Raw genomic sequence first — 57,671 nt, 5'->3', positions numbered from 1 at the left:
ACGCTTCCGTCGCGAGGCTCAATCCGCTGCGGCACTCAACCACCCAGCGATCGTTGCCGTCTACGATACCTCCGAAGAACATGTGACGACGGCGTCGGGACGGTCTCTCGCATTGCCATACATTGTTATGGAATACGTTCGTGGTAGCACCGTAGCTAAGTTGCTTTCAAACGGACAAGCGCTGCCAATTGACGAAGCAGTTCAGATCGCTGCCGGCGTTCTTTCCGCGCTTGAGTATTCGCACCAAGAGGGTATTATTCATCGCGATATCAAGCCTGGAAACATTATGATGACCCAAGATGGCAAGGTTAAGGTGATGGATTTCGGAATTGCGCGAGCTATCGCCGATTCCGCCGCTACCATGACGTCAACGAATTCTGTTGTTGGCACTGCTCAGTATCTTTCACCTGAGCAGGCACGTGGTGAAGTCGTTGACACTCGTTCAGATCTTTACTCGACGGGATGCCTCCTTTATGAGCTTTTGACAGGAAAGCCTCCATTCCAAGGTGATTCCGCCGTTGCTGTGGCATATCAGCATGTTTCTGAGACCCCGAAGCCGGCTTCTCAAATCGCACCTGATATTCCAGATACCATTGATCGCGTTGTTATGAAGTCGTTGGCCAAGAAGCGCGAAGATCGTTATCAGGACGCAGCTGAGATGCGTTCAGAGTTGCTTCGCGCCGCTCGTGGCGGAGCGGTTTTAGCTCCTGATGTGGACACTTGGCAAACCCGAGTTGTTCCGACTCCAACCCGAGCCGCAGAAGCAACTGCGGTTGCCCCTGCCTATATGCCAGCGGGTGGAACTGCACCGATGTCTCACACCCAGACCGGTATTTCTCCAGTCAATGCCGAAGACGAATCTAAAAAGAAGTCTAAGAAGTGGTTGATTTGGCTTGGTATTCTACTTGCTCTCTTAGCAATCGGTGGAATTTCCTATGCTTTGCTACAGCAGGGAACTCCAGAAAAAACCGAACCCGTGGTAGTGAAGGTTGATGTTCCAGATCTTGCAAATATGGATCAAGCAGAGGCACGAAAGACGATCGAAGGTGTAGGGCTGAAATTCGTACTTGGCGATCCTATCAACGACGATAAGATTCCATCTGGTCGCTTCATTTCCTCTGATCCCGCAGTTGGAACTTCCGTTGAAAAAGGTACCCGAGTGACCGTACATTTTTCTGCTGGTCCTAATTCCGTTACTGTGCCTGCTCTCAACACCGGAAAAATGACGGAGGAACAAGCACGTGCTGAACTCGAGAAACTTGGTCTGAGTGTTGGAAGTGTTGAAACAGTAAATCAAGCAGGAATGCAAAAGGGTATCGTCATTGACACCGAACCAAGTGCTGGGAGCACAGTTCCGAAGGGAAGTGCCGTTCATCTTTATGTATCTTCTGGAAAAGTTGAACTACCAAAGCTTATCGGTAAGACCCAAGAGGACGCACAGAATACGCTCTCTGCCTTGCAACTCCAGTTCAACATTGAGCACGTAACCAATGACCAGCCAAAGGGTACCATCATTGAGCAGTCGCCACTGGCAGGGTTAATTGATTCAACCGCACGAATTACTTTGAAAGTGTCTGACGGTCCAGCACCAACGCCTCCATCCACTCCAACTGATCCAACCAAGCCTACAACTCCAACAGATCCGCCATCTACTCCTAACACCGGCGGTAGTGGAACAGGTAACGGCAAGTAGCTGTTATCTGAGATCTCTTATATAGGTGGGGAGCTCAACTCATTGGCGATACAATCCCAGAGTTGAGCTCCCCACCTATAGTTTAGGAATGTAATATCTAACTTTTACGGCAAGGGATCGCTGAATTAAAATCAGCAACTAAGCGTTGGTCTTGGCGATGTTAAACCAGCTCTTAAGCATCTCTAATCCACCTTGAGTCAGCACTGATTCAGGGTGGAATTGAACGCCGAAGAGCGGCTTTGAACGATGCTTCAATGCCATGATGATTCCATTGGTAGTATGAGCAGTCGCTATCAATTCCTCAGGTAATGATTCAGGCTCTACAGCTAGCGAGTGGTAGCGCGTAACCGTAAGTGGATTATCTAGGCCGTCCATTAGTACAGAATCACTATGGACGATCTGCGATACTTTTCCGTGCATCAGTTCGGGAGCGTGCGAAACTACTCCACCGAAAACTTCCGCGAGCGCCTGGTGTCCTAGGCAGACGCCGAGCATAGGTATTTCTTTTTCACCGCAGAGTCGAATCACTTCTGGTGACATCCCGGCATCAGCTGGCATCCCCGGTCCCGGAGAGATTAAGACGCCGTCATACAAAACAACGTCCGAAAGATCCACCGCGTCATTTCTTACTACATCGACATCCGCACCTAGCTGCCGCAAGTAATCAACGAGCGTATAAACGAAAGAATCATAGTTATCGACAACCAGAATTCTTGCCATTATCCCACCGTGTTATCAATCAAGTTAGTATTTTCAACGACCCATGGGAATACAAACATGAAAAGAATCGCCACTACCGCAACGAAAAGCACCAGTGCTTCGATGATTTTCAACCACGTTGGTCCAGGTAGTTTACGCCACAGTGCTGCATACATATTTTTTTCCTCGCTATTTCTGAAGTCACGTTGCAATGCTGATTTATTTGTCTGTTGCTTAGATGAATCAATCATCGTTGTGAACGTAATCATTTTTCACTGGTCTGGATCAATAAGCTCTTGTGGCATACCATCCGAACGCTTAACCCAGTGATCAAATTCCGCATGTACGATCCAACGTTGGTTAGAAACCATCGGCGGATGGCACGTTGTAATGGTAAGAAGACGACGGGTCGGTTTTATATTCGGAATTTCTTTCCCCGTTCGCACAGCTTCACCAGCCACAAAAGGATCGGGTGCAATCACGTAAGTATCAGCAGGGTCAACAAGTTCATGGTTAACCATCTTGAAAACCAGCCAAGCATCGGGGGTTTCCACCACGATTGGAGTCCCTTCCTCCAAGGTATCTACATGAAGCATTCGAGCTCCGTAAATTTCACGGTGAACTGCCGTGGAGAAGTTTCCAACTTCTCCTGGAAGTGCCGTTGTTGGATAATGCCCAAATGCGCCGGTATTCAACACTTTGTTCGAAACACCTTCTTTAATTGGTGTTGCATGATCGTAGCCAAATGCCGGAATATGGATAACGGCGAGTGTTGCACCTTCAGTTTTGTTTGGGGAGATGATTGGTGGCTCACCAGTTTGTGGTTGGCCAATTTTCTGAGGAACATCACCAAATTGGCTGTGGATTTTGTCCACTTCGCTGTTGATAGAAGCAGTTGCTTCGACGTTCGTCCACCAAATCTGCCACACAATGAACAGACCGATCACCACTCCAACGGTAATGAGTAGTTCACCCAAAACGCCAAAGAAGCAACTCAACCAGCCGCCACCTTTTTTACGCTTTTTCTTTTCTGGCGAGTCCTGTTCATTGCTCGAGAGGCTCTGGGCATCGTTGCCAATATATCCGGGGGAAGATGCAACTGTACCGTCTCGTGTAACTTGGTTACGCGAATCGTCAAATAGTTCGTCAATCCCACTGTTCTTGAATGATGAATGTCTACCCACTTAGCCTCTTTCAATCAGCACCTTCTGCCACTATTCTAAACTCTGGGAGCATATTTATAAGAACGCTAAAATCAAAAGGTGGAAAACTTGTTAAGTATTTCGTTTTTGGCGCAGAAATAGATAGTCTTAGTGTGGAAATATCGTAGAAGATAAGGAACGTCATGCCTGAATCAAAGAAGCGCCGTAAGGTCGTTGACCGCGAAGCTACAAAGGCACGCACTTCAAGCAAGAAGGTAGAGAAAGTCGATCAGCACTCACCTCGGTGGTATGCGCCACTTATGGTTACACTTGCGATCATCGGCCTGATTATTGTTGTCACCGCCTACGTAACAAATGGTGGATATCCTTTCCCGTTCTTCAGCAATGGTAACTATAACCTCTTCATCGGAATCGGGCTCATGCTGATTGGATTCCTAATGACGATGGGGTGGAAGTAAACCTTCACGAAGCTTTTAAGGTTTTCACTTTTCTTTTCATATAAAGAAGGAGGGGAAGGCTTCGCCTTCCCCTCCTTCTTTATATGCCCTTCGTGTTCCCCTTGTTGTATCTGTTTATTGCTATTCCTTATTTTTGCTTCTAGCTGTCCTATGAGGAAATCAAAATTCTTCACGGAATTCACTACACAAAACTACACATTCTTAAATTACATCAATGTAGTTTTCCACAATTGTGGTTAACCTGTGGAGAATTACATCAGTGTAGTTCCGCAGATGAGAGAGCTTTTCTGTTGGTTTTGTGGGAATTTTGCGATGCTTTGGGTAAACCCTTATACACAACACGGGCGGTGAGTTATCACGAACGCTGTGGAAGTTTTCCGGAACAAAAAATTAGAGTGAAAAGGAGCCCTCCAAGCAGACCACCTACGTGCGATTCCCAGGAGATGTTTGGAACCACAAACCCCATTGCTAGGTTGATACCCAGCAAAACAAGGATTCCACGAAAGTTCGACGAGCCTCGGACAAGGAGCAGCATAGCTCCAAATAGACCAAAAACGGCACCGGAAGCACCCACGGCGGCGATTGTCCAATAGCCGGTTAGCCAAGCATAAACGTAGACCGCTGCATTACCGGCAATCGCACTAAAGAGGAAAAGACCAAGATAACGCCACTTACCAAGGGTTACTTCAAGCGCCAAGCCAAGCAACCACAGGGCATACATATTAAAAAGAAGGTGAAAAACACCCGAATGCAGGAATGCGGAAGTTAAGAAACGATAGGGCTCAACGCCCGCAAGTGGGGGAAAGAAAAGTAGTGCGTATCCGAATTCTGGGAAAACAAAGTCGATCACCGCAAACAGTACACAAATTACGATTAATACGGTGGTAATGGGGTGAGACGAGGAACGCCACATCTGATGTATACGTCCTGCGTTAGGTTCGCGAGGAGTAAAGTTGCTAGATGTGGCGTCCGAAAAATTCGTCATAGTTGAAACTATAACCTAAAGGTCACTCGGTTACGGTGATACTTTCGATCACGACGTCTTCTACTGGACGATCCATTGCTCCGGTTGGAGTGGTGGCAATCTTGTCCACAACTGCTTGGGAATCAGCATCTACAACCTTACCGAAAATAGTGTGTTTACCCTGCAACCAAGTAGTTGGCGCAACAGTGATGAAGAACTGCGAACCGTTAGTTCCACGCCCCATGCGAGTTCCAGCGTTAGCCATTGCAAGCATGTATGGTTCGGTAAAGTTTACTTCAGAAGAGATTTCATCGTCGAAGGTGTATCCCGGACCACCGGTACCTGTGCCAAGCGGATCCCCACCCTGAATCATGAAACCGTCAATAACACGGTGGAAGATTACGCCGTCGTAGAGCGGATGTGACACACGTTCGCCGGTACGAGGATCTGCCCATTCACGCTTTCCGGTTGCTAGTTCGGTGAAGTTTGCAACCGTTTCTGGTGCGTATTCTGGGTAAAGGTCAACGGCAATATCGCCCATGTTTGTATGTAGTGTTGCTTTCATATCTCTATTTTCACATACCCATGGCACAGAGCAAGAATTCAATCATTTTCTGTGGAAAGTCCTTGCTATGAGCTTAATTTATCTGCAACATGTAAACTTTCCTGAAAGAATGACTATTAAATGTAATGATTGACTATATCGATCATCGGTTCGGTTTGATCATTCGACACGACGTCTCCTCTCCGGAGTCGTCCGAGATGCCTGGAGGTGGCAGTATGTCGATTATCCATTGCAAGAATAAGAAGAAAGCAAAGCGCGACGTGCTTGAGGTTAAGGACGCAACCCAAGAAGTTGTTTCCGATCTTCTTGACGACGCAAAAGAGGCAAGCCGTAAGTTCCGCGCTTGGGCTGGTCCACGTATTGAAGACGCCGGAAAGCGCCTCGCACCGGTAGCTCAAGAAACCGCACAGCGCGTTAACGACGCCGCTCACGATGCTGCAAATAAGGCACGTCCATACGTAGAAGACGCCGCAGACAAGATTCGTCCATATGTTGAGGATGCATCGGACAAGGTGCGTTCTGAGTACATTCCTATGGTTGTTGGTGCAGCGAGTGCGACCTTAGACGATGTTAAAGCCAACTCCGAAGAACTTAAGAAGAAAGCTCGGATTGCAGCAGAATCGGCTAAGAAAGAAGCTATGAAAGCTCAAAAAGAACTACTAAAGACTCAGAAGAAGCAAAAGCGTAAGGCTAAGCGCAAGAAGTGCTTTATCACCACGTTGGTAGTTGGCTCAGTTGCATCTGTTGGATATTATTTCTGGAAGCGTAGCCAGCCAGTCGAAGATCCATGGGCAGAAGCTTATTGGGAAGACGTTGCAGTTTCTTCAGATGGGCCGACGCTACGCGACTCGGTTGCGGATGCCGCTGAAGGGTTGAAGCAGAAAGTTGCTGAAGGTGCTACCAAAGCAAAGCATGCAGCCAATCGTGCAACGTCAGGAGCTGTAACAGATTCTGCGTCAGGAGCAGGCAACGAAACCCCTGCTACAAAAGAAAACAAAGAATTCGAAGATGACGCTCAACTTTCTACCGGTCTTGATCAAGATGTCGAGAAAATTGAAAAAGAAGCAAGTAAGGCTACTGAGTAATTGAATTGTCTTGAATCCTTCTGAGGGAGACCTAACTTATTAGTGTAACCCTTAAGACAAGCACTTTCAATAAAGAATAGGTTGTGGAGCCCCTGAAAAAGAGGGGCTCCACAACCTTTCTTTTTCATATAGCGGAAAACTCCATATAAACCCACTCAATACTTGAAAGGTAAAATGTATTAAATAGTGGACAATTGCTCTCTTTCTTCAAATTCCAACCAATCGGACATACACTCACATTAGTTAGTACATCTCGTACTAACTAAATTCAAATATTTGAGGAGACTAAGATGAAGAATCCCGGCGTATCATTGGCTCTCGCCACTTCATTGATGATGCCAACCGTGGGTGTTGGATTAATTCAACAGGATTCCACTCCGGACGCAGCTGCCACCTCAGCTGTCTCCACCTATAACAGCACCGAAACAGCGATGGCAAAAGAGAAGTTAGCAGAGCTCGATGCCGCAATGAACAAGATCCAGGAAGCTAACAAAGATGTTCCAAAAGCAAATTGGAGCAAAGAAATCTTGGATCTTGTCAAAACAGCAGCAGAACTTCGTAAGGAAGTTGAAGCAATCATCTCTGGTGACTTTGCTGCTTTCCATCCAGCAGTTTTCGAACGAATCACACTTATTACCCAAATCGGCATCACCATTGATACCTCGGTAAACACCCTTCAGAACAAGGTTCAAGCAGCTCACGTTGAAGTTGGATTTGCAGTGACGAAGGCTGTTCTTCGCGTTATTAATTTGACCGCTACCGAGGATCAGCTCAAGGAGTCGGAGAAGAACCTTACCGACACCTTGGCTCGGGTAAGTACCTACCCAGACCTTACTCCAGGTGACGTTGCAACCGTTTACGTCAAGCACGAGCTCCGCAAAGATATTTGGCAGACCCGTATTAACCGAGACAAGAACATCCTTGGAAAGAAAGGTTATGCGGTCTACAGCGAGCTCAATAAAGCCATCACCCATGCAGTAGGAGTTTCACTAAACCCAGCTTCAACCGTTCAAAATGTTCGCGATGAAGTTGCTACCTTAAACGCCGCTTATGCAAAGGCTATGGCTGCTCCAAACAAGTAAAACAAACTTACTTTCGTCTAAGTAATGTCGTGGGCTACCAATTGATATTGGTAGCCCACCGTTAGTTTGTGGTCTTTGGAAGAATATCCTCCGCGAAACTTCCTCTTGTAGAATTAAAAGTTTTCCAATCGCGCTTTCCCAACATCCCATTTAGGATCAGAGAAAATTCCCTTTTCTACAAGTTTCGGATCTGCAGATAACGGGGTTCTTAGCTTAGGATAACGCTTATCTTGCTTCCACCAAGGCATCCATCCTACAAATCCATTAACAGACGGCGTAGTGCTCTTTGGCTCGAAGCCGAGCTCAGCTGGAGTCTCCTTGATCATGTCAGTTACGAAATATTTATCGCGATCATCGGCATGAAGCTTCATGACGCGACGGAACGCACCCAATTCGAAGAAGAGGCAGTTTGTAAGCGGGTTGCGATGGAACTTCATGATCTTCATGAGCCAGTACACAAAGAGCCAGATATTGAACAAGAATGCCGCCCAAGCACAAACAATATTTGCCACTGGGTTCATCGTTGAGTAGTTCGTCATCACGCTTGGCTGAACGAGGAGCTCTGGGAGGATGTTATTCGCAGCAATCCAGAACATGAGGGTAAAGCAGCGGAACCAAATCCATTGGCCCTTTGCCCAAGTAAATGCTGGAACTGTACAAGCAAGCAGCAATGCAAGCGTACAGTACCAAGTGTAATCAGCTAGTGCGTTATAAAGGAATGCATGATTCCAGAGATCATAGGCAATAACCCACGGCCACGCCATATCAACCCAGATAAGTCCACGAATCTTCGCCTTTCCTGGGGAAGTAATATAAATTTTTCCAAGTCCGGTAATGGTAGCGATATTCAAGAAACCTGCAGCAGCAGTTAGCAAGTTCCAGTAGCCACCGATTGTTCGGAAACCAGTTGCTGGATCAATACCGATTCCCTTGACTGCAAAGTTAGCAGCAACAGCTTCATACCATCCATCAGACATAACCGCAGCACTAACACCACGAGTTTCTGGAAGTCCTGCAATCATTGAAATCGAACGTGCGGCGTCGATATCTTTCAAACACTGTGCGCTAGCTGCGCAGGCCTGGTATTTATCCGCTTCAAAGAAAATCGTGATATCACGGATATTGGCTTCGGTGATGTTCACCGCCAATCCTATCCACAGTGCCACTCCCAGCCAGATTGCGTACCTGTGAGCCTTCGTAGGGTTCCGTTTCCCCCAAGCCAGCAAGAACGCCGTCATCGTTGCGGTGGCAACCATAATGACGAATTTCCCAAATGGAAACCAACCAACCATTGGAACACCGTGGACGATCACATACGGTGTAATCAGAATTCCACCAACCGTCCAAAGTGCGAATGCCGTCCATATCCAACGTCGATTTATTTCGGCAACGAGCATTTGTAAAAGGAATACTACGATCCAGCACACATAAACCCAGCCAGATCCTACTTCCCATAAGAACCCCATCGTTCTTCCTCCGATGTAGAGAAAACATTATATTGACGTTTTCGTAGTTTTGTATAAAGTGCGTGCTCTTTTTTCAAAAGTCCTGTAAAACACCTTGAAACTTGAGCTACAATAAACTAATTGTAATTCAATGACGAATAGAAAGTAACACCGCTTCCAAAGAAGGAGACGGAAATTGTTACTGTACTTTCATTAGGGGACAAAATGTCTAAACCACACAAACAAGCCAAACTCCACACTATCGCGAAGTTAGCAATGGCTGGAGGAGCGCTTGGCCTCACTGGGATGTTCTCATTTAGCCAACTGTCCGGAAAAGCTACCAAAGAGGAAAATGATTGGGTTTATCCGTCGGACGACTTGATCGATCGCTGCTACGATAATGGTCGCTCGTCTACCTACGCCATCGATATTGACGCACCAGCGTACGCGGTTTACCGCCACCTCAAGCAGATTGGCTGCGATAAGGCTGGTTCATATTCTTCGGAGTTCCTCGAGCGTAACTTTGCTCGCCTACCATTTTACAACTCCTACGAAATCCAAGAACACTGGCAGGGACCAGATGCAATGCAACCAGGCGACATCGCAGGTTTCGACTATACGGGCATGTCGATGGAATGGACTGATATCGTTCCTGGTAAGTATGTGTCCCAATGGGTCGATACCAAGCATCCACCAAAAGCACCTGGTTCCTTTGCTTTCCGGTACCCTGGAATGAAGCACTACGCCGCCGCATGGTGTTTCTACGTCGTTCCACTTAAGGGTGAGCGTTGCCGCCTGATCAATCACTGGAGAATCGGTTTTGAACCAGATAACGGCATCGCAGCGTCCATCAACTGGGTCAACATCGAACTCATCGGTGGTTGTATGGCTCATCTCCAGAACATCTACATCAAGCGAGTTGTGGAGTTCCGTAAGAAACCACAGATCCAAGCACGCATCAAGCGCGCAGTGCTCGGCGGCAAGGTCTTCGGATTCGGTACACCAGCTGGTCGCTACGACGGCACTGAACTCTACGAAGATACTCACAACGTATGGTTACGCTACGGTCGCCAAGATCCTGCATGTAACGAGGTTCGCCCTCCAGTAACTGAAAACACTGAATGGCCACCAACCGGTCCTGGCACTCCTTGGGCCGACGTCGTCGACGAACACTACTTCGACAGCTGGGAAGAGCCAGAGTTCTCATGGGACGAGCAAATCCGTCAAAAGAAGGAAAAGACGTACCTGAAGAACTGGGGTAAGAAGACATCGGAGGGTAAGTAGTCATGACTCCCAACTACCCAACTCTCTTCTTTTTCGAAGTGGGCCAATGGTGGGATTATGTAATGCTCTTTGCTGTCATTGCTGGTCTTGCCATCACAGCATGGCTTGCTATTAGAAGCAAATGGGTTGCGATCGCCGTATTTATTGTTATCCCGGTGGCACTTACGATCTTCTGGTGGCCGTATTCAACGCAAGGTACGAGCTCAGCGGGATGGTTCCCGATCGTCAAGCAGTACTCTGCCCTCCTTGGTTCGCTTTCCCTGGTAGCACTGCAGTATTTCCCGAAGCTTCGCACGAAGTACTGGTACCTGTGCATTCCGCCGCTCATCCTCTCGGTTAACATCCTCGAGGCTGTCATCCGCGATTTCCAGTGTTATTTCATTGAAGGTGTAGATCCTTCGAACAATATGGTGACTTGGGGTGGTCCATGGAACATCATGAACGGCATCGCTGGAATCCTGAACTTCCTCATGATCTCAGGTTGGGTTGGAATCTACATCGCCAAAGGAAAGAACAAGCAGATCATCTGGGGCGACCTTACCGTCGCCTGGATCATCGCCTACGACGTATGGAACTTCGCCTACGTCTATAACTGCCTCGCAGACCGTGCTTGGTATTCAGGCGTTGCGCTGTTACTCTCCTGCACAATTCCAGCGTTCATGGCAGTAGGAAAAGGCGCGTGGATCCAGTACCGCGCATACACACTAACCTTCTGGTCCGCGATCGTTCTAACCTTCCCTCACTTTATGCACGATTCGATGTTCGCGCACCGCTCGGCTCACAATCCGACGGCGCTCTTCATCGTTTCTTTCTTGGCATTGGTTATCAACATAGCTGTATTCATCTACCACGTTAAGATGGTCGCTACGAAGAAGCGTAACCCCTTCACCCAAGAGGTATATGTCGATTCGCGCGAGAGTATGGCAATCGCTGCTGTTCATGCTTCCGACGCCGATCGGGAACGTATCGCTGCTGGTATAGGAAAGACTCGCGCGGAGTTCGGCTTGTGAAAGAGAGCTGATTACAAGAAACGGTAATTTCACGCAGAGGGCGGTCAACAAGTTTTGTTGACCGCCCAATTAAAAATAAAAAGAAGGAGAACGACGAAAGTCGCTCTCCTTCTCAATTGTGGAGCTTACGGGACTCGAACCCGTAACCCCCTGCTTGCAAAGCAGGTGCGCTACCAATTGCGCCAAAGCCCCTCTGATACCAGAGGTATCTTGCTTTTAGGACTCTACCTTATCTGCTACCTGATGCCAAATCCCTTGGCATTGGGCAACTTCCGAGGCTTTGAGGAAAATCGCGTAGCTAACGACTCCAACAGCAATCCAACCGATTACCTTTTTCATCGTAACTCCTCGAATTTCTTCTTTCCCGAAGCAGTGGGCCTAGATGGACTCGAACCATCGACCTCCACATTATCAGTGTGGCGCTCTAACCGACTGAGCTATAGGCCCTTTTTGAGGTGCTGCACCATTAACGGTGCCGAATAAGATTAACTCATTTCAACACGAATTTCCAAATTCGAATGCCCTGTTAGCAATGCAGCTCACATTTTAGATTACTCATCGGTAACCGTTACGTGTAACCCTCCAACCAGCACCGCAATCACATTAAAGATCAGAGCCATCAATGTACCCAGTGCCGTCATCAGCACGACCTCGATAACCGCTACAACAACGGAGAACGGAATCAAACGTCCAAATTCAAGGAACTGCCCTAGTTTCAGGAGTTGCTCTGAATTCAAGGTAGTAAGCAGATCTTCGATACCCGCCCACACGTGCATTGCATCAAAAACCAGCCACAACACGATGGATGCAACAATAAGCATGATGCCAATCGCAACCGAAACAAGGAAGGAAATCTTCAACGCCGACCACGGATCAACTCGCGAGATCGTCATATGAACCTTGCGAATACCTACGGTCTTCTTCGTCTTTTTTTCCGCTGGTGTCGGTTTTACCGCAGGTTCTTTAGCGGTTTCATTAGTCGAAGCTGTCATATTATTTCTCCGTTTTGCCGTGCTCCAAGCTCTCGCCTAGTAGCGTCGTAGCTTTCCGAGTATCTTTACTCGCTAATACTATCGTCCGTTTGGTGATTTCCTGCGTCATTTTGAACGTCGCCGAATTTTTCCTCAGTTTTAAGCTCACCTGCAGTTGCGGATTCAGGTCCAGATTCAGTCTCAGCCGCTTCTTCGATCTCCTCTTCACTAGCCGCTTCGAGGTTAAGCGCAATTGCAATAATTGAATCGTTCTTATCCGGGCGCGCAAACTTAACACCCTGCGTATTTCTACCCGTCAAGTTCACTTCGTCCACGGAAGACCTTACAACCTTGCCGGACTGCATAATCACCATAACTTCGTCACCTGGCTGAGTTATTAATGCGCCAACCAGCTGCCCACGAGCTTCAACAAGGTTCGCAACCTTAATACCAATTCCAGAGCGTCCCTGGGTCCGATATTCATTTACAGAGGTTCGCTTAGCAAATCCGCCCTCGGTTACGATAAAGACTTCAGCGTCGTCGCGAACAACATCCATGGTTAAGAGTTTGTCGTCTTCACGGAATTTCATTCCGGTAACGCCCGACGTCGAACGTCCAGTTGGACGCAAAGCCTCATCCGTCGCGGTGAAGCGAAGTGACTGTCCATTGCGCGATACCAACAGAAGATCTTCGCCTTCGTTCACAAGGCGAGCAGACACAACCTGATCCGTCGTACCATCTTCACGTTCGCGCAGCTTAATTGCAATTAAGCCGCCGGTACGAGTCGAATCATAGTCCGTGAGCTTCGTCTTCTTAACCAAGCCCTCTTCCGTTGCAAGAATTAGGTATTCTGCCTGGTCGTAATTGCGTAGGGTAATTGCAGAAGCAATAGTTTCCCCTGGTTGGAACGCTAGAAGGTTTGCAATATGCTGCCCCTTCGATTCACGCGAACCCTCAGGAAGTTCGTAACCCTTGATTCGGTACACGCGTCCCATATTCGTGAAGAAAAGGTGCCAATCGTGAGTGGAGGCGATTCCGAAATGTTCGACGACGTCGTCGCCACGTAGCGTCGTACCCTTAATTCCCTTACCACCACGGTGCTGAGCACGGTATTCGCTCACCTTGGTGCGCTTAACAAAACCTGAGCGCGTAATTGTTACAACGACGTCCTCTTCAGGAATGAGGTCCTCAACGGTCATCTCGCCATCGAAAGGAAGAATCGTAGTGCGGCGATCGTCGCCGAAACGATCTACGATCTCTTGGAGCTCGTTGGAAACAATCTCACGCTGACGTGCAGGCTTAGCGAGGATGTCACGATATTCTTCGCACAGCGCTTCCTTTTCTGCCTTCTCGTCAAGGATCTTTTGACGTTCCAGAGCTGCCAACCGGCGTAGCTGCATGGAAAGGATATGATCTGCCTGGACTTCGTTAATGTCCAGGAGTTCCATCAAGCCTTTTCGTGCCTCGTCAGGTGTTTGAGAAGCTCGGATAAGCGCAATAACAGCATCAAGTTGATCGAGAGCCTTTGCAAGACCCTCAAGGATCATCAGACGCTCTTCAGTCTTACGTAGCCGGAATGCGGTACGGCGCTGAATAACATCCATCTGATGCTGTACCCAATGGAACACGAATCCATCGAGGGAAAGCGTACGCGGAACTCCGTCAACCAGTGCAAGCATGTTCGCTGGGAAGTTGTTCTGGAGCTGGGTGTGCTTGTAGAGGTTGTTAAGAACCACCTTTGCCACGGCGTCGCGCTTAAGAACGATAACGATTCGCTGACCAGCACGGCCAGAGGATTCGTCGCGAATATCGGCGATTCCAGGGAGGCGTCCATCCTTGATTCCTTCCACCATCTTGTCCAAGAGGCGATCAGGATTCACCTGGTAAGGCAAATCGGTAACTACCAAGCACTGACGGCCGTTGATTTCATCAACCTCAACCACCGCACGCTGGGTAATCGAACCGTGACCGGTGCGGTACATTTCTTCGATACCACGGGTGCCAAGAATCATAGCCCCCGTTGGGAAGTCCGGTCCCTTGATGCGAAGAAGAAGCTGAGCAAGGAGCTCGTCACGCGTCGCCTCAGGGTTCTCTAAATACCACTGCACACCTGAAGCAACTTCGCGGAGGTTGTGTGGAGGAATGCGCGTAGCCATTCCCACCGCAATACCTTCAGATCCATTAACCAAGAGGTTCGGGAAACGAGAAGTCAAGACAACTGGTTCTTGAACGGATCCGTCAAAGTTCGGCTCGAAATCTACTGTGTCTTCGTGAATATCACGAACCATCTCCACTGCAAGCGGAGCCATACGAGCTTCCGTATAACGTGGAGCTGCAGCACCAAGATCACCGGCAGTTCCGAAGTTTCCTTGACCAGCTACAAGTGGGTAACGCAGGTTCCAAGGCTGAACCATACGAACCATCGTGTCGTAAATCGCAGCATCACCATGTGGGTGGAAGTGACCCATTACGTCTCCAACAATTTTGACCGACTTGGAGAACGAAGAATCCGGGCGGTAGCCACCATCCCACATTGCGTAAATTACGCGGCGATGAACTGGCTTCATACCGTCACGAACGTCCGGAAGTGCACGTCCGACGATCACCGACATCGCATAGTCGAGGTAGGAAGTCTCCATTTCTTTCTGGAGATCAACCTCTTTAATCATTCCGTGGTTGTATGTTGATTCGTTGTTTTCGTTTTCTTTACTCACGGTAACCCTTAGATATCGAGGAAGCGAACGTCATGAGCGTTGCGCTGGATAAAGCTTCGGCGTGAAACTACATCTTCACCCATGAGGATAGAGAAGGTTTCATCGGTTGCAGCAGCTTCGCCGATCGAAACCTGCTTTAATGTGCGAGTTTCTGGATCCATGGTGGTCTCCCACAACTCTGAATCGTTCATTTCGCCTAAACCTTTGTAGCGCTGAATTCCTTGGCCCTCGGCCTTTGGAAGTTTCTTTCCAGCGGCAAGACCGGCGGCAAGAACCTCGTCACGCTCCTTATCGGAAAAAACGTAATCATGTGTAGAGTTCGACCACTTGATTCGGTAGAGCGGCGGCATTGCCAAGTAAACAAAGCCTCCTTCGATCAAAGGACGCATGTAGCGGTAGACCAACGTAAGGAGCAAAGTGGCAATGTGCTGACCATCCACATCCGCATCAGCCATGAATACGATCTTGTGGTAACGCAATTTGTTGATGTCGAATTCGTCGCCGACGCCGGTACCAAAGGCCGTAATAAGACCCTGAATCGAGTCAGAGGAAAGCGCACGATCTAGGCGTGCCTTTTCTACGTTCAAGATCTTTCCACGGATTGGCATGATCGCTTGGTGCTTAGGATCACGACCGTTGACCGCAGAACCACCTGCGGAATCACCCTCCACAATGAAGATTTCACATTCTTCTGGATTTCGCGATGTACAATCCTTGAGCTTTCCAGGCATAGCTGCCGATTCAAGAACGGACTTTCGGCGAGTTGCTTCACGAGCCTTACGTGCAGCTAGACGAGCTGAATAAGCCTGCGAAGCTTTACGAATAATTTCCTTACCTTCTGACGGATGCATATCGAGCCAGTCGGTGAGGTATGCGTAGGTTTGCTGCTGAACAAAGGTTCGTGCTTCAGTATTTCCAAGCTTGGTTTTCGTCTGTCCTTCGAACTGAGGTTCACCCAGTTTAACGGAGATAACGGCGGTAAGTCCTTCACGAATATCTTCTCCTGAAAGATTAGGATCCTTTTCCTTTAAGAGGTTTTTATCGCGAGCGTACTTGTTAATGATCGAGGTCAGAGCAGTGCGAAAACCTTCTTCGTGGGTTCCGCCTTCGGTGGTATTAATCGTATTTGCAAACGTGTGCAGAGCCTCCGAATAGGCACTCGTCCATTGCATCGCAATTTCAACCGAAATCTTTTTCTCTTTATCTTCGGCTTCGAAGTAGATTGGTTCTGGATGAACACGCTCCACCTTCTTCGTCTGTACCAGGTAGTTCACGTAATCGTGCAGACCACCGTCGTACTTATACGAAGTTTTGTGGTAGCCGGTGGTGGGTGTATCTTCAACTCCTTTTTCGTCACCGGTAACTTCGTCACCTTCTTGAACAGCTTGTGGTCGTTCATCAATCAAGGTGATGCGCAGGCCTTTATTCAAGAAACACATCTGATGGAAGCGCTTGCGTAGCGTTTCGTAATCGAATTCGGTGGTTTCGAAGATATCGCCATTTGGCCAGAAGGTCTGGGTAGTTCCAGTTTCATCGGTAGGTTCACCCTGTTCAAGCGGCGCAACTGGAACGCCGTTTTCGTAGGAGATGCGCCAAACGTATCCGTCGCGACGAACTTCAGTGTCCATTCGCGTAGAAAGTGCGTTAACAACAGAAATGCCGACGCCGTGAAGTCCGCCCGATACAGCGTAGGAACCGTTTCCAAATTTTCCACCGGCATGAAGGACCGTCATAACAACCTGAACTGCCGAAACGCCTTCGGTTGGGTGAATATCGACTGGGATTCCTCGACCATTATCAACAACTTTAACTCCACCATTTTCAAGGAGAGTTACAGTGATTTCGTCCGCGTATCCAGCAAGAGCTTCGTCAACTGAGTTGTCAACAACTTCGTAAACAAGATGATGTAGTCCGCGTTCTCCGGTTGATCCAATATACATACCTGGACGCTTACGAACTGCTTCTAAGCCTTCCAGAACGGTGATATCCGAAGCCCCGTACGACGATCCGTTCGCCGGTTGCGTGCTGGGCTTCGCCTCGTTCTGTGGCTTTTCTTCTTCATTAGACACGCTTAGAGATCTCCTCGTTGCATCGTTTGCGCAAACCACACGAAAGAAGTGTGGCCTATATCTCAAAATGGAGCTAGAACGCCGTCTAATCCATTTGAGCCCTCAAATGGTAGGTACCTACCAATAGGACGGGCAAATTAATTATAGCGTGTTTAACGGCTATTTTCGATTAGTCGTAGGTATCTCGCGGTCCGCGTCCTTGTACCGAGAGCCGGCCGTGTTTCCAGCTTCGCACATGCGGCCCATTAATCTCTATCTTTTTGACTACACCTTCGCCTAATTCCGAAGCCAATCTCTTATCAAGAGTTGAAGCAAGTGCTTTCATCTGGGTTTCCCAAGAAACTGTACGGGTACGAAGAACGAGCACGCCGTCGTCATCAAAGGACTCAACCACACAGTTCGCCGCAACCGTCTCTCCAACGAGCTTTGGCCACTGTGCAGCAACCGCGGCGACGTCAAGCTGGCTACCCCAACCACGTTCCTTAATTGTTGCCTTGAGTAAGAGGCCCAAAGGTTTTGGATCTCTCCACGAAGGCCGCGATCCAGATCCTACTTCCTGTCCGGGAGAAGGAACGAAAATTTCTTCACCCAAATGTTCTTTAGGCTGTTGAAATACTTCGGAAGACACCATCGATGCAATCTTCACACGCACCCAGCCACGACTATACGCGTATTGACGCATTGCTTCGAGCCGTTGAAGTGGGAGTTTATCTCCGAATTTTTCTGCCGCTGCGAGCTTTGCGGCTAATACTGGATCTTTAGGCATTACTTCGTCAGTCATCGTCGCCACCATCTATCGGCGTCACTTTTCCTGACTCTACCCAAAACTTCCAGCTCACCAGTTCTTCTGGAACGTCGTCACCAACCGCTGCAGTAACAAAGACCTGTTGAGCATCTCCAATGATCGTCGCCAACCGCTGTCTGCGGCGCGCATCGAGCTCAGCAAAAACGTCGTCAAGAATCAAAATAGGTTCTGGATCTTTTCCCGCCCAAATGTCATTGCTCTGTTCGCGCATTACTTTCCACGAAGCCAAACGCAGAGCCAAAGCAAACGACCAGGATTCTCCATGAGAAGCAAAACCTTTTGCAGGAAGGGTTCCAAGAATCAGCCTTAGATCATCTCTATGAGGCCCAACTAAATTTACACCCCGCTCAATTTCAACCGAACGCCACTGTTTCAAGAGCTGAAGTAGTTTTTTTTCGTTATTTTCAACATCCAGAAGATCGTTTTCGTGAGTTAAAATTAAATCACATGACTCTTGGGTATGGGTATTTTCAGCCAGTGGAAGTTTCCACTCCATGCGCTTATCGATATTAGCGTCGTAATCGATTCGTGCAATTCCTTTTCCACCAGAAACTTCCTGGTAGTACTGTTCAATCGGCTCACGCAATAATCGAACAATTTGGGCACGCTGCGAAATTAGCTGTGCACCAAGCCTCGCCAGTTGACCATCCCAAATATCAAGGCTGGTCTCGTCAAAAATTCCGCCACGTCGTCGAATCTTCGCCGCTGTTTTCAACAGGGCTGCACGCTGCTTGAGAACTTTTTCGTATTCTGCCTTGATTCCCGCCGTTCTTGGTTTGAACTGAATCATCAGCGAATCCAAGAAATTTCGGCGTACACCAGGATCTCCACGAACCAATTCAAGATCCTCTGGAGCGAAAAGAACTGTTCGAACAATTCCTAGAATTTCTTTAGTGCGAACATTTCCGCGATTAATTCGCGCTCTATTTGCCTTGCCAGCCAAAATTTCGAGTTCAACCGTAGTAGGAGACTCTTCGTGCATAACTTTCGCTCGTACGACGGCGGCCGTGGACCCTTGTTTTACAAGTGCAAGATCAGCTGCAACTCGATGAGAAGAAAATGTTGCCAAGTAGCCGATCGCTTCGATCAAGTTAGTTTTTCCTTGACCATTTTCCCCGATAAATGCCGTCACCCCTGGTTGGAGATTTAAAACCACTTGCTCATACGATCGAAAATCGTTGAGTGCGAGATCCGAAATATACACGCTGATTAGATCACAATCTCATTTGATTAAACTTCACGTTGAAAGATAACCAAAGTGCAGGTAAATGACCTAGTTAGCTCCGAACGTGCGAATCGGCATCAGCAACATCCGGAAACTTTCGTCGGCTTCGCCCTTGTCATTTTCAGGCGTAATAACAGCTGGCTTTGTTGGGTGAGTGTAGGAAAGGCGAATATTTGGTTCGTTCATCACGCTGATTCCTTCTTGGAGGAAGATCGGGTTGAATGCAAGCGCAATATCGTCTCCATGAAGGTCTGCCTCTAAGGCTTCGGATGCTTGAGCTGCATCTCCGTGACCAGCTTCAACAACCAATTCTCCTTCGGTAAAGGACAGACGGACCGCTGAATTCTTTTCAACAACCAAGCGCGAGCGCTTAATAGCATCGAGCATATTCGAACGATCAATGGTAGCGTAACCTAAAACTTCTGCTGGGAATAGAGACCTGACCTGTGGGTATTCACCTTCAATGAGTTGAACAGTATTTTGGCGACCCCCAGCAGAGAAGCCAATAAGCGAAGAAGATCCGGAATCGTCAAGCGAAATCTCAACTGATCCAGCCGTTCCCAAAGACTTAGCGATATCAAGCAAACGTGATCCACGAACCAAAATTCGCTTATTCATATCTGGATCTTCAGGCTGCCAAGTCAAATCTCTGACTGCCAAACGATATCTATCAGTTGCCATGAGTGAAATTGAATCACCTTCAATTTCGAGGCAAACGGAAACAAGCATTGGAAGAGTATCATCATTTGAAGCAGCAACCGTTACCTGAGAAACAGCTTCTTGCCATTCGTTTCCATCAACAATTCCGACGACGGGCGGCATCTGTGGAAGTTCAGAATAGTCATCCATTGCCATCGTTTTCATAGAGAAGCGGGCAGACCCACACTCAATTTCGAGTTTGGTTCCTTCTAAGGTAAAAACGATTGGTTTAGTAGGAAGAGAGCGGCAAATGTCGGCAAGCAATTTACCGTTGACAAGAATTTCACCTGAGGCATGGACATCACCTTCGATATCGATGTGAGAGGTAATATCTGAATCTCGTGAGCCTAGGGAAATCTTACCTTCGTCGGAGGCAACAATTTTCAGACCAGCCAAAACCGGAATAGCTGGTCGATTAGGGATGGTACGGGCTACCCAAGTTACAGCTTCCGTGAACGTCTCGCGTTCGACCTGAAATTTCACTGCTTACCTACTTTCTTCAGTACTACTGAGTAACTTTACTTGAGATTGGACTTTCTTCCATAGTCACTTCCACAATTTCTTGACAAGAACAGCGCTACATACTTGATTTTCTAAATGATAAAAGTTTTGTTGCTCGGCAGTCGGCGACTATCCGATTGTTGTCATTTACTTATTAGGTAGTAGATGTAGTAGGTCTTGTGGATTTTGTGGATATTCAGCTTTTTCGTTGGAAGTCTGCCCTTTCCTCAGTGAATTGTTCTGCTGACAATAATGTGAATGATTTTGTAATTTTGTGGATGGACCATTTACGTCTAAGAATTAGTCGCAAATATTTTTCTGTTATCCACAGAATTGTTTAGTTTAATTGAGGGTTCTTCGCACCTGCTGTGGATAACTACTCTTTTCGTTGCTGTGCTTGTTCTTTCGCTGATTGTTTGACCCTGGTAGTGAGTTCCGATACTTGATTGAAAATATGTTGCTTTTCCGCCATCATTTTTTCGATCTTGCGCAAAGCGTTGATAACAGTTGTGTGATCGCGCCTGTCAAAGCTCTCTGCGATCTTTGGTAGGGATAGATCAGTCATTTCCCGGCATAAATACATAGCGATGTGCCGTGGAGTAGTCAGTGAGCGTGTACGGGTTTGTGATTTGAGCTCTTCCAGCGTGATATCGAAATAAGCAGCGGTTTGTGCCATCACTAAACCGGCTGTGATCTGTACCGATTCAGGATCGGAAATCATATCTTTGAGAACAAGCTCTGCCATCTCAAGGGTGATTGGTTGCCGAGCTAAATCCGCATAGGCATTGATCCGGCGCAGTGCACCTTCCATTTCGCGTACGTTCGTCGTCATCTTTGATGCAATGAATTCAAGAACGGGGCGTGGAACGTGAAGTTGCTCGGAAAATGCCTTCTTTTCCAAGATAGCGATTCGAGTTTCGAGGTTAGGGAGATCAATACTCGCAGTAATTCCCGAAGCAAAGCGGGAGATCATCCGATCTTCAAAGCCCTTGAGGAGTTTCGGTGCCACATCAGAAGTAATAACAATCTGTTTATTGGCATTAGATAGCGCATTGAAGGTATGGAAGAACTCTTCGAGAGTCGAATCGCGGTTAGAAATAAACTGGATATCGTCGATCAACAAAACATCAACGTTACGGAATTGATCCTTAAACGCATGAATCTTTTGGTCACGCAACGCATTAATGAAGGCATTTGTAAATTCTTCAGAAGAAATATAAAGAACTTTCTTTTCTGGATAGAGCTTAACGGTGTAGTTACCGATTGCATGTAAAAGATGGGTTTTTCCCATTCCAGAATCTGAGTAAAGGAAAAGTGGGTTGTAGGTGGAGCCAGGGGCTTCTGAAACGGCGAGCGCGGTTGCATGAGCAAAACGGTTCGACTCACCCGTCACGAATGTTTCAAATGTGTAGCGAGGGTTTAATCGTGCCTGAGTTTGGAGGGAACTTGAATCAGGAATATGGGGAAGGTTCTTAGCAAGATGAGATTGATATTCTGGCCGGTGATCTACATATGACGTACCGTGAGAGTTTTGACCTGCACTAAAATCTTCATTGGGTGAATATTCAGGTTGATCGAAATCATTCATATGGTAGTCGCGCGATGGATATTCTTGAGCTTGGGAATAGTCACTTTGAACAAATTGTTCCTTTTCAGTAGGGCGACGGTCGAAATACCTCGAATCTTGAAAAGTAATGTCAGAGAAGTGATTCTCAACTTGGCTCGAATTTTGACCAGAATTTACAAGGGGTTGATGTACTTCTTGGTGAGGAAATCCTGGATCTTGAGGTAAGGCGTAGCGGACGTTGGATTCAGTTTTTTCTTCCGACGCCGGTATCGAACGTATGTTTCGTTCTTCAACGTGATTTGGGGTCCACGTATTTTGGTGAGAGGTGGTATTTGTAGGTGCCTGTTGTTCACTTAATGAAGGATCAACCGAGATCATTAGTTTTACTTCGCGACCCAGAATTGCGCTTAGTTGTTCGGTCATCGAAGCGGAAACATGCTGGATAATCCACTCTTTAACGAAATCAGAACCAACACCAATCATAAAAACTTCGTCTACCGCAGCTAGTGGGCGCGCCATCCGAACAAATGCCGTTTGAGAATCAGAGAGTTTCCCTGCGGATCTCAATAATTCAGTCGCAGCCGTCCAAGCATCGCGAGCAGCAAAGCTTTCAGTCATAATTTCCTCATAAAAATAACAGGGTCAATGCGTTCCTATAGCAGAGAACTTAATAATCTTAAAACAGAAACTGTGGAAACGCACAATAGTTTTCCACAACGATATTCACACCTGTGGATATTACATCTTTGTAATTTACCTCGGTTCTTGGCGAGAAATCGCGATAAAGTCTTTTCCTTAAAAATATTCACATGTGTGGAAAGTGAAATTAAATGGAATCGTTCATATTTTAGCCTTGAGATGTCAGTCACGACGCACCTCTTATTTATTGACCTGACAGGGAAAAGTCACGTAGAGTCGTTAAGTCATGTGTGCAAAGAAGGTACACACACAAAATTGTTGTAGAACGCGATTTTGTGAAATAAGTTCAAAATAAGTGGGAGTTAACCCATGTCTACCAAGCGTACGTTCCAGCCGAACAACCGTCGTCGTGCGAAGGTTCACGGCTTCCGTAAGCGCATGAGTACCCGCGCAGGTCGTGCAGTTCTTGCAGCACGCCGTCGTAAGGGTCGCGCAAAGCTATCTGCCTGATTTAATATGCTGCCTGCAGCAAACCGGATGCGAAAATCTGGCGAATTTTCTCAAGTTTTTCGCCAAGGTAAGCGTAGCGGAAATCAGTATCTTGTTGTTCACACGATAAGCGATGGACAAATAAACGAAGCCGGCCTCAGCGAGGTCGGCTTCGTTGTGGATAAAAAGGTAGGTCTCGTTGTCGGGAAATCTGTGGGTAACTCGGTGGTTCGGCATAGAGTTTCTCGTAAAATCCGGCATATTATTCGCCATTACCTCGATGATCTTACCTGCACCGCAATGGTTATTCGGGCTTTGCCAGCGGCGGCGGACGCCACTTCCGACGTTCTTGAACAAGCTTTGTTAAAAGAGTTTCGCCGCCTCAGTCTCCTTAGGAGCGATTTTTCAAGGAGCAAAAATGAATAAAGCTTCTAAGGAATACGCTTCTAAGCAGAACTCTCCTAAGGATCAAGGTCGTTCAGGAAATAGTGTTTCCGAGACTGGCACTAACATTGACTCGGCTCAGAAACTCGACAGTAACTCTAGACTTTCCGATTCCGACTCACTAAAAAAGAATCCTGTATCCCACGTTTTTATTGCATTGATTCAGTGGTATCAACGAACGATCTCGGCTGGAACTCCGCGCAGATGTAAATATCAACCAACTTGTTCTCAGTATGCTGTAGAGGCAATTCAGAAACACGGGCCAATCAAGGGTACACTTTTGAGCAGTTGGAGAATTCTCCGCTGTAATCCTTGGAGCAAGGGTGGTGTTGACTGGGTTCCTGAACGCGGTCAATGGCCCAAGAAGCCGATGGGATTAACAGAACTAATGGAATATCGAAAGCAACAATCTTTAGATCTCGATGCTGCGTCAAATCAACAGGATTAATGGCGACGTAACGGACAAATCGTTCGAATGGGATTTACAGACTAATTACTAAACCGAAAGTAGAACAGTGGATACAATTCTTTATCCGATTATGTGGATCATTGCCTGGATTATGTCCGGCGTTCACTCACTGCTCGTTACCCTAGGAATGAACGATGGAGCGGGACTCGCTTGGGTTCTGTCCATTGTTGGCCTCACGATCGTTGTGCGCGCTTTGATGATTCCGCTATTTAATAAGCAGACAAAAGCAGCACGTCTCGGCCAACAACTCAATCCTGAGATTCAGAAGATTCAGAAGAAGTATAAGGGTCGTAAGGATCAGATTTCCCAACAACGTCAGCAAGAAGAAATGATGGCGTTGTACCGCGAGCACGGTACATCTCCGTTTGCATCGTGTATGCCGGCTTTGATTCAGATGCCTATTTTCTTCTCTCTGTTCCGCCTACTCTATGCGGTATTGCCACTGTCCCAAGGGTCATATATGCGCCCGGCGATTGGTCCTATCGATGAGAAGGTTGCTCAGCACATCGCTGATTCTACTGTTTTTGGAGCTCCACTCACTGGTTCTATTGGAACCGCTAAATCTTTCTCTTCACCTACTGCGGTTATTACCGTTGCCGTCGTTTTGATCATTCTGATGATCCTCACGCTATTCTTTACGCAAAAGCAATTGATGACGAAGAATATGCCAGATAGTGCTTTGGATCCGTCGAACCCAGCCTACAAGATGCAGAAGTACATGCTTTACGGTATGCCGCTTATCTACATCTTCACTGGTACCACCTTCCAAATTGGCGTGCTTGTTTACTGGTTGACTGGAAATATTTGGAACATCGGTCAGCAAACTTGGATGCTCAATAATAATCCAACTCCGGGATCAGAGGCTTATCGTAAGCGTCAAGAGAAGCTTCGCCGCAAGCGCTTGGCAAAGGGACTTCCAGCTGAGGAAGAAGAAAATGATTTCCTTGCAGGTCCGTCTGGCCAACGTGTTCAGCCACTCGGAAAGGCACGGTCAAAGAAAGCTGCTTCCAAGGTAGAACCAATTCCAGCTATGCCTGAAGATGAAGACGAAGTAGTTGAGGATACCGAGGTTCGTGGTCTTGATGGACTTACGGACGCCGAGCGCGCACAGAAGCGCTACGAGCGTCGTCTTGCTGAGCGTAAGCGTTCACAGGAAAAGAAGAACGCTCGCAAGAACAAACAGCAAAATAACAAAAAAGATCGAAACTTCTAATTAAACCTAAGTAGCTAGGATTTAAGGACAACCATGAACGACGAACTTGATATTGAAGACGTCCGCGCGCATCTTGACGAAGAAGGCGATTTTGCCGCCGATTACCTTGAAGAACTTCTAGATATCGCAGATCTTGATGGAGATATTGAGATATCCGTAGAAGCTGATCGTGCTGCAGTGGGCATTGTTGCCGAAGATGGTGGAGATCGCCGTCTCAAGCGCCTCATTGGTAAGCGTGGTGAAGCACTAGACGCTCTTCAGGAGCTTACTCGCCTTGCTGTGCAGAGTCAGACTGGGGAACGATCCCGTTTGATGCTGGACGTGCTCGGGTACCGCGAGGGTCACCGTAAGGAGATCCAGGAGATCGCTCGTGAAGCAATTGCCAAGGTTTTAGAAACCGGTGATGATGTAGCATTAAAACCAATGAATCCGTTTGAGCGTAAAGTTGTGCACGACGTCGTTGCTGACGCTGGCTTGTTCTCGGATTCCTCAGGTTTCGGAGCTGGACGTCACGTTGTAATTTCGATTCCGGATGAAGATGATATTGAGACTTCGGATCTCGATGACGAAGCAGAGGACTCAGAGGACTAAAGCTGGATTCGGGTGATTTGAACCCGTGATAATTTTGAGAAAACTCTCCGGTTTGAGCCGGAGAGTTTTCCTTTTTAAGAATTCATGGTGAACTTGGAATATGACGAATAAGAATGATGGAGCTGATCGTAGAGTGATCGATTCGGCAGTGGAAATAGTACAAGCTCCACCCGCTAGTGGTGAAGCAGAATTTGGTGCTCAGATCTGGAATAAGCTACTTCGTTTTGCTGAATTACTTGAGAGTGAAGGGCAGTTGCGTGGTTTGGTTGGTCCACGTGAAATGCAGCGTCTCTGGGATCGTCATATTTTGAATTCTTTGCCGATTAGTGACTATGTGCCAGAAGGGGCATCTCTTTCAGACGTCGGTTCCGGAGCGGGTTTTCCGGGGATAGTAATTGCAATTATACGCCCTGACCTGCAGATTTATCTTATAGAGACGATGGAGCGCCGGGTGGAGTGGCTCAATTTCGTTGTCAAAGAATTGGCGTTGGAGAACGTGACGGTTATTCGCTCGCGTGCAGAAGATCTAGTTGGAAACCATGCCACAGACTTTGTAACTGCACGCGCAGTTGCTGCATTAAAGAAACTAATCCCATGGACTTTGCCTTTAACAAAGCCGGGTGGATCACTCCTTGCCCTGAAGGGTGACCGTGCCGAGCAGGAAATCGACGACGCTATCCCCCAGTTCAAAAAATACAATGTGCGGTGGGCTGATGTGTATGAGGTTCCCGTTTGGGGAAGCTCTGAAGGGACGCGGATTGTGGAGCTACGTAAACACGATCGGTAATTAGAAAGTGTTGCGATCGAGATCTATGTTTCACGTGAAACATAGATCTTTGCTTTGAAGCGCTAACCAAATTAACAGACCGAAAACTAGAGTCCACAGTATCTGGTTATCAGATTATTTCCACAGTTTGTCGCTCCCGATTCCAGAGCGCTTTAAATGACGGTAAACTGGTTTTCATCACAACGTTGAGGAGCAATTTTGGCGGACCCAAGAAAGATGTTGAATTCAGATTCGACGGAGCATGCTGTCTCCGAACCACCTTCATTTACAGCTGCATTTTCGGAAGAGTCACCGCTCGGAGCTGAGCTCGCTCATGATCGCGAGGTTCTTCGTGAAGTCAAGGCAACAGCTTTCAAAAAGCCAAGTAATACAAGGGTAATTACTGTTGCGAATCAAAAAGGAGGGGTAGGAAAAACCACCTCGGCTGTGAATATGGCCGCCGCATTAGCAGAAGGTGGCCTAAGCGTAATCGTGATTGATTTTGATCCGCAAGGAAACGCCTCTACGGCGTTAGGAATTGAGCACCACACAGGTACCCCTTCGATCTACGACGTAATTACTAAGCAACGAGCGCTAGATTCTGTTCTTCAGCAGTGTCCGGACATAAAGAACCTTCGCGTCGCTCCGGCTACCGTTGATCTTTCCTCCGCTGAGATCGAACTTGTAATGGCAGATGGACGTGAATACAGATTGCACGACGCCGTCCAAGAATTTCTTGATGTTTCACGTGAAACATCTCCGGTGGATTATATCGTTATTGACTGTCCCCCTTCTCTTGGCCTCTTAACATTGAATGCACTCGTGGCTGCGAAAGAGATTATGATTCCGATTCAGACGGAGTACTACGCGCTAGAAGGCCTCACTCAATTAATGAAGACTATTAACAATGTGCAACAGTCTTTAAATGCAGATCTGATTATTTCAACGATTTTATTAACAATGTTTGATCGCCGAACTAATCTTTCACAGGATGTGGCGAACGAAGTTCGGCAGTACTTTCCTAATGAAACGTTGAATGTGGAAATCCCGAGGAATATTAGAATTTCGGAAGCTCCTAGTTTTCAACAAACTGTCATTAGTTATGATCCAAGATCAACCGGTGCAGTTGCCTATCTTGCGGCCGCTAAGGAATTAGCTCAGCGGGCAGGGAGATAGATTCATTGCAGGAGTGGTGAAGTGGTGATTAGAGTTCAATCAATGAATGCTTTGTGATTATGGTTGAAGAAACAATATTGCGTAGAATTCGGGTTACTAAATTAGCTGCGGATTACGTTACGTACGCCGGGTAGTATTCAAAGTTTAGGATTTGATTAACAAGATCGCCAGATCTTTCCCTAACAAAGCGATTTGTAGGGAATATAGGTAGAACGTTAGAAATATCGATTTAGAAAAAGGAAGACGAAAATGGCTGAAAGACGGCGAGGATTGGGTCGCGGTATCGGAGCTCTTATTCCGGATAGTCAAGCAGAACATAAAAACAGCCCGATTGACGTGTTTTTCAGTGCAAGCGCGAGTGCATCGAATGTTGTAGCTAATAAAGTTCCAGAAAACTTCGAATCAAATGTTTCACGTGAAACAGGATCTGTTGTAAAGGAAGGTAAAGAAACAGCATCCGGAAAGTCGGTGGTGAAGACTAAGAATAGTTCTAAGAGCACGAACTCCACTAAGAAGAGTATGAACACTGCTCATGCTACTAACAGCGCGGGAAGTGAAGTCAGTACATCCACGCAAAGGAAAGACGCAAAATCGTCCGTCGCTACGGCAGATAAAAATAGAGCACCTGCGGATATAACTGACAAGAAGTCGACATCTAAGTTTAATAAATCTACTCGAACAAAACTGGCGGAAAACAATGGCGTGTTGGCCAATGCCACTATTGGTAGTGCCGTGGATACCGAACATTTATCCAGTAAGAGTTCAACCAACTACAACAAAGATGTTTCACGTGAAACATCCAAAAACGAATTAGTTCCTGTTCCAGGTGCAACTTTCGGCGAGATTCCAGTTGATCAAATTGTTCCGAACACTAAACAGCCTCGTCAAATATTTGACGAAGACGACCTTGAAGAATTGGCGCAATCTATCCGCGAGGTTGGCGTTCTTCAGCCGATCGTTGTTCGCCCACTGAGTGAACCTTTAGTTGACTCACCAAATGCTCGCTATGAATTAATCATGGGTGAGCGTCGCTGGAGAGCGTCGCAGCGCGCAGGAAACGAAACAGTTCCTGCTGTTGTTCGCCGTACAGAAGATGGAGATCTTCTTCGGGACGCTCTGCTCGAAAACCTACATCGAGCACAACTTAACGCGTTGGAAGAAGCGGCTGCATATCAGCAATTACTTGATGACTTTGGGTGTACTCAGGAAGAGTTGTCAAAGCGAATCGCGCGGTCTCGTCCACAGATTTCGAACACTTTGCGTCTCCTTAAGCTACCACCACTGGTACAGCGGAGGGTGGCTGCTGGGGTCATTTCTGCTGGTCACGCGCGTGCACTACTTGGTTTACCAGATCCTGCAGCAATGGAACGCTTAGCGCAGCGAATTGTTGCGGAAGGTCTCTCCGTACGTGCAATTGAGGAGATCGTGGCGATGGGTGAAGATGGGCAAACAAAGCCCAAACGTACACCATCTAACCAGGAACAGTTACCAGAGCTTGAAGAAATTGCCGCGAAACTTGGAGACACTCTTGACACTCGCGTAAAGCTGAGTATGGGGCAACGCAAAGGAAAGATCAGTATTGACTTTGCTTCGATGGACGATCTGAATCGCATCTTAGCTGTATTGTTCAAAGAAAATTGATACGCATTGAAGAGTGATACTTGATCGATAAAGCATTAGAAAAATTACTATAAACCATCAAAAGATGTTTGCTAAATGTTGGTTGTTGGGTTGGGATGAACGGTTCACTCCCAACCCAACAACCAAATTACCTACTACAAAATCGATCTTTATAGTTTCACGTGAAACTTTGTAAATTTAAACAAGCAAATACCCCTCGGTAACCTTTGAATAAATGTTGTTGGAGTTAATAGTCTTCGCCGATATAGCAGTTTTTAACGTCTTGACGAATTTCAAAGTTTGTTGGTGCGCCTTAAGAATAAGGGATTCAAGCTTCTGTGCTGAACTCTTTTTAAGCTTCAGAGTTATCCGAACCTGAAAGAGTGGCATGCAGAATATCTAGGTAGACGTCGTCGGCTGTGCGCTCTGAGGCTTGGGCAAATGCAGCCGCCGCCTGTGGAAAAATCGAAGTTTCCGTCATGCCAGGTGTAACATTCACGTCAATGAACCAAGCAGTGCCAGCATCGTCCAAAATAACGTCGGTACGCGAGTAATGGCGCAGGCCAAGGGTCTTGTGGACGGTGAGGGCAACGTCGGTGATTGCAGCGAGCTCCGTATCATTGACGCGTGCGGGTACGAAGTACTCTACGCGGCCAGGATAGTAGCGGGCGTCGAAATCATAAGGGCCGGTGGCTTGGACCTCAACCGGAGGTAGCGCCTGTGGACCGTCGCCCAAATCAATAACCGCAACCCCAAACTCACGTCCGTGTACGAACGACTGAACCAGGGCGACGTCTTCGTACGCGAAGCAATCAACCATTGCGCCGGGAAGCTGTGCCTTGTTTTCCACAATCGTTAATCCAAGCGATGAACCGCCTTTAGCTGGCTTTATTACCACAGGGAAGCCATATTGGGACTCGATGAGGTCAAGAACAGGGGTTACGCCAACTTCACGGAAAAGTGGTTGAGGGAGCGCCGTTGCGGTGGGAACGGCAACACCTGCACGTTCAAGCACGGACGAAGCCACGGCCTTGTCTGACGCTAGGCGACAACCAGTGGGCTCAGTCCCTACGTAAGGGTAGCCAGCAAGATGGAGAAGGTCTTGGAGAGCGCCATCTTCACCTGTGGATCCATGAACGAGTGGCCAGACAACGTCGGGATCAAGTGCGTCCAAACGCTGCAGTAGCTGAGCGTCGACGTCCAGAACCTTGACCTGAACTCCGCGGTTCCTTAGAGCGCCGGCAACGCGACGTCCTGAATGCAAAGAAATATCGCGCTCATGAGTGAGTCCTCCAGCAAGGATGGCTACGGTTAGCGGACGATCCATGGCTACCTACTTTCTATTCCGTTGAAAACGAATCAAATGAACAGCGACTTTATTGAAAACAAACGATTAAAGGGACGTGATGTTGGGAGCGTCGTCGGAATGAATGCCACCTTGGGTGGTGTGGAACCGATCCTGCACACCAAACATATCCACAAGTTCTGCTTCGGCCTTGACAACCTCAGAAAGACGCCGAATACCTTCGGTGATGTTTGCAGGTGTGGGGTAACAAAACGACAGTCGCATATGGTCTTCACCCTGGTTATCGGCATAGAATGCCGTACCTGATACATAGGCAACCAAGTTTTTGGTTGCACGTGGAAGCATTGCCTTGGCATCAAGCCCGGCAGGGAGCTTAACCCAGGTGTAGAAGCCGCCATTAGGTACGTTCCACGAGCACTGAGGCATAAAGATATCCAGAGCATCAAGCATGGCATTGCGACGCTCACGATACATCGACCGATACTCGCCGATCTGCGCCATCCAGTCATAGGTACGCAGGTATTCGGAGATCGAAAGCTGACCCATCTTTGTAGGGGAAAGCACCGCAGATTCGTTAGCAAGAGTGAGGCGCTGGATGACGGCGTGAGGCGCGAGCGTCCATCCTACCCGGTAACCAGGTGCGAAAGTTTTCGAGAAAGATCCCAGGTAGAGCACAGTTTCAGGATCAAGGCTCTGGAGGCACGTCATGGTTTCACCGTTGAAGCCAAGCATTCCGTAAGGGTTATCTTCGAGCACAAGAACGTGATGACGCCGGCAGATTTCTACCACCTGAGGGCGGCGCTCGTCAGACATACATACGCCACCCGGGTTGTGGAAATTTGGGACGGTGTAGAGGAATTTAACTGGGCGGCCCTCCGCTTCGAGCTGGTTCAGAGTTTCTTCGAGACTCTCAGGGATCAGACCGTTTTCATCGATCGGTACATGAACAACATTTGCTTGGTAGGAGCGGAAGACGCCGAGTGCGCCTACGTACGAAGGAGCTTCGGCAACGATAACGTCGCCAGGGTTGATAAAGATCTTGCAGATATTGTCCAGTGCCTGCTGGGAGCCGGTGGTGATCATGATGTCGTCCGGATGGGCATTAATGCCTTCTGGCTTCATGACCTCGACGATCATTTCACGTAGCTCTTCTTCCCCCTGGCCACCGCCGTACTGTAGGACGGTAGCTCCGCGCTCGCGGATAAGCTTCGCCGTCATCTCTGCGAGGAAGTCGAGGGGCAGGCCTTGGATAAAGGGCATTCCACCAGCTAGAGAAACTACTTCTGGGCGGTTGGCGACGGCGAACAACGAGCGAGTTTCGGACTGCTTCATTCCAAGCGCGCGATCGGCATAATGATCGAACCACGGATCAAGGCGAGTTCCCTTGGCGGCAGAAAAGGCCTGTGAAATCCTACCTTCGGTGTGATCTTTCATAATGGCTCCTTTCTGACGTGCTTTATATTTGACTAGCGCGTTTGGGTGGTTAGGCGTTTTACTACCGCCCCTTAGACTACTCCTTATTTATGCTGGGTAGAAAAACGTTGCAGTTGATAAGACGGGGTGGGTTGGGATCACTATTCGGGTAATTTGTCTCTGAAACTGATGGAAATATCTTGAAAATTAGGAAAATAGTCCTGAGCAAAATGAGATGAATTGGGTTGCTGCTACTCTGCTTTTGGCTTGATTCTGAGGAAAATGTATTTTCTATATATTTTTTATTGTTTTGATTTGGTTGGGTATTTTTTGTCGTTTTGGTGCTTTTTGGTGTGTGCTGTGTTGTATCTTGAACTATCTGATTATTTTTTTGGCACTACGGAGTTTTCTTATGCATGAGTCAGTGTGGACTTTGGGGCGTTTCTCATGGGCGAAATCTTTTGTTTTTATGGTTTCGTTTGTTCTTGGTTTGTTGCTTGTTGTTGATTGTTTGATGCCTGTTCCTGTGGTTGCTCAGGAGTCTAAGGCTGATGCTTCTCATGATGTTGATTATGGGCAGGTTAAACCATTGGATAGTGCGAAAGCCACTGATCCTGTGTTGTTTAATGATGCTTCGGGCGCCACGGATTACTCAGTTGGCAATTCTCCGGACCGTGAGCGTGTCCGTGAAGATGTTTCGAAACGTACTGAGAACACATCGACGTTTGTGAATGCTGATGGTTCGAAAACGATGGAGTTTTCTCCTGATCAAGTGAATTATCGTGATGGTTCGAAGTGGAAAAAGATTGATAATTCACTTGATCCAGTTGAAGAAGATCAAGGCGTTTTAGGATGGTTTTCATCTTGGTTTACTTCTAATGATCCCCAGGCTTTCCAAGGGGATGCGGGTCTGATTAGTGTGGATCTTAAACCATTTAGTGATGGTGTTTCTTTTAACGTTGACGGTAAGCGGTTTAGTGTCAAGCCAGTTGGTGGACGTGATGTTCTACCTGAGCGTGATGGTGATAATGCGGTTGTTTATCGTAATGCGTGGCCTTTTGTTGACGTGAAATATGAACTCCGTGGTGAAGCGGTTAAAGAAACTATCGTTGTAAAGAATAAGAAGGCTGCTAAGTCTTTTGTATTCGACGTTGATGGTGGAAAGGTTGTAAACCACCCTACTAAGAGCGGGGAGTTGACAATCGAGGGGATTGATCCTGCTTTTAGCTTTGGTGTCTTGACGTTAGATGTTCATGATCGTGGTGTGCAGTCCGAACCTCGTGTTGGTCAGCGTGTAGCTGGTGACGGTTCTGGTCTTGAGATGTGGCTTGATGAGGCTTGGGTTAATGGCCTACCTAGTGATGCTTTCCCGATAGTTATTGATCCAAGTTTTGGCCGTGGAGCATCGAGTATCTATATGTATAAGTCGGATGGATATTCGTGTAATTCTTCGAACTGTACGGCTCATGTTGGAACGTTGAATGATGGTTCTGGTTGGAAGTCATGGCGGTCGTATTTCAATTTCCCATATAACGAACTGGCTGGTAAAAAGGTTCTGAATGCGACGGTTCATGGCGCGTTTGTTCCGAACTATAACGGTGTGACGGATCTTCGGTGGATTGCTTTCGGTCATGCCAATTGTTTGGGGTATGCCTGTACGGGCCAGTTTTTGACGAATGGTCAAGTGAGTACCGATTTTAGTTTTGATTTCACTGCTGGTTTGCAAGCTGCTGTTGATCGTAATGATTTTGGTGCGTGGTGGAGTGTATGGGGAGAAGAAGGTGCATACAAGTCGTATAAACCTTACTCGAATTTTGGGGTTTCGGTGACGTATGATTCCTCTACTCCGGTAGCTTCTCCTGAAATACCTGCACATAATCAAGTTGTTGTTGATTCACAGCCAGTATTACGTGTAACTCCGGTTACTGATGGTGATGGTGAGGCGGTTCAATATTATTTCCGTCTCTCAACGAATCCTGATGCGGAAACAGGAGCAATTGTTAATTCGGGGTGGATTGACTCCACGAGTTTTACTGTTCCGGATGGTGTGTTACAAGACGGCAGTGTTTATTACTGGCATGTTTATACAAAAGGTGGCCAGGTCACGAGTCCTAATTGGGTTCGTAGTTTTAAGGTGGACTACAGGCTAGGTAAAGATAGTACTCAAACGTATGACACGCTTGGCCCTGTTGGTGTTAGTTTAGCAACCGGTATTGTTGATACGTCTGTTGATTCACATTCTATGGAATCACTTGGCGGAAATCTTGGTATTGGTTTGCATTACCTTTCCTCTTCGATGCCTCGGCATGGGCTTATCGCGAAATATTGGAACGTTGGAAACGATTATGATTTCTCCCGTGGTGTGCCAACAACGAATCCTGTTTTAACTAAACGTGAATCGATGATTGATATGGATTGGGGAATGGGAAACCCGAATCCTGGTGTTAATAGCGATGGTGTTTTTGTTCAGTGGAATGGCTATTTTGTTGCACCTAATAGTGGGGATTACTATTTCGGATCTGTTCTTGATGACCGGATGACTGTTCGTGTGAACAATAACGTTGTCTACTCAAAAGGATGTTGTAATCTTAATGATTTCACTGGTTCACAAAAAGTCACTCTCAAAGCAGGTGAGGTTGTACCTATCTCGGTTGACTATTTCGAATACACGGGACGTGCCTATGCGAAACTCCTTGTTAAAGGAGCGGTTCCTGAACAGGTAGTTCCACGTGAATGGTTGTTTACTGAGGTTGTTAAAGAAGAGCAAAAGCATGGTTTGACGGGGCATTATTATACGAATCCGGGTGTGGCTGATATTGATGAAGCAGCGAAGGATCCGTCAAGGTTGTTGATGGTACGCCGTGATCCGTCGATGAATCTTAACTTTGGTCAAGGTGGTATCGGTCAAGGGATGCCAACGGATAACTTTATGGCTAGGTGGACGGGATATTTAACGGTTCCCACTAGTGGGGATTACACACTTGGTGCTTATGCTGATAATGGTATCCGCATAAAGTTAGGTATCAATCCTAATAGTGATCCCACGACAGTTTTAGACCTGTGGAAAGACCAATACGGTGAATCTTGGGGTAATACCGTTCGACTAGAAGCGGGAAGACAAGTACCAATCACTGTTGATTGGTTTGAACGCTACGGTGATGCATCAATTAATTTACTAATTAAGAGCGCGACGACGCCTCAACAGACAGTACCATCATCGTGGCTAACACCTACAGCGCAGGTCCTACCTGATCAGTGGCAAATGAATATTGATGCTGATGGTGACGTTGCCTATGAACGACTCCGTGTTAGTGGTTCCAACGTAATTTTGGAAGACTCAATGCGTGGCACCCATCTGTATACGGGAACAGGGCAAGGGTATAAGCCTCCTGTGAACGAAGATGGGCAGTTGTTCAAGAACACTGATAACACTTATACGCTGATTGATGGCGATGGTCGTACCTATATTTTTAACGCTGAAGGAGTGCTTGCGTCTGTTACGCAACCGACCGATGATCGCCAACCGGCAGCATTAAAATACGAATATGCCGGTAGCCCATCGAAACTCGTATCCATTACGGATGGGGCAAGTAACGAACGAAAAGCAACATTGACGTATAACGACACCACACAAAGTGCCGACCAGTGTGTTGCGGGTTCTGGTTTTGACCCTGTACCTGTCGGCATGCTGTGTTCCCTAGTCACCAGCGATGGAGACAAGACGACGTTCCATTATAAGAATGGTCAACTCGCCAGGATCGAAAAACCAGGTAATGACTTTACCGATTACGGTTATGACACGCTGGGGCGTCTGACCTCGGTTCGTGGAACGCTTGAAAATGATGTGATAGCAGCCGGTATACGTCCTGATGATGATTTAACGAAAGTGTCGATCACGTATGACGTGATTGGGCGAGCATCAACAGTGACTGGACCAGCACCTACTCAAGGGGCTAAACAGATTGTTCATCGCCTCGAATATGTTCCAGGCTCAACACTGATGCACATTGATGGTGCTTCAGAGCCGCAAGGGTTTTCTAAGAAGATTGACTATGACTCACTGTTACGTACAGTGAAAGAAACTGATCTAACAGGTAAAACTAGTGAGCAGGAATGGGATCCGGTCAAAGACCTTATTCTTTCCACGACTGACCCAACGGGACTGAAATCAACCACAATCTATGACCTTGATGATCGGAAGATTGAAGCATACGGCCCGGCACCGAAAGAATGGTTTACCACTAGCCGTGTTCCGTTGCCTGACAAAACAAACCTTACCCCACATACATCGACTCGTTATGATGAGGGAATTGATGGACTAGCCGCCTCGTATTACACGGTTAAAGACAGGCCAATGAGCGTGCTTTCCCCATGGCAAGAACTCCATCCAGGAGACAGTATCACCTCCACCGATGGTCGATTCCGTTTCGTCTACCAAAGCGATGGAAACCTTGGCGTCTATGGTCCTAATGGTGCCATGTGGGCAAGTAACACAGCAGGACGCCCATCAAACCGCCTCCTGTTACAAAGTGATGGCAACATGGCGCTATTTAACGGAACCTCTGTTGCTTGGATGACGGGATCAGTTAACCCCTATGGTGGAGACGTACGCCTTGAAATTCAAAACGACGGTAACCTAGTGATCCGATCCCAAGCAGGAGCATTCTGGCACACCAACACCGCTCGTTTCACAGCAAATGGTGCGAACACGTCACTTATCGGACAGCCAAAAGTCAACACCACAAATATTGGTAGCAATGCGGCTCAAGAATCCCATACCTGGACTGGCTCCCCTCTACCAGATAAAGCAATGACCTGGGGACTACGATTGAGTGGAAAAATCTATCTACCCACGGTAGGAACCTGGAAACTACGTGTGGTCTCTGACAGTGGTGTACGAATCAGTATTGATGATGTTAATGCTGTTGATGATTGGGTTGACGGCACGAATAGAAGCCACCCGATCGCATCGATTAATAACACTCAAGCCAACATGCCACACCGGATATCGATTGACTACTATCACCTAGCAGCACAAGGAAACGCATCTTTCACCTTCTACCTCACTAACCCCAGCGGGGTAGAAACTGCTGATGTGCGTCAATACCTCAAACCGGGCTATTCACTGACAACATCAACAAAAGCACACGACAGTGAACAAGGCAACCTTGAAACGAAAACATTCTACAAAGACCCCGCCTATGGGCAGGTAGACCACACCGTGCTTGATCCGGGTGGAATGAATTTCGAAGGAAAAACAACCACCGAAGCACCAGGTCAAGGGTTCCTTCGTACGCTCAGCACCAGCCTGCCAGGCGGGGCAACAACCACCTATCAACATTACGGTGCAAACGAAAAACGCACCAACCCGTGTGCTAGTGGTGATACAACAACATACAATCAAGGAGGGCGGCCTAAAGGTAAAACAGAACCGGACCCGGATGGGGCTGGACCATTACAACCACGCACCACTGAAACTGTCTATAACGATAAAGGTGACGTGATCGCTACTCGATACAATGATGACCCGTGGACGTGTTCAACATACGATAAACGTGGACGTATTACCGAGACCGTTGTTCCATCAATTGATGGTAAACAAGGATACCGAGTAACGAATAACTATGCGGTTAACGGAAACCCGCTCATCACCTCGGTAACTGATGATACTGGCACGATCACTATTGAAAACGATCTACTAGGCCGGACAGTCAAATACACTGATGCTAGTGGTGAAGTAACAACATCGACCTATGATGATTACGGGAAACTCCTTAACCGTCAATCCAAACTCGGTAAAGAAGAAAACACCTACGATCAATATGATCGTCTGACTACTTACAAGCTTGATGGAACCGTGTTAGCTTCAGTATTCTATGACGAATATTCGCGTATTGATCACGTTGACTATGCTAACGGTATCCACCTATCGAAAATCACGCGTGATACTCTCGGGCGTGAAAACTCCGTGACCTACACGTTAGCTAACGGGCAAACAATCACCGATAGTATCGAACGCTTCACCAGCGGCGATATTAAATCCGGGATCGAAAATGGTGTTAATAAACAATACACCTATGATCGTGTAGGGCGTCTTATTAAAGCCGTGATCGGAAATAACACATTCGACTACGGTTTCGGTCCGCAAGATCCATCGTGTAACCCTACCCCGGGATATGACGCTGGAAAAGATGGCAACCGTACCAGTATGAGCATTAATGGTGTCACCACCACTTACTGTTACAACATGGCTGACCAGCTGATAGCATCATCAGACCCCACTCTGACCAATGCTGCCTATGACGGGCATGGAAACACGATCAGCCTTGGCGATAACGACCATCAAACACGTATCGAATACGATGTGAAAGACCGTGCCATCAAAATAACGGCAGGGAACAAAGAAACCCTGTTCACGAAAGACACGCTCGGACGTTTAACCCAACGGCATGTCAAAGAAGCAGGACAAACCAGCAGTATCGTGAATTATCACTACACTGGTGCCGGAGACGCTGCAGACTACACCACCGACGCTAACGGCAATATTATTGATAAATATCTTGCCCTGCCAGGAAATATTCTTCTCACGATCCGTCCTGACACGCCTGACACAACAACATACAGTCTGCCCAACATGCACGGGGATATCTTCGCAACCACAAACAGTCAAGGATTGCTCACTGGTACTTTCATGACAGGACCATTTGGTGAAACCCTGCCAACACCAAACAACACGCCCACGCCACTACCAGCCAACACGGTAGCAGGAACCACGTTCGGGTATGTTGGACAACACCAGAAAATCACCGAAACAACCACCCCCATACCAGGGGGAATCATCCACATGGGAGCCAGACTCTACATCCCCACCCTCGGACGCTTCCTCCAAGTCGACCCCGTCCAAGGAGGAACAGACAACAACTACGCATATGTCAATGACCCTGTCAACGACTTCGACCTCACCGGACAATGGAGCTGGAGCGGATTTTGGAAAGGCGCCAAAAAATTTGTTAAAGCTGTCGGGCGTGTTGCTGTGAGTGTTGTAAGTTCAGCCGTTGATATTGCGATTGATTTGGGGCCGGTATTGGTATCTACGGCTGCTACAGTGGCAATTTGCGCTGCCTTTCCTGCGGGGTGTGTTGCTGCGACTGTCGTGTTGGCTGGAACAGCTCAACTAACATCTTACGCAATAAGAGAAAGAGGTAATATGACGTGGCAAGGCGCCGGTACCGAATTTGTTAGAGGTGCTGCGCTTGCTTATTTTCCTGGGAGGTATTTAGGAAAAACTGCGAAAGCTGGAAAATTAAAGAAAATATCCTCATCCCGTAAAAAATCACGCTCCCCAAAACCAAAGAAGAAAAGAAAGAGATAACAATTTCAGTAAGAGATGGTTATTGATGTGTTTGTCTGTAAATCTGGAGGATCTGTTTTTAGAGTGGTATTGGAATCGATCAAATGAGTGAATATTTGTCTATTGATGTTGGTGAGCGACTAGCTGGTATTTGTGTGCGTTTGATGTTGCGTCGCATATATCAAGTTACCACCAATGAAAATGATTTGTGTGGTGAAGGTCGAGATGGTGAGTACCTATGTGTAGAGACGTTTCTGCGACAGGCTTTGATAGCTATTGAGAGTGGAGAATTTAGTGTTGCTAACTCGTCACTAAAGGAAATACGAACAATTATCGAGTGCCGTACTGGGGATCCTTGGCTTGATTGTGAATCCCTTGATGAGTTGATGCGGTTCGTTGGCGGCTTGCAAGTCGGAATTGTTGATCGAGAGGCTGGGCTCTCTGTCTGGTTCCATGAGACACATTATTGGCGTACTAATGAAGTATTTGAATCCCCATACGTGTTTTCGTTGCCGAAAAATGCCTATTTAAAAATGCTGCTGAGCATTGTTTTGTTAGTGGCAGGGACTCTATGTCCTGTGTTCAACTTGGGTAGCCGCTCCATTGCTCCAGCTATGGGATGGTTTGTGTTTTTTTATTTGTCTGCGGGTTCTCTTGGGCTTTTGAAAGTCTCGATGCGTGGAGTTTTTTCTTGTTCATTGCTGTTAGCTATTTCTACATGGTTTTTTGTTCGTGTGTTTCCAGCGGTTGACGCTTCTTATCAATTCAGTATGGTTGCTGGACTCATCGCAGGTGGATTCCTGTTTGATCAAGTTGTTAGGTTGAGTCGAATGCGGTGGTTAAAGAAGTTCTCTCCTTTAACTAGATTGTGGGTGAAAAAGAAAGGGGTGCATTCTTTTGAAGTAGTGATAGAAGACGAGAACTTCAATCTTGTGAAAAGGTTTGAAATTGCTCGATTATCGAACTACTTTGATCTGTTTCTTTCTTACGAGCTTAGCTCGCGACTTGATACGGCTGTCGAAAATGTGCAAATGAATGGCGAGGAAAACTGGTTTCAAGTTTATCCTTTGTTAGTCGCTCCACGGATGAGTGAAGGTAACTATGTGATCCCATATACTTGGGATGAATCACAGAGAGCTACCAAAGGCATTGAATCGGTAGATTTTGAGAATTATTTTGCTCGCTATGATCTAAGGTTGCTCCCCGAGTTTGTTAGGAAATATAGCGTCTAGCCAAAAGTTAGTGATCCAATCTCGATAGATCTTTGCCTCGAGGGTGTAGCTCAAATTGACGGATATGCTAGATAGGTATCCATGCTTTCATCCTTTGAGAAGGACGCCGCAGCGCGTAACTGTTTAATCGTGGTGTCGTGAACGAGTTTAACGTAATCTTGATGTGTTTGACTTTGATCATGAAAGGTTCAATTCCTCGGGTGCTATTTTTGCTTAGGAATACTGTAGATAGTGCGGTGGATCTCTTCAATCATCTTGTGGATTCGCTGTTTGATGGCATGATCTACACCTCGTCCGGTGTTGGTATTATGCGCGTTGACTGGCTTCCATATCGCTATCTTGATTGGGATGTCTGGGCTACATAAAGGAAACTTCGTAGCACGACTTGAGGTATTTTTGCCTGAAAAGAAAGTTGTATTTTGGGCTCAACGTATTGTTCTTCAGTATGTAGTTTTAAGGAAATTCTTTCTGAAGCGATGAAGTGAAGGGAACGGTGTACAGAAATGAATCTCACCGAAGAATGGCTAAAAGAGCTTCACAGCAAAACATGTACGGTGCTGCGCGTTTTGCATCATGGTAAATCACTCGTAGTTGTTTTTACGAAGCCTTTTCCCGCCCATGCGCTCAACGGAGAACAGTTCCTTGTTTTTACGCTTACCTTTTCGGGTGTGCAGTATTACCAGCAGAATTACCAATCGAAGAATACTCTGTACCACAGTTCAGAGGCGAAATCAGATCCCCTTGATCGTCAAACTTCTCCCTCTGATTCAATGTTTTTGCTCAATGCGCTCGAAATTTCTGGGTTGGATGCTACATCCGCGATTGAAGATTCCGACTTGGTTTCGTGTGCTTTGCCGTGCGATGTGAAGCTTGTTATTGGAAGTAAAGAGTTTTCCTTCACCTGCGAAGACATTGCCTTAGACGCCTATGCTCAGGACGGTGAAGAATGAAAGTTCAGCTCATATCGACAGGTGTGGAATACGACGTCGTACTGATCCAAAAGACCTGGAAGAATACCTATTTTTATCTCGCAAGCTATTCCGACGACGCTCGCCTCGTTCCTTATGGTTCTCGCGTGCCGCAAAGGCAAGTGAGGGTGTTGGATCCTGCGCAACCAAACTGGGTTTCTCCTCGGAAAATACGCGGCTACCTAGGAACTATCACCACTGATGAGCGTTTAATTTCTTACCTGGAGAGAGAACCATATTTTCTTCGCTCGCTCAGGGAAGGAGTTCGTGGACCTGTTGAAATTATTAATCTAATTTTTGCGTCGGACGACACCGCTTTAAGTATTCTTAACGATAAGCGCGACATCAGTGGTCTACTAGTTTCTCAACAACAAGTAGAGCGATATGTGCGCAGTGAAGTGCGGGCTTTGATTTCACGCATGAGCGAGACGGACTGTAACTGCCGTTTTGTCGATGACGTAGTTCGATTCTCCCAAGATAATTGGTGGCTATCCATCAGGAGTGATTCGATTGTTGGCTATGAACTTATGGTTCACGTTCAAGAAGGCGACGAGAGCGTTGGACTTTGGATTCAAGAGGATACGGATGCCTATCCGCTTTTCGAAGCTGACGACGCTTGGCGAACGTTGATGAGTGTGGATGCTGCAAAAATCGTTGTAAACGCACTGTTTAATGGTGAGATTTACAGTGGAGCGGTTGCGGGAAAAGGCTATCTTGCAGTTCCCACTGGTGAGGACGATTCGTATATCGTTTGTGAAGGAGAACTAAAGCGCCGTCGTCAAACATTGACGATGACGAATACAACTAAGTGGACCCGTGACCAAGTGGTAAAAATGCTCGTTCCTATTCAAGTTAAGTAAGTAAATCGTGGTGACTGAAATTGAACGACCTTGACTTTCTCAAGCTTTGCAGCGATTTACCGCTTTTCCATAATTCATCGCAGCGTATTGAACACTTTGATGGTGTGTTTTGGAATGTATGTTTCACGTACTCGGCTTCGAGTGAAGGTTTCGTATTTCGCTTTGAGGATATTGGCGTGTCTGTAGGTCTTGGATCTGTGCTTGGTTATGAGTTTCAAGAGTTCAAAGGTGAATGGTCGAGCACATTCTAAGGCGCATACTGGGTGCTAGATTCGCTGCTTGCGGGAAATATCTATACGCAGCGCATCCATAAAAAGAATGCCTGTGTAGCGATTCCTTCAATGTGGCAGCCAGATAGTTATGACGTATATTTTTCCGATCTTTCGCACACAACCGGTCATCGACATTGTGAGCAATGGACGGCAGAGCGGGTATTTGCACGCTTAGTAAAGATCGATTTTTATCGTGATCTGCTTGCCTCGCTCATTAACTTCTACCGGTACGATCTAGAGTTTGATATGGGTGTTGGCCCGTCTTACGAAAGTGAAATTTCTGAAGTTGTGGAGTTTAGATGCCTCATTAGCCGAGTCCTATCAGATATGTACCAGCGCGATATACACGTTGATCTAAGTGTTCTCCTCAAATGTGACGAGTTGTGGCAGGGGCAGTTGGGGGAGTTTTATGCGCGGGGTGGTTCGTTTGTGGGTGAGGTCCCGTTCTCGGATGAGCCGGCTGTGAAGTGGTGGTGTCATTTAGCGAAGTTTGATTCGCTGTCTGGTGCTGATTTGGCTACGGTTTTTGTTGAAGAAGGCGATGATGACGGCGGTGTGGTTGCGTATCGATATGATGATCTGGGTCGTTCTTTGAGCTTCGCGACTTGGCTTGATTGCTTGCGGGATCGTGGCTGTGATGTAACTGTTGAGAACGTTACTGATAGCGCTGATGGTGCTGGGGTGCTCCGCCGTCGTCAGATGGCGGTGGTTCGCGCTGGGTGGTTCACGGTTCGCCTTGATGCTGTGGATGACAGTTTGACTGGGTTTGGTGTGGATGGTTTCGTGATTCCGCAGCTATGGTTGGGTAAACGACTCACAGACACACAAATACGCGAACTCACCGAAGCTGTTGTGACCGGTAAAAACGCTAGTTTGCGGCGCGCTGGTAACTGTGGTTTGCTCACGATCAATATTAACGAGCGTTTTATATGCGGAATTGGGAAAATGGAGCGATAATACCGAAAAGTTGAAGGATTCTTTTTCTAGGGGGGCTCATGCGTATAATGCGCTACGCATGAGCCCCCAAGCCAAAACCAGCTAATATTTATTCGAATTTAGACAGATAATCCTGAGCGTCAAGAGCTGCTACACAACCACTGCCGGCTGCAGTAATCGCTTGGCGATACTCGTGGTCTACGACGTCACCACAAGCAAAAACACCTGGAATGTTGGTGCGTGATGACGGGCTATCCACGATGATGTAACCGCCGTCATCAACCTTGATCTGCGAAGAAACAACAGCCGAGCGTGGTTCGTGACCGATCGCCACGAATAGGCCGCCAACCGGAAGCTCCGACTTCTCACCGGTAACTGTATCTTCCAAGGTCAGAGCCTCGAGCTTATTCTCGCCCTGGATGTCGGTTACGCGGGAGTTCCAGTGCATCTCCACTTTCTCGTTGGCGAGCAAGCGATCAGCCATTACCTTCGAAGCGCGGAGCTCCTCACGGCGATGGATAATGTGTACCTTCGAGGCGAAGCGAGCCAAGAATAGGGCTTCGGTAACGGCTGAATCGCCACCGCCAACAACTGCGATTTCTTGGCCCTTGAAGAAGAAACCGTCACAGGTGGCACAGAACGATACGCCCTTGCCTGAAAATACAGTTTCACCTTCCAGGCCTAGCTTCTTATAAGCAGAACCGAGCGCAAGAATCACAGACTTAGCTTCGTAGGTTTGCGAATCGGTCTTGATAATCTTGGTATCACCGGCCAAATCAAATTCGATTGCATCTTCGTATTCAACCTGCGCACCGAATCGCTCCGCCTGTGCCTGCATCTTTTCCATGAGCTCAGGGCCCATAATTGCATCTGGCCAGCCAGGGAAGTTTTCTACCTCAGTGGTGGTCATTAAGGCGCCGCCCGCATCGAGTGTGCCGGCGAGCACCAGCGGGTTCAATCCCGCTCGCGCAGTGTAGATAGCTGCAGTCCAACCTGCAGGTCCGGAACCAACGATGATGACGTCGTACTGTGTAGACATTCTTAACCTTCCTGAAGAACTGTTAAACCTGAGTAAACAGTCAAAACTACGAACTTTATTTAATTGAAATTTCGTTTATGACGGCACGCAGTTTACCTTCTTTGTCCACTGGCAAAGTATCAAACCAGAGTACAAATTCCTTGGTAGTAACGGGTTTGTTAGCTTTCAAAACCGTCTGGGCCGACATCGCTCCGCTTGCAATAACATCACCCTGAGTAGGCGCTGCTTGTTTAGCGTTGACCCATTGAATATTGCCACCCTCACCCGCAACAGCAACAGTAATTTCACTAACAGCTGTTTCTTTCTCAAGTTCGACGTGCAAGCCAACCTTATTCTTGGTGTATGTTGCTAGGTTCTTGTACCACCAGGTCTGCCAGGCGGTTTGTGGATTTCCATCGAATGTCTGTCCCGTCGTATTAACCAGACGTTGCGTCGATTCGTCCTGATTAGCAAGGAAGTCAGGGTTTTGTGCAACCGTGGTGACCTTAACGATCTTCGGTGGAGCAGCCTGTGCCTGTGCTTCCTTTTCTTTCTCCGCCTTAGCCTTCTCTTCTTCCTGTTTGGAAGTACCTGGCTGCGAGGTACTCTTTTGGTCCTTGGTGTCAGGTTTGGTTACTGAAACTGGATCGAGTGGCTTAAAAAGCTGCGAGATCCCAAAAATTAATCCGATCAGTGCCAACACGCCAAAGATGACGAATACTGCCTTAGGTGCGTTGAACTTCCGTTCAGTGATTGACGACGACGCCGGTACGGACGCCTCTTTAGGCGCCGCAGGTTCCTTACGTGGCACAGAAGCAGAATTTTCTGCCATGCCAAGGATACTCTTTCGCTCCGGAGCCTTGACTGGTGCTGGTTCTTCGAATAAAGAACTTGCGTTTGAATCCACTGTTTCAGGCAGTTTTGGCCATGCTAGCTTCGGCAATGCATGAGTAGCATCGCCACCTTGCTCATCTCCCTCACTTTCCTTCACAACATCGGCTTCTTCGCCTTTTCCGTTGCGTGATGGCCAGCTTGGCTGCGTGCTTAACGGAGCTTCTTCCACTAAATTATTTTCTTCGGCAAAAGCTTTAGCAAACACCGATGTTTCAGTGAGCTCGGGTTCTCCATTTGCAGCATTGGTGCCTTTGTTGGAAGAACCGGACGTGGTTTCGGTAACCGCAGTGATGGCGGCGTCGTCTGAACCGGTGTGATCGGGAGAATTTTGCTCTGGCGTCATCAGTTCTTCAACGGAAGGAAGGCGTGGATCGGGAAGGGCGGAAAAATCAACGTCTCCCCAAGGCATAATCATTCGCATGAAATCACCCGCGGAATTGACATTCCGGCTCTCGTTCTCCATCTCAAGCAGGTCGGTTAATGACTGTGGCAGATTGGGAAGTTCAAGTGCCTTGGCAATGAGTGCATCGTGTGAATCTGGATCTTTAGGGAAATCTTTGCCAAGCAAAAGCGCTGCCAGCATAACCACAAGTCCGCGTGCTTCTTCACGATCAAGCGTGGAGCTCAAGCGGTTCGTGTCAACACCGGAAAGTGCGGCACTCAAGCCCAGACCGTCCACAAGGGTTTCACCGGCGTCGGTAATGTAAATCTTGTTCGCAGCAAGTTGTAGGTGGCGTACCCCACGATGGCTCGCATTATAGATAGTAGATGCGAGCTGACCCATGACCGATGCAATGGATTCTGGATCGAGTGGCCCCTGGCCCAAATATGCAGAAAGGGGAGTTCCTAGAGGGAGCTCTGTGAATACGACTGAATCTTTTGCATCATCCACCACCGAAAGGACGGCGATGGTGTGGGTATCCTCGATCAGCGTGGACCGACGAGTTGCGTCAATAGTGGCTTCGCGGTTCGGATGCTGGCGATCAATTAGTATCGCCCGGACTTGGCGTGAAAGCACGGTGTCATTCGCCAACCAGGTTGCAGTTGATGCGGTACCAAATGAGTACGGAGCTGGCGTAGTCAGCTCGAACCGATCAGCAATTCTTTTCCCAGTGAAGGCAAGTTCCTCAGTCAAAGGGTCCCCCAAAATGCAAAATGGATATATCTACGCCAAGTTTACTCTGTTCAAGGGCGTTTTAGGCATTTCGGGAAAGAATCTGCACCTAATCAGTCTAAATGCGGCATATCTGGCACTTTCTTAAGGTCCTCTTCTTCAGCTTCTTCGGCAGCTTTCAGCTTCGATGTAAATTCTTCAGGAGCAACCGGCTTCGATCGACGGCCGTTATGAACTGACTTAACCAAACCAAACACCAGAACACCTGCTACCAGTGCGGCGAGTATCAAAGTTCCAGTAGATTCCCAACTTGCTCGAACGCGTACATTCACCGACATTGACTTTCCAACAAGTTGACCGGCGTCGTTCGAAATAGACAGGAGGAAACGAAGGTTTCCAGAGCCCCGAGCTTGAACCGGTACTGAAACGTTAACCGTGTTATGTGCAGGTACCGCAACCTTGACCGGTTGAGGTGCGTAAAGACGTGAATCAGAACCTTTCAGCTGCACCGTGACTTGAATCGGGAACGGTAGTGGGTTCGTTAAACGAACCGGAATAGAAGCCGTTTCTGAAATCATGTTGATAGTGGAGAGCGGTTCGAAGTGAATCTCCTTGAAGAGCCCTGAATCATCGGATAGTGACTCCAAATACTGCTTACGTTTCTCCACGTTAGAGCGGAAATTTACCGCGAAGAGTCGGTTGGAATGATTATTTATGATCTCCATGAATGGTGAACGATCTTGGAAGATGTTCGCGAAAGACTCAAGCTGTGAACGGTACGTTGTTAGCTGAGTAAAATCCTTGTGGTCAAACTCTCCGCCATTAACGGTGTTCTGAGAAAGTGGCCGGTAACGAACTCGGTTTGATTCGCTCTGTGCAAGAGAAGCAAAAGGAACTGGGCTTAACCAAGGCGCTTGGAGAATTGCCTGAACGTTCGAAAGAGTTTGACCAGAACCAACGCTATTACGCGGAACCGAGATTAAGATCGGGCGTGAATAGTTTGGTGCTTGGAAGGTGTGAATTGCCGTCAATGCTAATGAAACTTGGCGTGAATTTAGTGAATCAAGTTTGAGAGCAGGATCGTCTGATGTTGGGCTAAAGCTACCTGATATCGCATTATTAATGATCGAATCAGTTATCAGCACATCGAGTTGAGAATCTTGGGTGGGAAGCGTTGTATGAGGAGCAGGAGTGTAGTAAGAATCCGTTCTCTGAGCTAGTGAAGAACTTGGCACAATTGCGCCACGCACACCCGCCTGCTGCAAGAAATTAATCGTTGTTTGATCAACTTTTCCCTGTAAAAACGCATAACCAAGCTTGGGTTGAGTGACGATGTTTTGGCTGGCACCATTTGACTCACGAACGATTTGGCGAGCGTAATCGAGTTGTTGCAGATGGGCAAGAGCAGCGTAATCAGTATCAAAACGCGGAAGTAGCTCAGCGCTTGTATTCTGATTCGTCGCGAGCGCTGAACGGGCATTCGCCGAATTCAAAGCAGTGGGATCTAGAAGCAGATGGACACCGCGTAAATCGAATTTCTGAATCGTCTGAGCGATTGTTGATGCGCCGTCTGCAGATGCTTCATCTACAGACGCTTCTGCGTCCGTTTCCGGCGTTGGAACTCCGCCCGTAACATCGTCGTAAAAAGAACGTTCCTTGGCGAGGGTGTCTGTGGATTGAGTGACCGGCACGACGACGCTCACCGGCATCGGGCTGGGATACGAACCGTTCGACGTCAAAACTACCGACCGATCTGAAATCGTCGTCTCCTTGGTATTCACAACGAGGCTACCGTTTACTTCGATACCGTGCGCATTCCATTGTTCAGATGTTTTCCAGGGCAGTTGTGTTGCAGGAACCGTAAAATTAAGGCGGCGTTCACTTCCCGCTGGGACGTTGAGATTTGACGACGTTCCAATCACTTTCGTTGTAAAGGATTCGCCACTGAACCATTCGTAGAGGTTAATTGCGCGGTTGACGCTCCGCGTCTGTGCTTCGAGCTGCAAATCCGTCACGTCCGCATCGGAACCCGATGTGTTCGTCACTACCGCGGTAACGTGCAGATCGGAACCATTGTTAAGAACCGGAGATCCAAGATCAAGGATATGGATACTTACCGTCCCATCCTTAGTCTTTTTGGAATTGGCATGGTTGAACGTGGGTGCTTGGTGCGGAGTGGAATTCGGATTGCTAGGTATCGGCGCGAGAGTTGATGATGCTGGTGGAAGCGGATCTTCTGTTGCAGATGCGCTCTCGCCAAAAGGAAAAACCGTGAGCCCCGAAACCATAAAGGCAAGCGAGCCACAAACGGCAACTACTCGTGCGAAGCGAGAACGCAAGGTCACCGGCGTCCTCCTTCAAGTAGTTCCCGTGCGGCAGCTACAATTCGGCGTTCGTTTGGGTACGCCAAGCGTGAAGCAACCTTATCGATACGTACCCACTCTACTTTTTCTGCCTCGTGGTCAGGATCATTTTCGATGGTGAGTGTTCCGGACAATGCTTCTAAGAGGAAATGGTGGACGACCTTGTGAACGCGACGATCGGTTCCGGAGAACCAGTAATCGATTGACGCGAGATGACGAAGGATGCGGCCAAAAATACCGGTCTCTTCGGAAATCTCTCGAACGGCTGCTTCTTCAGCAGTTTCTTCACCTTCTAGATGCCCCTTAGGAAGGCACCACTCAAGGCGTCCTCCACGGTTTCGACGTGCGATCACAGCCACGAACGCAGTGTGATCTTGAACCGAAACAATTACGCCACCAGCTGAGGTTTCGTGGACAATTGGTAGGTTGCTTCGGCGCGTCGAGGTGTATGAAGCGGCGGCAATGCGCTTCATACGGCGTGGTCCACCCGTTGAGGCGGGGGTGGCCTGCGAATAATTCGACATAACTTCTATTGTAGTGAGTTAGGTTCTTCAATAGATGACCCGGAGGTACGATTCGTGGCACTCTTGGAGAGTGACGAAACAAAATCCAGATTCATTTATTTCAGAGACGGACGTAAACACCGGCCTAAACCAGCGTGCCCGGATGCTTGCTCAGGGACACCAAACCCTCAGCTCGCTTCCTGCGGCAATTCTTGAACTGGGATCTATTTTCTCACGTTATGGGGTGGAATTGGCACTGGTTGGTGGACCAGTTCGTGACGCGTTCCTTGGAATGCCTATTCACGACTTCGATTTCACTACGTCTGCCGAGCCAGAAGAAACCCTACGTCTCCTTACCGAATGGGGCGGAAATACGTGGGAAATCGGCCGTGACTTCGGAACAATCGGCGCCACAAAAAATGGTCTTGTGGTAGAAGTCACAACATATAGAAGTGAGGCTTATGATCCCACTTCACGCAAACCAGAAGTTTCTTACGGTGATTCGCTAGAAGGTGACCTCACTCGTCGTGATTTCACCGTCAATGCGATGGCTGTTCGACTCCCTCAACTGGAGCTCGTTGACCCTTGTGGCGGTCTAGACGACTTGGTTGCCGGCGTCTTACACACCCCGGCCCCCGCCACACAATCGTTCGACGACGATCCTTTACGTATCATGCGCGCCGCACGTTTCTCTGCGCAACTAGGGTTCGACGTAACCGCTGACGTTATGAAGGCAATGGCTGAGCTCTCGCCACGCCTGAGTATTGTTTCGGTCGAGCGTATCCAAGCCGAGCTCACTCGGCTCGTGGTTTCCCCCTACCCACGCCGAGGTATTGAGTTGATGGTTCATACCGGTGTTGCCGACGTTGTACTCCCAGAGCTCGCAAGCTTGCGTGAGACTGTGGACGAGCACGGAAAACACAAGGACGTTTACGAACACACTTTGACGGTTCTAGACCAAGCGATCGGTTTTGAAACTGATGCCGACGGCGAAGTGCCTGGTCCCGATTTTGTGTTGCGTATGGCGGCGCTTATGCACGACATTGGCAAGCCTGCTACCAGGCGATACGAATCAGACGGAAGTGTGTCTTTCCATGCGCATGACGTCATCGGTGCTCGAATTACAACGAAGCGGATGAAGCAACTTCGGTTTGATAAGCAGACGACGAAAGACGTATCACGGTTGGTTGAATTACACTTGCGATTCCATGGTTATGGAGAACAAGCATGGTCCGATTCTGCGGTTCGGCGATACGTAACGGACGCAGGACCGCTACTTTCGCGCCTTAACCGCCTTACTCGAGCAGATTGCACAACTCGAAACAAGCGCAAGGCACGCTGGCTTCAAGCAGGAATGGATGACCTTGAAGCTCGGATTAAGCAACTAAAGGAACAAGAAGAGGTTGATGCGATTCGCCCAGATCTGGACGGAAAGCAGATCATGGAACTTCTTGATCTCAAGCCTGGCCGAGAGGTTGGAATTGCGCGTAAGTTTCTTTTGGACCTCCGAATGGAAGAAGGGCCACTCGGTGAGGAAGAGGCGCGTAAACGTCTTTTGACCTGGTGGAACGAGCAACAGTAGTTTCGGGTATGGGGGTCTTACATGACTGCGCGGAGTGCCTTGAACATCGAAACTTAAGAAAACTGCTCTTAGTTCGTTTTAGTTCGCAAATCGGCGATGGAATGTTCCAAGCCGGTCTAGCCACGCTGTTCTTTTTCAACCCCCAAACTCTTGCCACGGTTGGCGATGTGGCCAGCGCCTTCGCCATCCTATTGTTACCATTCACCATCGTTGGTCCTTTCGCTGGTGTGCTCATTGATCGGTGGTGGCGACGCAACGTACTAATCGGTGCGAACCTGGTTCGTACGTTTGTGACGTTAGTGCTCGCCGTCGTCATTTCCTTGAGTCCTGAATCCGTAACCGTCTATGTATTAGCTCTGGTGACGCTCGGTGTGAATCGCTTCCTGCTCTCCGCGTTCTCTGCCTCATTACCTCATACTTTGCCTAGTCACCTGTTGGTTCTGGCGAATTCGATCATCCCAACTATCGGTGGAATCGCTGCCGGAATCGGTGCGGTTCTTGGCGTTTTTGTGGGAATGACGCCGGTAGCAGGAGTCACGCGCAACTCCCTTTCCCTTGTGCTTGCGGCGCTACTGTTCTGTTTTGCAGCACTCCTCGCATACCGGTTTCCGCGTGACGTGCTTGGTCCTCATCGCCACGTAGAACTTGATCAGGCCGCGGTAGTCACTAACCAGGAAGGCGCGCGTCTCTCCTTAATGTGTGACATGAAGGGAGTTATCGGAAACTTAGTTGAGGCAACAAAATATTTGATCCGGGTTAAAACTCCTGCTTATGCGTTAGGTGTAATGGCAATTCATCGCTTTATCTACGGTATCAATTTTATCGCCCTGATCTTGATCTCAAGAAACCTGTTGACCGATCCTAGCGATACTGCTGATGGGTTGGCGATTTTTACGCTTCTAGCAGGGCTTTCTTTACTCGGAAATGCGCTCGCGGTTGTTCTTGTGCCAATCCTGAACCAGAAATTTTCCCCGCACCAGTTAATCATCATCGGGCTTTTGGCCTCAGGCGCGTCACAGTTTGTGCTGGTCTTTAGTTATCGTCAGCCTTTGATATCTATAGCGGCTGTGCTCTTGGGGTGTGGCGTTCAAGGAGCCAAGATTACGGTTGACGCTATTGTTCAGCGTAATACCAATGATGTTTACCGTGGACGCGCATTTTCTATCTATGACATGCTCTTTAACATTGCCTTTGTGGGTGCCGCTGCACTTGCAGTGTGGTTAGTTCCTGATTCGGGATGGTCACCGGTTGTGTTTATTGGTTCGATAGTTGTTCACTGCGTCATGATTGTTGGCTTAGTGCGAAAGCGTAGTGATTTTCCGACCGTGGAATGATGTAACTCCGATAAACTCACTAATAGACTAAATAGCGAAGTAAATTTTGGTTAGCAAACCGGCAAGGTGCGCGAGTAAAATTCTCAAGAAGGGGTTGACTGTGAGTAAAACAGAGCAATCTGAAAATGTATCGAAAGATGCATCAAAGAAAGACGAAGAAAACCTCATTGAGCCGGCGCATCCGGAAGAAACTGCACGCCCAGTAACTGGCCTAATGATTCTTGCGGTAGGCGCGTTGTTTACCATCGCGATGGCGGGAATCAACTATATCGACTCGGTGTTTGCGCCGATGTTCCTTGCGTTGACGCTGGTTCTTGCCTTCCGCCCGATTGGTCGAGGTTTGTTGCGGCGTGGACTGCCTAGTTGGTTCGCAATTCTTACCACGTTTATCACCCTGATCGTCGTCTTCATGGGGACAATCGCTGTTACTGTATGGTCTTTGACGCCGGTTCCTGAAACCCTACTCCGCTACACATCTAACTTTGAAAGAATGGTAAACCAGCTCACCACGTTGCTTGAGAGCTACGACATCCAAACCAAGGATCTTACCAAGTATCTTAACGATTTGAACTTCAATTCCCTGATCAGCTGGGTGCTTGGCCTTCTGGATTCACTTAGCTCCGCAAGTGGTCTCGTTACCGTCGCCATCATTGCCCTGTTCTTTATTACGCTCGATACAACCACGATGACGGCGCGCTCCCAAGTTATCCGTAAATCTCATAAGAACTTGGCAAATGCGCTGGCTGGATTTGAAAAGCGGGTTCGTCACTACTGGATCATCTCCACGGTGTTTGGTTTGATCGTAGCTGTTATCGATGTCTTTGCTCTTCAATACTTAGGTGTTCCGTTAGCTTGGACGTGGGGAATGTGGGCATTTATCACAAACTACATTCCAAACATTGGATTTGTGCTCGGCGTTCTACCGCCGATGGCGATGGCTGCGCTTGATCAAGGTTGGGAAGCCATGCTGATCGTGATGGTCGTATATTCCGTGATTAACGTGGTAATTCAAACCTTTGTGCAACCAAAATTCGTAGGCGATCTCGTGGGTCTCTCCCCGACCGTCACATTCTTCTCCCTGATCCTGTGGACATCGATCGTCGGCGTTCTCGGTTCAATCCTTGCGGTTCCACTCACATTGTTTTTCAAGGCGATACTGGTAGATTCAGATCCTAGAACTCAATGGCTGGATGTTTTCTTAATATCGGAAGAAGACACCAAGAAGCGGAATTCTCTAGGTTTATACAACATAGATCAATCAGTTGAGGATCCTCTCACTGAACTTCGCAACCCGATCTTAGTGCGAAGCATTCATCCATTGGAATCAGGAAAACGTAAGCTTTCTAGTTTGTCGCGTCAGCTCAAGCGAGATACTCGCTCGACGCAGGCGCCTTCCGATTCTGGTAGCGAAGCGTAACTAGATAGGAACCCAAAGTAAACGAGGTGAACCTTAATGACCAAGCACACGGCTCCGCAAGGAGAGAAAGTTGCTGGTAAAGAAGGCGTAAAGAAACGTCGCTGGAACTATCCCCGAGCAGGCAAAGGCCCGGTTAGGCGTTGGCTCCCTTCGTGGCGATTCGTCGTAGGTACATTCCTAACGTTCCTAGCGGTAGGTATCGGTCTGTTCGTAGGTCTATACGTAACGACTGAAGTTCCTGAACCGGACGACTTCGCACTTGCACAGTCAACTACGGTTTACTACTCGGATGGGCAAACTCAGCTTGGTCGATTCGAACAGGTCAACCGAACCACGGTGCACCTGAAGGATATTCCGAAAACTATGCAGAACGGCGTCGTAGCTTCTGAAGACCGCACCTTTTACGACAATAACGGCGTATCTCCAAAAGCAATCATGCGTGCGCTCATTAATAACTTGCGTGGCGGTGCAACCCAAGGTGGTTCTACGCTGACTCAACAATATGTTGAACGTTATTACACGGGCACAACCACCTCGATCTTCGGTAAAGCCAAGGAAGCAATCTTGGCGTTGAAGATTGATCGTTCGCAAACTAAAGAAGAAATTCTTGAAAATTATCTAAATACAATTTACTTCGGCCGTGGCGCATACGGCGTTGAAGCGGCCTCCCAGGCGTACTTTGGTGTTCCGGCGTCACAAATGACGCTTTCGCAGTCGGCCATGTTGGTAGGTATTATCCCTGCGCCGTCGGCTTGGGATCCAGCTAAAAACCCTGACCGTGCCAAAGAGCGTTTTGACCGAGTAATTAAGTTGATGGCCGAAGACGAATGGATCACGCCAGAAGAGGCGAAGACAGCGGCATTTCCAACTACTTTAGACCCAGGCGCTCGCAACAGTTTCAGTGGAACTAACGGTTATCTCCTTGCAGAAGTGCGAAAAGAACTGATCAACAAGGGTGGTTTTACCGAAGACGAGATGGACACCAACGGCTACAAGATCGTGACGACGATTGATAAGAACATGCAGCAAGCGGCGGTTGATGCAGTTGCTAATTTGCCGAAGGACCGCCCAGCTAACAACCAAGTTGGTTTATTCTCTATGGATCCAAATAACGGTGAAGTTCTTGCGATGTACGGTGGTTCGGACTACCTTAAGCGTCAGCGTAACACTGCTACTCAGGATCGTGCCCAAGCGGGATCAACGTTCAAGTACTTCGGTTTGCTTGCCGCGATTGAGAAGAAGATTCCATTGACGGAAACCTTCCCCGCGCCGGCTAAGCAGTGGATTCCTAAGCTCCAAATCAACATTGCTAACTCGGGCAACGTCGGGTATGGATACCTAGATATCATTGAGATGACGAAGTATTCGTCGAATACGGCATATGTGAATCTCAACGAAAAGGTGGGAGCAGAAAACACTTTGAAGATGGCTCATAAGCTCGGTTTGGCGGAAGAAACACCGGGCCTTGATGCTAACTTCGCAAATGTGCTCGGCTCCGCGTCGGTCACCGCCAAGGAGATGGCACGTTCATATGGAGTCTCAGCCAACGGTGGAAAACTGGTTGACCCACATTTCGTGCGCGAGGTCTCTAAACGAGACAAGGAAGTTGTATATAAGGGTGTGACCACCGGTGAACAGGTGATTACTTCGGATCAAGCAGCTTTGGCTACCTTTGCTTTGGAATCAGTGTTCTCTCCAAGTGGCACTGCGGAAGACGTCAGCCTCGGAAAGCGGCCAATTGCTGGTAAGACGGGTACGTCAACGGGACCTGTGTCCGCTTGGTTCGTTGGATACACACCTCAAGTGGTTACTGCAGTCAATATGTTCCAACCTGGTGCGAATGGTGGAGAAGAGGTTCTCACCCCGTTCGGTCGTGTAAAGACGGTGTTCGGATCTACCTTCCCAGCGCAGGTCTGGGAAGAGTATATGAAAGTTGCTACTGATGGAATGGAGATTCAGGACTTCCCAGACGCAACTAAGCTAATGCAAACACAGAAACCAAAGGTGAAGAAGGAGAAGCTGCCGGAGCCAACTGAACCTGCCGAACCGTCCGCGCCAACAGTCGACCCAGCGCCACAGCAGCCAGCTCCTACAGCTCCTACAGCTCCAACAGCCCCAGCGCAGCCACCGGTAGCACCGGCTCCACAACCTGGACCAGGAACGGGTAACACGGGTGGAACGGGAACGGGCGGTAATAACGGCCAAGGAAAGAACCATAATCCGAATGGATAGATGAGCGATTCGGTGGTTGTGCTGATTTTCGTAGAAACCACGTGGTAGCTCGGAACAGTTAGAACTGCTCGATAACTCAATAAAATGTGACGAAAAAAGGCCGGCTAGAAGGAATTGTGGTGGAATCCGCAGGACTTTCTAGCCGGTTTTCGTGTAGTGTTGAAGATTGCGTAGATTTAGCGTACCTCGCTGAAATCAACGCATATGCATGACCCTCCTGTCACGGAAAGACCGTGACCGTAAAGACCAAAGGAGGTGGGTAAATTGCGTAAGTATGAGATGATGATCATTCTCGACCCAGAGGTAGATGAGCGTAATCTACAGCCATACCTAGACAAGCTACTCGCAGTCGTACCAGCTGAGGACGGAATCCTTGACAAGGTAGACATTATGGGTAAGCGCCGTCTGGCCTATGAAATCAAGAAGAAGTCCGAAGGTATCTACGTTGTTGTCTATATGACCGCGACGCCAGCAACCGCTCAGGAACTCGATCGCCAGCTCGGCCTCAATGAAGCCGTTCTGCGCACCAAGCTGCTCCGTTTCGAGCCAGCACCAGTAGAAGACTGAGAAAAATAAAGTAACCGAGGGAGATTACTCATGGCAGGCGAACCGATTATCACAGTAGTTGGCAATCTAACGGCTGATCCTGATCTGAAATATGTAGGATCTGGAACTCCAGTGGCTTCGTTTACGGTGGCATCAACTCCACGCACGTTGAACCGTCAGACCAATGAATGGGAAGACGGCGAAGCGATGTTTATTCGTTGCACTGTGTGGCGCGAGTATGCGGAGAATGTTACAGAATCCCTTTCTAAAGGAATGCGTGTAGTGGTAACGGGCAAACTCCAAGTCCGCAACTACCAGCGTAACGATGGCTCACAAGGTACTTCGATTGAGATGCAGGTTGACGAAGTGGGTCCATCCCTTCGTTATGCCACTGCTAAAGTTACTCGATCCCAAGGATCAGGTGGCGGTGCTCCTCGCGGTGACTTTAACCAGGGAGGCGGCCAGCAGGCTCGTGCTTCCTACGATGCCCCAGCCGGTGGGTCAGCATATGATCCATGGATGAAAGCTCCACAAGGATCGTCTTTTGACGATGCTCCACCGTTCTAAGCATCATCAGACTTTTTGATGAGTGGATAAAGGTGCTAAGCGCCATTTTCGCTCATGTGATTGAAAGAGGATTCAACATGGCAAAGCCAGTATTGCGCAAGCCAAAGAAGAAGGCCAACCCGCTAAAGTCGGCCAAGGTCGAGTCGATCGACTACAAAGATACCGCAACTCTGCGTAAGTTCATTTCCGATCGTGGCAAGATTCGCGCTCGCCGCGTTACCGGTGTAACTGTGCAGGAACAGCGCCAGATTGCACGTGCAGTTAAGAACGCACGCGAAATGGCACTTCTGCCCTACTCGAGCTCTGCTCGCTGATAAGAGAGGAAGATAGATATGAAGATCATCCTCACTCACGAAG

General features: G+C 48.0%; 48 protein-coding genes and 2 tRNA genes (2 of these 50 only partly in view). 28 read left to right on the top strand and 22 right to left on the bottom strand.

Annotated features, from left to right (window positions below; translation table 11 throughout):
- Positions 1 to 1,693, top strand: partial view of a Stk1 family PASTA domain-containing Ser/Thr kinase gene (gene pknB / locus EIH22_RS04105; protein WP_124054500.1) — the 3' portion only. It extends 164 nt beyond the left edge of the window; 1,693 of the gene's 1,857 nt are visible here — the last part of the coding sequence; the start codon falls outside the window, past its left edge; its stop codon occupies positions 1,691 to 1,693.
- A gap of 138 nt (positions 1,694 to 1,831) precedes the next feature.
- Here the strand turns inward: pknB and EIH22_RS04100 are convergent, their stop codons facing one another.
- Genes EIH22_RS04100 through EIH22_RS04090 form a run of 3 tightly spaced genes read right to left on the bottom strand, consistent with a single transcriptional unit; the run spans position 1,832 to position 3,576 of the window.
- Positions 1,832 to 2,413, bottom strand: a complete 582-nt coding sequence (locus EIH22_RS04100) for an anthranilate synthase component II (RefSeq protein WP_124054499.1) — start codon at positions 2,411 to 2,413, stop codon at positions 1,832 to 1,834.
- The gene (locus tag EIH22_RS04095) at positions 2,413 to 2,643 is read right to left on the bottom strand and encodes a hypothetical protein (RefSeq protein WP_148086825.1); all 231 of its coding nucleotides are present in this window, start codon (positions 2,641 to 2,643) and stop codon (positions 2,413 to 2,415) included. Before EIH22_RS04095 ends, EIH22_RS04100 begins: the two co-directional genes overlap by 1 nt.
- Before the next feature lie 21 nt (positions 2,644 to 2,664).
- Entirely contained in the window at positions 2,665 to 3,576 is a 912-nt protein-coding gene (locus EIH22_RS04090; RefSeq protein ID WP_235001766.1) for a class E sortase, read from the bottom strand.
- Positions 3,577 to 3,737: 161 nt separating this feature from the next.
- Between EIH22_RS04090 and EIH22_RS04085 the strand changes: the two genes are divergently transcribed.
- Positions 3,738 to 4,013: a cell division protein CrgA gene (locus EIH22_RS04085; protein WP_124054497.1), complete on the top strand. Its 276-nt coding sequence runs from the start codon at positions 3,738 to 3,740 to the stop codon at positions 4,011 to 4,013.
- A 355-nt stretch (positions 4,014 to 4,368) separates the two neighbouring features.
- On the opposite strand, the gene EIH22_RS04080 is transcribed toward EIH22_RS04085, so the two are convergent.
- A complete protein-coding gene (locus tag EIH22_RS04080; RefSeq protein WP_124054496.1) occupies positions 4,369 to 4,998 on the bottom strand; it encodes a rhomboid family intramembrane serine protease in 630 nt (209 codons plus the stop codon).
- A gap of 22 nt (positions 4,999 to 5,020) precedes the next feature.
- On the bottom strand, positions 5,021 to 5,542 hold the full coding sequence (locus tag EIH22_RS04075; RefSeq protein ID WP_124054495.1) for a peptidylprolyl isomerase: 522 nt from the start codon (positions 5,540 to 5,542) through the stop codon (positions 5,021 to 5,023).
- Between the two features lie 125 nt (positions 5,543 to 5,667).
- Between EIH22_RS04075 and EIH22_RS04070 the strand changes: the two genes are divergently transcribed.
- Positions 5,668 to 6,627: a hypothetical protein gene (locus EIH22_RS04070; RefSeq protein ID WP_124054494.1), complete on the top strand. Its 960-nt coding sequence runs from the start codon at positions 5,668 to 5,670 to the stop codon at positions 6,625 to 6,627.
- Positions 6,628 to 6,917: 290 nt separating this feature from the next.
- On the top strand, positions 6,918 to 7,709 hold the full coding sequence (locus EIH22_RS04065; RefSeq protein ID WP_124054493.1) for a CAMP factor family pore-forming toxin: 792 nt from the start codon (positions 6,918 to 6,920) through the stop codon (positions 7,707 to 7,709).
- Positions 7,710 to 7,822: 113 nt separating this feature from the next.
- On the opposite strand, the gene EIH22_RS04060 is transcribed toward EIH22_RS04065, so the two are convergent.
- Complete coding sequence (locus EIH22_RS04060) at positions 7,823 to 9,175, bottom strand: DUF5692 family protein (protein WP_124054492.1); 1,353 nt, start codon at positions 9,173 to 9,175, stop codon at positions 7,823 to 7,825.
- Positions 9,176 to 9,430: 255 nt separating this feature from the next.
- Here EIH22_RS04060 and EIH22_RS04055 point away from each other — a divergent pair, with 255 nt between their 5' ends.
- Both EIH22_RS04055 and EIH22_RS04050 read left to right on the top strand, forming a co-directional pair.
- The gene (locus tag EIH22_RS04055; RefSeq protein WP_200829185.1) at positions 9,431 to 10,438 is read left to right on the top strand and encodes a hypothetical protein; all 1,008 of its coding nucleotides are present in this window, start codon (positions 9,431 to 9,433) and stop codon (positions 10,436 to 10,438) included.
- 2 nt (positions 10,439 to 10,440) lie between these two features.
- Positions 10,441 to 11,448: a DUF5692 family protein gene (locus EIH22_RS04050; RefSeq protein ID WP_124054490.1), complete on the top strand. Its 1,008-nt coding sequence runs from the start codon at positions 10,441 to 10,443 to the stop codon at positions 11,446 to 11,448.
- Positions 11,449 to 11,567: 119 nt separating this feature from the next.
- Here the strand turns inward: EIH22_RS04050 and EIH22_RS04045 are convergent.
- The 10 genes from EIH22_RS04045 to dnaA form a co-directional block, all read right to left on the bottom strand.
- Positions 11,568 to 11,640, bottom strand: a tRNA-Ala gene (locus tag EIH22_RS04045).
- Positions 11,641 to 11,664: 24 nt separating this feature from the next.
- Positions 11,665 to 11,787: a hypothetical protein gene (locus EIH22_RS09040; protein WP_268808214.1), complete on the bottom strand. Its 123-nt coding sequence runs from the start codon at positions 11,785 to 11,787 to the stop codon at positions 11,665 to 11,667.
- Between the two features lie 34 nt (positions 11,788 to 11,821).
- Positions 11,822 to 11,895: transfer RNA gene (locus EIH22_RS04040), tRNA-Ile, on the bottom strand.
- A gap of 104 nt (positions 11,896 to 11,999) precedes the next feature.
- On the bottom strand, positions 12,000 to 12,440 hold the full coding sequence (locus EIH22_RS04035; protein ID WP_235001765.1) for a DUF3566 domain-containing protein: 441 nt from the start codon (positions 12,438 to 12,440) through the stop codon (positions 12,000 to 12,002).
- Positions 12,441 to 12,505: 65 nt separating this feature from the next.
- A complete protein-coding gene (gene gyrA / locus EIH22_RS04030; protein ID WP_124054731.1) occupies positions 12,506 to 15,088 on the bottom strand; it encodes a DNA gyrase subunit A in 2,583 nt (860 codons plus the stop codon).
- A 53-nt stretch (positions 15,089 to 15,141) separates the two neighbouring features.
- Positions 15,142 to 17,202 (bottom strand): DNA topoisomerase (ATP-hydrolyzing) subunit B, encoded by a 2,061-nt coding sequence (gene gyrB, locus EIH22_RS04025; protein WP_124054489.1) that lies wholly within the window; start codon positions 17,200 to 17,202, stop codon positions 15,142 to 15,144.
- Between the two features lie 169 nt (positions 17,203 to 17,371).
- Positions 17,372 to 17,983, bottom strand: a complete 612-nt coding sequence (locus EIH22_RS04020) for a DUF721 domain-containing protein (RefSeq protein WP_235001764.1) — start codon at positions 17,981 to 17,983, stop codon at positions 17,372 to 17,374.
- Positions 17,976 to 19,211: a DNA replication/repair protein RecF gene (gene recF / locus EIH22_RS04015; RefSeq protein WP_124054488.1), complete on the bottom strand. Its 1,236-nt coding sequence runs from the start codon at positions 19,209 to 19,211 to the stop codon at positions 17,976 to 17,978. The genes EIH22_RS04020 and recF overlap by 8 nt, the downstream gene beginning before the upstream one ends.
- Positions 19,212 to 19,280: 69 nt before the next feature.
- Entirely contained in the window at positions 19,281 to 20,414 is a 1,134-nt protein-coding gene (gene dnaN / locus EIH22_RS04010) for a DNA polymerase III subunit beta (RefSeq protein ID WP_124054487.1), read from the bottom strand.
- Between the two features lie 394 nt (positions 20,415 to 20,808).
- Positions 20,809 to 22,617 (bottom strand): chromosomal replication initiator protein DnaA, encoded by a 1,809-nt coding sequence (gene dnaA / locus EIH22_RS04005; RefSeq protein ID WP_124054486.1) that lies wholly within the window; start codon positions 22,615 to 22,617, stop codon positions 20,809 to 20,811.
- A gap of 390 nt (positions 22,618 to 23,007) precedes the next feature.
- Between dnaA and rpmH the strand changes: the two genes are divergently transcribed.
- From rpmH to EIH22_RS03965, 8 genes are all read left to right on the top strand, one after another.
- On the top strand, positions 23,008 to 23,148 hold the full coding sequence (gene rpmH, locus EIH22_RS04000) for a 50S ribosomal protein L34 (RefSeq protein ID WP_084707475.1): 141 nt from the start codon (positions 23,008 to 23,010) through the stop codon (positions 23,146 to 23,148).
- A 6-nt stretch (positions 23,149 to 23,154) separates the two neighbouring features.
- Entirely contained in the window at positions 23,155 to 23,553 is a 399-nt protein-coding gene (gene rnpA, locus EIH22_RS03995; protein ID WP_124054485.1) for a ribonuclease P protein component, read from the top strand.
- Positions 23,546 to 24,019 carry a membrane protein insertion efficiency factor YidD gene (gene yidD, locus EIH22_RS09070; RefSeq protein ID WP_124054484.1) on the top strand — a complete coding sequence of 158 codons (474 nt, stop codon included), beginning with the start codon at positions 23,546 to 23,548 and terminating at the stop codon, positions 24,017 to 24,019. Before rnpA ends, yidD begins: the two co-directional genes overlap by 8 nt.
- Before the next feature lie 67 nt (positions 24,020 to 24,086).
- Positions 24,087 to 25,253: a membrane protein insertase YidC gene (gene yidC, locus EIH22_RS03985; protein WP_124054483.1), complete on the top strand. Its 1,167-nt coding sequence runs from the start codon at positions 24,087 to 24,089 to the stop codon at positions 25,251 to 25,253.
- Positions 25,254 to 25,286: 33 nt separating this feature from the next.
- Complete coding sequence (locus tag EIH22_RS03980; protein ID WP_124054482.1) at positions 25,287 to 25,844, top strand: Jag family protein; 558 nt, start codon at positions 25,287 to 25,289, stop codon at positions 25,842 to 25,844.
- A 100-nt stretch (positions 25,845 to 25,944) separates the two neighbouring features.
- Positions 25,945 to 26,631 carry a 16S rRNA (guanine(527)-N(7))-methyltransferase RsmG gene (gene rsmG, locus EIH22_RS03975; RefSeq protein WP_124054481.1) on the top strand — a complete coding sequence of 229 codons (687 nt, stop codon included), beginning with the start codon at positions 25,945 to 25,947 and terminating at the stop codon, positions 26,629 to 26,631.
- Positions 26,632 to 26,847: 216 nt separating this feature from the next.
- Entirely contained in the window at positions 26,848 to 27,786 is a 939-nt protein-coding gene (locus EIH22_RS03970; protein WP_124054729.1) for a ParA family protein, read from the top strand.
- A 249-nt stretch (positions 27,787 to 28,035) separates the two neighbouring features.
- Positions 28,036 to 29,427, top strand: a complete 1,392-nt coding sequence (locus EIH22_RS03965) for a ParB/RepB/Spo0J family partition protein (RefSeq protein WP_124054480.1) — start codon at positions 28,036 to 28,038, stop codon at positions 29,425 to 29,427.
- Positions 29,428 to 29,758: 331 nt separating this feature from the next.
- On the opposite strand, the gene EIH22_RS03960 is transcribed toward EIH22_RS03965, so the two are convergent.
- Together EIH22_RS03960 and EIH22_RS03955 are read right to left on the bottom strand one after the other, a co-directional pair.
- Positions 29,759 to 30,733 carry a D-alanine--D-alanine ligase family protein gene (locus tag EIH22_RS03960; RefSeq protein ID WP_124054479.1) on the bottom strand — a complete coding sequence of 325 codons (975 nt, stop codon included), beginning with the start codon at positions 30,731 to 30,733 and terminating at the stop codon, positions 29,759 to 29,761.
- A 66-nt stretch (positions 30,734 to 30,799) separates the two neighbouring features.
- Positions 30,800 to 32,146, bottom strand: coding sequence for an aminotransferase-like domain-containing protein (locus tag EIH22_RS03955; protein WP_124054478.1), 1,347 nt, complete (start codon positions 32,144 to 32,146; stop codon positions 30,800 to 30,802).
- A 391-nt stretch (positions 32,147 to 32,537) separates the two neighbouring features.
- Here EIH22_RS03955 and EIH22_RS03950 point away from each other — a divergent pair, with 391 nt between their 5' ends.
- From EIH22_RS03950 to EIH22_RS03925, 6 genes are all read left to right on the top strand, one after another.
- Positions 32,538 to 39,497: a PA14 domain-containing protein gene (locus tag EIH22_RS03950; protein WP_124054477.1), complete on the top strand. Its 6,960-nt coding sequence runs from the start codon at positions 32,538 to 32,540 to the stop codon at positions 39,495 to 39,497.
- A gap of 83 nt (positions 39,498 to 39,580) precedes the next feature.
- Complete coding sequence (locus EIH22_RS03945; RefSeq protein WP_124054476.1) at positions 39,581 to 40,708, top strand: hypothetical protein; 1,128 nt, start codon at positions 39,581 to 39,583, stop codon at positions 40,706 to 40,708.
- A 179-nt stretch (positions 40,709 to 40,887) separates the two neighbouring features.
- Positions 40,888 to 41,073 carry a hypothetical protein gene (locus EIH22_RS03940; protein WP_148086824.1) on the top strand — a complete coding sequence of 62 codons (186 nt, stop codon included), beginning with the start codon at positions 40,888 to 40,890 and terminating at the stop codon, positions 41,071 to 41,073.
- Between the two features lie 138 nt (positions 41,074 to 41,211).
- On the top strand, positions 41,212 to 41,658 hold the full coding sequence (locus EIH22_RS03935) for a hypothetical protein (RefSeq protein WP_124054474.1): 447 nt from the start codon (positions 41,212 to 41,214) through the stop codon (positions 41,656 to 41,658).
- Positions 41,655 to 42,536, top strand: coding sequence for a hypothetical protein (locus tag EIH22_RS03930; RefSeq protein WP_124054473.1), 882 nt, complete (start codon positions 41,655 to 41,657; stop codon positions 42,534 to 42,536). The genes EIH22_RS03935 and EIH22_RS03930 overlap by 4 nt, the downstream gene beginning before the upstream one ends.
- A 263-nt stretch (positions 42,537 to 42,799) precedes the next feature.
- On the top strand, positions 42,800 to 43,765 hold the full coding sequence (locus tag EIH22_RS03925; RefSeq protein ID WP_124054472.1) for a hypothetical protein: 966 nt from the start codon (positions 42,800 to 42,802) through the stop codon (positions 43,763 to 43,765).
- An 88-nt stretch (positions 43,766 to 43,853) separates the two neighbouring features.
- On the opposite strand, the gene trxB is transcribed toward EIH22_RS03925, so the two are convergent.
- The 4 genes from trxB to EIH22_RS03905 all read right to left on the bottom strand — a co-directional run bounded on the left by trxB (position 43,854) and on the right by EIH22_RS03905 (position 49,606).
- Positions 43,854 to 44,783, bottom strand: a complete 930-nt coding sequence (gene trxB, locus EIH22_RS03920) for a thioredoxin-disulfide reductase (RefSeq protein WP_124054471.1) — start codon at positions 44,781 to 44,783, stop codon at positions 43,854 to 43,856.
- Between the two features lie 55 nt (positions 44,784 to 44,838).
- Positions 44,839 to 46,791, bottom strand: coding sequence for a protein kinase family protein (locus tag EIH22_RS03915; protein ID WP_124054470.1), 1,953 nt, complete (start codon positions 46,789 to 46,791; stop codon positions 44,839 to 44,841).
- Between the two features lie 92 nt (positions 46,792 to 46,883).
- Positions 46,884 to 49,115: a DUF6049 family protein gene (locus tag EIH22_RS03910; protein ID WP_124054469.1), complete on the bottom strand. Its 2,232-nt coding sequence runs from the start codon at positions 49,113 to 49,115 to the stop codon at positions 46,884 to 46,886.
- Positions 49,112 to 49,606, bottom strand: coding sequence for an NUDIX hydrolase (locus EIH22_RS03905; protein ID WP_124054728.1), 495 nt, complete (start codon positions 49,604 to 49,606; stop codon positions 49,112 to 49,114). The genes EIH22_RS03910 and EIH22_RS03905 overlap by 4 nt, the downstream gene beginning before the upstream one ends.
- 193 nt (positions 49,607 to 49,799) lie before the next feature.
- Here EIH22_RS03905 and EIH22_RS03900 point away from each other — a divergent pair, with 193 nt between their 5' ends.
- The 8 genes from EIH22_RS03900 to rplI all read left to right on the top strand — a co-directional run.
- A complete protein-coding gene (locus EIH22_RS03900) occupies positions 49,800 to 51,218 on the top strand; it encodes a CCA tRNA nucleotidyltransferase (RefSeq protein ID WP_235001780.1) in 1,419 nt (472 codons plus the stop codon).
- An 8-nt stretch (positions 51,219 to 51,226) separates the two neighbouring features.
- Positions 51,227 to 52,552 carry an MFS transporter gene (locus tag EIH22_RS03895; protein WP_124054467.1) on the top strand — a complete coding sequence of 442 codons (1,326 nt, stop codon included), beginning with the start codon at positions 51,227 to 51,229 and terminating at the stop codon, positions 52,550 to 52,552.
- 100 nt (positions 52,553 to 52,652) lie between these two features.
- Positions 52,653 to 53,969 carry an AI-2E family transporter gene (locus EIH22_RS03890; RefSeq protein WP_124054466.1) on the top strand — a complete coding sequence of 439 codons (1,317 nt, stop codon included), beginning with the start codon at positions 52,653 to 52,655 and terminating at the stop codon, positions 53,967 to 53,969.
- A 36-nt stretch (positions 53,970 to 54,005) separates the two neighbouring features.
- Complete coding sequence (locus EIH22_RS03885) at positions 54,006 to 56,201, top strand: transglycosylase domain-containing protein (protein ID WP_124054465.1); 2,196 nt, start codon at positions 54,006 to 54,008, stop codon at positions 56,199 to 56,201.
- A gap of 264 nt (positions 56,202 to 56,465) precedes the next feature.
- Complete coding sequence (gene rpsF / locus EIH22_RS03880; protein WP_124054727.1) at positions 56,466 to 56,768, top strand: 30S ribosomal protein S6; 303 nt, start codon at positions 56,466 to 56,468, stop codon at positions 56,766 to 56,768.
- A 30-nt stretch (positions 56,769 to 56,798) separates the two neighbouring features.
- Positions 56,799 to 57,314, top strand: coding sequence for a single-stranded DNA-binding protein (locus EIH22_RS03875; protein ID WP_124054464.1), 516 nt, complete (start codon positions 56,799 to 56,801; stop codon positions 57,312 to 57,314).
- 77 nt (positions 57,315 to 57,391) lie between these two features.
- Complete coding sequence (gene rpsR / locus EIH22_RS03870; protein WP_124054463.1) at positions 57,392 to 57,628, top strand: 30S ribosomal protein S18; 237 nt, start codon at positions 57,392 to 57,394, stop codon at positions 57,626 to 57,628.
- 18 nt (positions 57,629 to 57,646) lie between these two features.
- Positions 57,647 to 57,671, top strand: the start of a protein-coding gene (gene rplI / locus EIH22_RS03865; RefSeq protein WP_124054462.1) for a 50S ribosomal protein L9. The gene runs 422 nt beyond the window's last position; the window shows 25 of its 447 coding nt (coding positions 1-25); its start codon is at positions 57,647 to 57,649; its stop codon lies off the right edge, out of view.

The sequence above is a fragment of the Arcanobacterium ihumii genome, assembly GCF_900604515.1.
GTDB lineage: Bacteria > Actinomycetota > Actinomycetes > Actinomycetales > Actinomycetaceae > Arcanobacterium_A > Arcanobacterium_A ihumii.
This window is presented reverse-complemented; position numbering and strand designations above follow the sequence as displayed.

What these genes read in the sequence shown, in the direction of transcription:
- EIH22_RS04100 (WP_124054499.1), bottom strand. Translation starts at nt 2,413, where the DNA reads ATGGCAAGAATTCTGGTTGTCGATAACTATGATTCTTTCGTTTATACG.
- EIH22_RS04095 (WP_148086825.1), bottom strand. Translation starts at nt 2,643, where the DNA reads ATGATTGATTCATCTAAGCAACAGACAAATAAATCAGCATTGCAACGT.
- EIH22_RS04085 (WP_124054497.1), top strand. Translation starts at nt 3,738, where the DNA reads ATGCCTGAATCAAAGAAGCGCCGTAAGGTCGTTGACCGCGAAGCTACA.
- EIH22_RS04080 (WP_124054496.1), bottom strand. Translation starts at nt 4,998, where the DNA reads ATGACGAATTTTTCGGACGCCACATCTAGCAACTTTACTCCTCGCGAA.
- EIH22_RS04075 (WP_124054495.1), bottom strand. Translation starts at nt 5,542, where the DNA reads ATGAAAGCAACACTACATACAAACATGGGCGATATTGCCGTTGACCTT.
- EIH22_RS04070 (WP_124054494.1), top strand. Translation starts at nt 5,668, where the DNA reads ATGATTGACTATATCGATCATCGGTTCGGTTTGATCATTCGACACGAC.
- EIH22_RS04065 (WP_124054493.1), top strand. Translation starts at nt 6,918, where the DNA reads ATGAAGAATCCCGGCGTATCATTGGCTCTCGCCACTTCATTGATGATG.
- EIH22_RS04060 (WP_124054492.1), bottom strand. Translation starts at nt 9,175, where the DNA reads ATGGGGTTCTTATGGGAAGTAGGATCTGGCTGGGTTTATGTGTGCTGG.
- EIH22_RS04055 (WP_200829185.1), top strand. Translation starts at nt 9,431, where the DNA reads ATGGCTGGAGGAGCGCTTGGCCTCACTGGGATGTTCTCATTTAGCCAA.
- EIH22_RS04050 (WP_124054490.1), top strand. Translation starts at nt 10,441, where the DNA reads ATGACTCCCAACTACCCAACTCTCTTCTTTTTCGAAGTGGGCCAATGG.
- EIH22_RS09040 (WP_268808214.1), bottom strand. Translation starts at nt 11,787, where the DNA reads ATGAAAAAGGTAATCGGTTGGATTGCTGTTGGAGTCGTTAGCTACGCG.
- EIH22_RS04035 (WP_235001765.1), bottom strand. Translation starts at nt 12,440, where the DNA reads ATGACAGCTTCGACTAATGAAACCGCTAAAGAACCTGCGGTAAAACCG.
- gyrA (WP_124054731.1), bottom strand. Translation starts at nt 15,088, where the DNA reads ATGATTAAAGAGGTTGATCTCCAGAAAGAAATGGAGACTTCCTACCTC.
- EIH22_RS04020 (WP_235001764.1), bottom strand. Translation starts at nt 17,983, where the DNA reads ATGACTGACGAAGTAATGCCTAAAGATCCAGTATTAGCCGCAAAGCTC.
- dnaA (WP_124054486.1), bottom strand. Translation starts at nt 22,617, where the DNA reads ATGACTGAAAGCTTTGCTGCTCGCGATGCTTGGACGGCTGCGACTGAA.
- rpmH (WP_084707475.1), top strand. Translation starts at nt 23,008, where the DNA reads ATGTCTACCAAGCGTACGTTCCAGCCGAACAACCGTCGTCGTGCGAAG.
- rnpA (WP_124054485.1), top strand. Translation starts at nt 23,155, where the DNA reads ATGCTGCCTGCAGCAAACCGGATGCGAAAATCTGGCGAATTTTCTCAA.
- yidD (WP_124054484.1), top strand. Translation starts at nt 23,546, where the DNA reads ATGAATAAAGCTTCTAAGGAATACGCTTCTAAGCAGAACTCTCCTAAG.
- EIH22_RS03980 (WP_124054482.1), top strand. Translation starts at nt 25,287, where the DNA reads ATGAACGACGAACTTGATATTGAAGACGTCCGCGCGCATCTTGACGAA.
- rsmG (WP_124054481.1), top strand. Translation starts at nt 25,945, where the DNA reads ATGACGAATAAGAATGATGGAGCTGATCGTAGAGTGATCGATTCGGCA.
- EIH22_RS03970 (WP_124054729.1), top strand. Translation starts at nt 26,848, where the DNA reads ATGTTGAATTCAGATTCGACGGAGCATGCTGTCTCCGAACCACCTTCA.
- EIH22_RS03965 (WP_124054480.1), top strand. Translation starts at nt 28,036, where the DNA reads ATGGCTGAAAGACGGCGAGGATTGGGTCGCGGTATCGGAGCTCTTATT.
- EIH22_RS03960 (WP_124054479.1), bottom strand. Translation starts at nt 30,733, where the DNA reads ATGGATCGTCCGCTAACCGTAGCCATCCTTGCTGGAGGACTCACTCAT.
- EIH22_RS03955 (WP_124054478.1), bottom strand. Translation starts at nt 32,146, where the DNA reads ATGAAAGATCACACCGAAGGTAGGATTTCACAGGCCTTTTCTGCCGCC.
- EIH22_RS03950 (WP_124054477.1), top strand. Translation starts at nt 32,538, where the DNA reads ATGCATGAGTCAGTGTGGACTTTGGGGCGTTTCTCATGGGCGAAATCT.
- EIH22_RS03945 (WP_124054476.1), top strand. Translation starts at nt 39,581, where the DNA reads ATGAGTGAATATTTGTCTATTGATGTTGGTGAGCGACTAGCTGGTATT.
- EIH22_RS03940 (WP_148086824.1), top strand. Translation starts at nt 40,888, where the DNA reads ATGAAAGGTTCAATTCCTCGGGTGCTATTTTTGCTTAGGAATACTGTA.
- EIH22_RS03935 (WP_124054474.1), top strand. Translation starts at nt 41,212, where the DNA reads ATGAATCTCACCGAAGAATGGCTAAAAGAGCTTCACAGCAAAACATGT.
- EIH22_RS03930 (WP_124054473.1), top strand. Translation starts at nt 41,655, where the DNA reads ATGAAAGTTCAGCTCATATCGACAGGTGTGGAATACGACGTCGTACTG.
- trxB (WP_124054471.1), bottom strand. Translation starts at nt 44,783, where the DNA reads ATGTCTACACAGTACGACGTCATCATCGTTGGTTCCGGACCTGCAGGT.
- EIH22_RS03905 (WP_124054728.1), bottom strand. Translation starts at nt 49,606, where the DNA reads ATGAAGCGCATTGCCGCCGCTTCATACACCTCGACGCGCCGAAGCAAC.
- EIH22_RS03900 (WP_235001780.1), top strand. Translation starts at nt 49,800, where the DNA reads ATGCTTGCTCAGGGACACCAAACCCTCAGCTCGCTTCCTGCGGCAATT.
- EIH22_RS03895 (WP_124054467.1), top strand. Translation starts at nt 51,227, where the DNA reads ATGGGGGTCTTACATGACTGCGCGGAGTGCCTTGAACATCGAAACTTA.
- EIH22_RS03885 (WP_124054465.1), top strand. Translation starts at nt 54,006, where the DNA reads ATGACCAAGCACACGGCTCCGCAAGGAGAGAAAGTTGCTGGTAAAGAA.
- EIH22_RS03875 (WP_124054464.1), top strand. Translation starts at nt 56,799, where the DNA reads ATGGCAGGCGAACCGATTATCACAGTAGTTGGCAATCTAACGGCTGAT.
- rpsR (WP_124054463.1), top strand. Translation starts at nt 57,392, where the DNA reads ATGGCAAAGCCAGTATTGCGCAAGCCAAAGAAGAAGGCCAACCCGCTA.